Here is a 57,291-nt window from a genome sequence, read left to right as displayed (position 1 = left end):
GAGCCTAGTCATGGGTGTCGAGGTAGCGGTACAAGGACTGACAAAGTCTTTCGGGTCGCAGAGGATTTGGCAGGACGTGTCGTTGACACTTCCCGCGGGTGAGGTCAGCGCACTGCTCGGGCCTTCGGGTACCGGTAAGTCGGTGTTCCTGAAGTCCCTGATCGGACTGCTCCGCCCTGAACAAGGCTCCATCGTCATCGACGGCACGGACATCCTGCAGTGCTCCTCCAAGGAGCTCTACGAGATCCGCAAACTGTTCGGCGTTCTCTTCCAGGACGGCGCACTGTTCGGCTCGATGAACTTGTACGACAACATCGCCTTCCCGCTTCGTGAGCACACCAAGAAGTCGGAATCCGATATCCGCAAGATCGTGATGGAGAAGTTGGACCTCACGGGTCTGGTCGGCGCCGAGGACAAGCTTCCCGGTGAGATCTCCGGCGGCATGCGCAAGCGTGCCGGTCTGGCGCGTGCACTCGTTCTCGATCCCGAGATCATCCTCGTCGACGAGCCCGACTCCGGTCTGGATCCGGTGCGTACGACGTACATCAGCCAAACGCTGATCGACATCAACGCCCAGTCGGACGCGACGATTCTGATCGTCTCGCACAACATCAATCTCGCACGCACGGTGCCGGACAACATCGGCATGCTTTTCCGTCGTCAGTTGGTGATGTTCGGTCCTCGCGAGGTGCTGCTCACCTCGGACGAGCCCGTCGTCAAGCAGTTCCTCAACGGAACGATGATCGGTCCGATCGGTATGTCGGAGGAGAAGGACGAGGCTCAGATGGCGCACGAGCAGGCGCTCGTCGACGCCGGTCACCACGCCGGTGGTGTCGACGACGTCGAGGGCATCGTGCCGCAGATGAAGGCCACCCCCGGAAACCCGGAGCGTCAGGCTGTTCGTCGTCGCCAGGAGCGCGTCCGTCAGATCATGCACACCCTCCCAGCTAACGCACAGGCGGTCATACGCAACAGTTTCGGCAGCGTGGAGATGCTCTACACCTGAGGCGCGAGCCAAGTCTTCGAGGCATAAAGGGAGGCCGCCGCACCGGCGGGCTTCCCTTTGCTGCGTTCAAAGCAGTGCAAACACTTCGTCGGGCGATGCGAACATAGGTAGACAAAACCGGTCAATTTATCTAGTAAATGAGCAAAAATGATATATTGTACAAATAGATGTGATTAGCGACACTGCATACTTCCTGTGTGTGTGCGCGCCCCAGCAAGGAGTCCCGATGAGTACACCCACTCGCTCTCAACCACCCCACCCAGTCGACGAATGGCATGACAAAAAGCGCTACCTCTGGCTGCTCGGACTGATTGCGCCGACGGCCCTGTTCGTGGCCACAGGACTGGCATACGGTTTCGGAAAACTCGGATGGTCAGCGGTAACACCCATCGTGTGGTGGGTCGGTCCGATCCTGCTTTATGTGATGCTGCCGATCCTCGACCGATTCTTCGGCCCGGACGGGCAGAACCCCCCGGACGAGGTGATGGAGCAACTCGAGAACGACAAGTACTACCGGTACTGCACCTACGCCTACATCCCCTTCCAACTCGTCAGCCTGGTCTTAGCCTGCTACCTCTGGTCCGCCGATGACCTCGGATGGTTGGGGATCGACGGAGGCTTGGGACTGATGTCGAAAATCGGCGTGATGTTCACCGTCGGAGTCATGGGTGGAATCGGGATCAACACCGCACACGAAATGGGACACAAGCGCGAAAACCTCGAGCGCTGGCTCTCCAAGATCACCCTCGCCCAAACGATGTACGGGCACTTCTACATCGAGCACAACCGCGGCCATCACGTGCGAGTTTCCACTCCCGAAGACCCAGCCAGCGCCCGATTCGGCGAAAATTTCTGGATGTTCCTTCCGCGCAGCGTTTTCGGTGCCATCACGTCCTCATGGGAGCTCGAGCGCACGCGGATGCATCGTATCGGTAAGCGCACGTGGAGTCTTCAGAACGACGTACTAAACGCGTGGGTGATGTCGATCGTTCTGTTCGGTGCGTTGACCGCAGTGTTCGGTTGGGTCGTGCTGCCATTCCTGGTGATTCAGGCGATCTACGGAGCGTCCTTGCTCGAAACGGTCAACTACCTCGAGCACTACGGACTGATGAGACAGAAGCTGGAATCGGGAAGATATGAGCGATGTGCGCCAGCACACAGCTGGAACTCCGATCACATCGTCACCAATATCTTCCTCTACCACCTACAACGGCACAGTGACCACCACGCGAATCCTCTTCGCCGTTACCAGACGCTCCGCAGCATGGACGGAGCACCCAATTTGCCGACCGGTTACGCAAGCTTGATCGGACTCGCGTATTTTCCGCCCCTGTGGCGCAAAGTCATGGACCACCGAGTGCTCGATCACTACCAGGGAGATATCACCTTGGTAAATGTCGATCCGCGCAAAAGCGCGAAGATTCGTTCCCGCTACGGAGTGAAGTGATCATGAGTGCCTATCAATGCCCCATCTGCGGCTTCGTCTACGACGAGACGAAAGGTGCACCGCGCGAGGGATACCCGGCAGGAACCCCCTGGGACGCGGTCGACGACAGCTGGTGCTGCCCGGACTGCGGTGTCCGCGAGAAGCTCGATTTCGAGAAGAAAGAAGTCTGATAGGACATGTCCGATTTCAAACTTTTCCGTTGTGTCCAGTGCGGATTCGAGTACGACGAAGCCGAAGGCTGGCCGGACGAGGGGATCGTGGCAGGGACCCGCTGGAGTGATATCCCCGAAGACTGGAGTTGCCCCGACTGTGGAGCAGCGAAAAGCGACTTCGACATGGTCGAGGTGAACCGCTGATGAGGGTCATCGTCATAATCGGAACGGGCGTGGCGGGGTCCAGTGCGGCCAATACGCTTCGCGCAGAGGGATTCGACGGCCGCATCGTCATGATTGGTGAGGAAGCGTACGCACCCTACCGGCGTCCAACGCTCTCGAAAGATCTCCTCGCGGGTACCACTGCCATCGAGAAGGCTCTGCTTCACCCGGCTGGTCACTGGGCCGCCAACGACATCGAACTCCGATTGTCCACGCAAGTGACCACACTGAACACCGCCACGCGCATTCTGTCACTCGATACCGGCGAAACCATCAGCTACGACACCCTTCTGCTCGCCACCGGCGGCCGGCCCCGAATCGTTGCACACCGCGCCGGGATACGCATGCACCAATTGCGCGGCGTCGCGGACGTGGAATCACTGCGCACGGCCATCCTCGACGCGGGATCGTTGTTGGTCATAGGCGCTGGATTGATCGGAATGGAAGTTGCTGCGACCGCCCGTGAACTCGGTGCTGCAGTCACGATCCTCGAGGCCGGAGTGCGTCCGTTGAGCCGATTTTGCCCGCGCGAGGCTGCCGACTATCTCGTCGGCTTGCATCGTGCACATGGGGTCGACATTCAGGCCGACGTGCAATTGGCCGCAATCGAGGAGAGCGAGGACTCGGTGATCGCGACCGACGCCAGCGGACGTACGTGGTCGGCTGCGATGGCATTGAGCGCCGTCGGTATGCTACCGAATACAGATATGGCGGCCGCGGCGGGGATCGACGTCGACAACGGCATCACGATCGACGAGCAGCACAGGACGTCGGCCCCGGCCGTATTCGCTGCGGGCGACGTCGCCAACATCTTCGACCCCGTGGCCGGTCGGCGAACACGTCACGAGAACTGGAACAGCGCACTTGCACAAGGTGATCGAGCGGCCCGGTCGATTCTCGGACGCCCGCTGCAGCCGGTCGAGGTGCCGTGGGGGTGGACGAGCCAGTACGGAAAATCGCTCCAGTTCGCCGGCGTTCAGACACAGGACTCCGAACATGTCGTTCTGGGATCAGTTCCGGACGGAGACTTCACGATTCTCATGTGTCGAAACGGATCGCTGGTCGGCGCCACCGCAATGAAACGTCCGAAGGACATCCGCATCGCGCGGACCCTCATACGGGAAGGCAGTTCGCTCAACCGTGACGTACTCGGCGAATCGCCGAGTTTGTCGGACTACATCGCTGACAGGCAAAGACTGGAAACCGCCAGCCCCGGATAAAGTCGGACCATGTCTGAACACACTCGACCTGGAAATCGCAGTCGGTATCAAAGTGCCGCGACCCTCCTGATGCGAAGCGCCGTCCTCGATTCGCTCTCTACATTGCTGCTCGCGCGGCGATGGTCCGCGATCACCATGACCGATGTAGCGGAGGCAGCAGGCGTCAGTCGTGCGACTCTCTACAACGAGTTTCGTTCGCGAAACGGACTGGCTCGCAGTTATGCCATCAGACTGACAGATACGATCGCTACCGGAGTCGAGGACGCGGTCTATTCGCACCCCGATGACAGCTACCGAGCGATCTGGACCGGCTACGCCGGATTCTTTGCAAAAATCAGTACGGACCCCCTCGTCCAATCCTTGCGTACCGAGGATCCACCCACCGATCTGTTGAAAATGATTACCGTCGAAGCTGACTTCATTATGGATCATGCCGTCGAACGATTGGCAGAAGCGTTCCGCCGCAGCTGGGTTCAGGCGCAACCTGCAGATGCGGAACTCATGGGAAAGGCGATTGTCCGTACTGCCTTGAGTTTCATTTCCCTACCTGCACCCAATGGCGAAAAAGCCGCAGAGGACGTTGCGCGGTTCTACGTACCGTTCGTCGAGGCCATTCGATCGAAATAGCCCCTCTGTGCGGAACGAAACCGACTCGGGGTTGTGGGCGTCGGCCGCAGTAATGGCTCGATCTTTCACTTGCCGATGTACGGAATTCATACCGCTGACACAGAAGGACACACAGTGACTGACATATCGCTTGGTATCTCCCGCACGCCACTAGGTCTGGCCATCGACGCGGCGATGATCGAACTCGAACGTGGTGAGAGTGCCTGGGCACTGACGGGTTTGCATGATCGCAGGGGTGTCCTCGCCGATATCCGCGAACTCGTCCGTGTACACGCCGACGAGTGGGTAACCATTGCGGCCACCATCAAAGAACTCGACCCGCAGTCCCCGCTGGTAGGAGAGGAGTGGCTTTCCGGGCCGTACCCGCTGCTCACCAACGCCGACGCCCTCGCTGAAAGCTTGGCCGCACTCGAACGGGGAAGGAGTCCACTTGCCGGGTCGAACATCACCGCGGCACCGGGAAACCGAATCCGTATTCAGATCCTTCCCGACTCCGTGACCGACAACATACTGCTCAACGGTTTTACCGCCGAAGTGTGGCTACAGCCCGGGATCGACAAAGTACGTGCGTTGGCCGCAGCAGGCCTCGGACAACTTCATCCAGAGAAAACCGCAGGGATAGGAGTGGTACTCGGGGCCGGCAACATCACGTCCATCGCACCGTTGGACGTCCTCTACGAAATCTATGCACACAATCGTGTCGTGGCCCTCAAACTTAGCCCGGTGATGGACCCGTTACTGCCGGTCCTGGAGAAGATCTTCGCCCCCTTGATCGAGCGGAATATTGTACGAATCTTCACCGGGGGCGCAGAAGTGGGGGAGTATCTCGTCAACCATGATCTGGTCGCACACGTGCACATGACTGGTAGCGCCGCAACGCACGACGCCATCGTCTTCGGCGCCGAAGACCAAGGAACGCAACGCAAAGTGGAAAACTCCCCACTCCTCGATAAGCCGATCACCAGTGAACTCGGTGGGGTGTCTCCCACCATCGTGTTCCCAGGAAAGTGGTCATCAGCGGACCTTCGGTATCAGGCCGAGCACGTTGCAACCCAACGGCTCCACAACGGCGGATACAATTGCGTTGCCGCACAAATTCTCGTCGTGAGTTCCACATGGACGCAGAAAGATCAGTTTCTGCGCGAAGTGCGAGAGGCACTCGATCGGGCGCCGACTCGAGCGGCCTACTACCCAGGCAGCGACGGACGTTTGCTGAGCGCCCTGAAGCAGTTTCCGGATGCGCAGACGGTCGGCAGAAAGAACGAGCGTGTGATTTGCTCGGGGCTGCGACGGGGCGAGGACCACCCGATCTTCCACGAGGAATACTTCGCTCCTGTGCTCGGAATCATCGAACTACCCTTCAGTGGGGTCGAGTTCGCCAGAGAGGCAGTAGAATTCGCCAATTCCGAATGCGCGGGCACATTGGGGGTGAACATCATCGCGCACCCGGCCACGATCAGGTCCTACGGGCAGGCATTCGACTCTGCAGTCGCCAACTTGCGTTACGGAACGATCGCGGTCAACACCTGGACCGGATTCGGCTATCTGACGGCGAAAGCGCCCTGGGGGTCTTTTCCTGGTCATACCCTTGCTGACGTACAAAGTGGAATTGGTGTGGTACACAACTCCCTTCTCATCGGCCACACCGAACGGACCGTAGTCCGGGGTCCGTTCCGCCCCGCGCCACGGTCAGTTCTGGCCGGCGAGTTTTCTCTCTCGCCTCGGCCACCCTGGTTCGTGACGAATACGGCAGCGGCGACCACGGCGAGAAAGTTGACCGAGTACGTCGGATCCCCGTCACTGCGCAAGATGCTGGGAATATTCCTGTCATCGTTGCGTGGCTGAAAAGATGTTCATCGTAGTGGTACAAGCTTGATCAATGTATGATTTCGGCTTGGCGAGGTCGTAATGCTGGACGACTCAGGTCGTGGCGATAGATGTATGAGCTGCTGCTTGATCGGACGGGACGCTCGGGTTGAATGCGGAGCGAATTATAGTCCGCAGCATAGCCGAGGGTGCGGGTATCCAAAGCGACGCGGTATTGGGCGGAGCGCCATTCCTTCATTCTCTTGTGAGCCGCGGCGATCGGCGGTCTCTCGTGGGGGACTCGGCCCTGCCGTCGCAGACACCGAGAATGACGCGGACCCGAATGTCCATGGAAATCTTAAGTACACACCAAAAATGGATGAAAAACGATGACTGGTAACCGCAAAACTTCTTACTATCCTAGAAGCGATCCCGTGGAGCTTGCGAAGATATTATTCGACGAACTTGTTGGGCGCTATCGGGACGAAAAGTATCGAAGAAACGGAGCTGAGGCTTCAGACGAGGCTCCGCGTTGCAAAGGGGAGACAGAAGCACTGCTGGCTCTCGCGTTGAAATGGGTGCCGTATGGAGGAGTATCCGAGGATGAGGTATTCGAATCATACGGAATAAGTTTGGCCGACTTCATTGACCGGCTATGGACGATTGTTCGCGGTCAGCAGAGTGATCAGAAATTCGTCGCGAAATTAACTGCGGTATACCCTGAAACGAAAATGTTTGCCAGCACGTCGGTGGGCGCGCGCCATGCTCGATAGGTGGGTGGAGGCGCCGGTGACCAGCGCTGATCGACTCATTCGAATTTCCCTTGCAGTGCGTTGAGTCCGGCCAAGATCAGTTCCGACACACAAGATTGTTGTCGCAGGGCCTTCCCCCGAGCAGGCTCAGCGGGATAGATGGGATCGCATGCGCGCTTCATCAATAGGAGGCTTTGTCTCGATGACGGGAGTGGCGCAGTGCCGGCGCCAACGGTCGACTACCGGATTCGGTCGACCGCTGACAGTGATTGGGAGAGTGACTGTTCGGTGTGGCGACAGTCTATATGCCACGCTCAAACGTCATCCAGTACATGACGCCACTTCTGCGCTGTCGCAGGCGGGGCGAAGCCAAGCTGGGTTGAAATTGCAGGTGGAGTAGCCGTTGGTCCCGGTCCGCGTCATGACGACCTTCGGAGCGACCGCTCGAACCGACCTTCGAGTCCTGTGCACCACACCGCGTCGGAGGGTCCCGCTACCATCGCGACAGAGACCGCTGACCAATGGTTCGACGCCTCCGCACACGAGGAACACCATCGCCGCCCACCGTCGGATTTGGATGCCACTCACCGAGTCGGAACGATTAGCACATCGCCGCCTATGCTCGACATAGCTGTTCCGAAGACCGATAACGAGTACTGCCCAAAGGCAGTCGGCGTGGTGAAACGTGGTTCAATCCCCTCGGTTCACTGTTGCGCAAACCGAACGACGCCGATCACCGGAGTACATTGTGGAATCCCGCGCTTGAAGCGTGCTTCAATGTCAACCGGCGTTCGGGAACACCGTTATGGACGATGAGCATGGCCCAGAAGACGTGCCAACGATTGAACTGGCCCCCGCAACCGGGTCAATCACTGCGAGAGCGTCGTCCTCGGTTTCCCGCAGCCTGGACAGACGCAGCGCGGCTAGATCCACCACAGCCCGAAGAGCACCGTCGAGGAATGCCGGGGACTGTGGTGGGACGATTCGATCCAAGTATCGAGGCGTGGATGCGCAACATGCTCGGTGGTCGATCATTTGGTCGCCGAGCCGGCCACACAGCGCGCCCTCGCCTACTGCGCCGGACAACATGGCCAAACGATTCGGTAACATTATGCTGGCGATCGTTGTTCCTTGAACGGTCGGCCGCGCGCCGAGGCCTGGCGAAGATCGCGTACGAGGCGGAGTTCCAGGCAGCTACTTTTAAACGTGGCTCCGGCGCTTCTCGGGGCGTTCTATGATGTACGAGCAGGCTTACCGCGTCACCGAGGGCGAGGCGGGATGGGCCGCAGTGGCGGCAATCGGGTGATTTGGCTGGGATGTCGCTGAGCAATTGGCTCGATGGTGTCGATGATCCCTGCTCGACGTGGCGTGTCGTGAAAACCTCGGTGATCAAGCGACGGAGCCGGGTGGGATCTGGAGAATTGCGAAACAGCATCGTCCGCCGGAATCGGTGCATCGCACGGTGCTTGACATCGTCGGGCACCTCGGGTTAGTCGGAAGCCCAGCGACTCGTCGACCTTGCCCAGATTGCGGTCACGAAGTGCGCTGTCGCAATCCTGGTGCCGGCTGAGCGCAACACACCCGAATTGGTCTTGTAGCACCGGGTGGGAGTCGCGCAGACGCTTGTAGGACTCGTACGGTCAGGCGCTACCGTGGTCGGTAAGAAGGGCCGCCATCAACAATGCGTGCCGGCTTCCTCGCCACTCACGGCTGTTCCAGTGCGCGCACGAAATGGTCGATAGTCACTGTCATGAACAGTGCTGTTGCCGTGGCGATTTCTTTTCCGTCAGAACGGCGCAGGTGTGCACTGACGTACAGCCGACGTCCCTCACGCCGGTCGAGACTCGCGGTCACGGTGTACGGAGTTCCCAATCGCACGGGTGCGACGTAGTCGACGTTCAAGGATCGGGTGACAGCAAGCTCGCCGATCATGAAGAGGAGAAATCCGAAGAGATCGTCGAAGACGGTGGCTACCGCGCCTCCATGGGCGATACCGGGTGCTCCCACGTGACGGTCGTCGAAAGTCTGCGCCGCAACGACCCTCTCCCCGTCGCGATGTACCTCCAGATGATGACCGTGGGGATTGGCGGGCCCGCAACCAAGGCAGCGCTCTGAGTGTGGTGGCAGCTGGGTGCCGTCGGGCAACCGGGCAACCATCCCCGAAGCCCAGCTCGCCAACACCGGATCGATGTGGCCCGATGGGTCGACTGACAGGTCCGCTGTCCCGCTTGAATCGTAGTTCACGCCGCTCCTGCCGGGACTAGGGATAACCAACCGTGCAAGCGGACTACATAGATGGCCTGTTTGTCAACAGTCGGATCAGAAGAGCATAAACTGTCAACGGTGTCAACGTCGTCTTCTCGACGCAGTGTGCGTTGCGTTGTGACCTGAAATGAACAAAATCTGCCGCCCGTCTAGAGTGTCGGCATGGCGGGCGAATCGATGCGTATGACTTTTCGACGGCATATGCGCGAGCAGGTGTTGGCGACAGCTCACGTGCTGACTGTCGAGAAGGGGTGGGAGCGCGTACGCGTGGCCGAAATTGCTGCGCTCGTCGGAGTCTCTCGCCCCATGTTGTACAAAGAGTTCGGCGACAAGCAGGGTCTCGGCGACGCCCTCGTTGTCAGGGAGGGCGAGCGGTTCCTGGTGGGGATTCGTCAAGTTCTAGATCAACGCAGCGACCATGCAAATGAGGCCATCACCTGCGCCGTTCGATTCACTTTGGACGAGGCCGCGGCCAGCCCCTTGCTCAAAGCGGTCTTGACGTCTAATACCGCAGACGGCACCGCAGAGTCCAGCCGCAGTACAGGAATGTTGCCGTTGCTCACGACGTCGACCACGTTGCTGCAGATCGCGTCAAACGAGTTGGTGTGCTGGTTCACCGATCACTTTCCGCAGCTCGATAGTGACGACGTCGCTGACGGTATCGACGCGCTCGTTCGGTTGACGGTGAGTCATCTCGTTCTTCCTGCCGACGAAAGTGACGCCACTGGGCGGCAGATTTCGCGAGTCGCCCTGCGCTATTTGGGACTTGAGGAACCGCTCGCGACCGTGCCGTCTCAAGGCGACGGCAGCTGTTCCCGGCGGGCCTTCCCCTCATAGTATGCCTGCGGCCCGCTTGATCGCAGACATAGGGGATCCGGGGCTGGGTCGGGCAGCCGTGCGTGACGGAACTCGCTTGGAGAACGGCCGGTCCAGCGCTTGAATGCGTGCGAGAAGTTAGTCAGATCGCTGTACCCGAGTTCGAGTGCGATCTGGGTAGCGGACATGGTTCGGGTCAATAGGAGCCGCATGGCGCTGTCGCGAAGACAGGATTGTTGCAATTCGCGGAAAGTCGTCCCTTCTGCGGAGAGTTTCCGCTTCAGTGTGCTCGTCGATACGGACAACTCGTACGCCACCCACTGGCTGCTCCGCTGCGCAGGATCCGTTTCGAGGAGGATTCTCACCTGCTCCGAAATTGACGTGACGCCTCTCCGTTGTTCGAGCGTGTGTTTCAGTTCACCGATCGCGAGCCGGTAGGCAAGGGGGTCGGAAAACTGACACACGTCGTCGAGCGTGTCCGCGGGAACGTGCAGGTATGACATCGGAGCGTCAAAAAATAAGCGTGCGGCAAGCGCTGAGTCGTCCTCAGTATCTGGGAGCGCGACGGGCGCCGGCCAGCTCATGTGGAGGGTCACGGTCGGCGCACTACTGACGAGCATGTCCAGCACTCGCAACAACGCTGCCCCGCTGTAGGTGACTGCCAAACAGTCGAGCGCCCGATCGCCGGTAATTCCCGTGAGCCAGACCGTCAGGCCGCGGTCATCCCAATGGAAGTGTGGACGTAGGGCCGTCGAGATCAACGGCAGGTAGGCGAGCAGTTCGACGACCTCGGTTATTGAGCCTGCACTTACCAATGGCACACTTAAGGCCCCGAACGACGTCAGCCGGGCCTGTTCTGCAAAAGCCAAACCCAACCGGGTTGCCTGGTCGATGTCGAGTTCTGGGTAGGCCTGTCTGAACCACCGCAACGGTGCCGCGGTATCACGCTGGAGAAAGGTCGCCTCGTCGACCCCTTCGGACAGCATGATACCGCGCATTCGCGTGACCGCGACCGAATCGAGGGCGCGACTCTCCAGCATCTGGACGAATACGAACGGGGGTATTCCTTCGTCGTTGAGGTTCACGATGGTTCCTTTGGGCTGAATCCACAAGTATCTGACTCTAGTGAACATAGCCCTTGATCTCGTCCCCCGAGACAATTCATCGAGACCCCACACCGGGGATTCGGGTAACAACTCGATGAGCGGTGGCGTTCTCGCGTTGAAATACCCGGAACCCGTTCTAATCGGTGGCGACCTCGGTTGCCGTAGTAGACAAAGTGAGCACACTTGATGGTCAGCAAAAGCTCGGTATCGAAGATTGCACAAAGTGCGGAAATTTCAGTTTCGGTTGCCCCGTGTGGTCGCGCGACCGTTTCCCGGCCCAGGACACCACCGCCACTGCTTCATTATTCGAAGTAGTGGCGGTGGACGGTTGATCTCGAACGTGCGGGTACGAGACAAGCTCTGCAGTGCAAGGGTGGGCCCAAGTGCCAAGTTCAGGCCACGCCGCCAGCGTGGGCGCCTGGTGAAAAGTGAGCTTTGCTTACGACATTACAAAAAACTGAAAACGTAACGAAACGGGACATTCGATGCGATGATGTACCTCGCAAACGGTGGTCAGCAAGTATGGGAGTTGATGTGAGAAATAGCGCATCCCGCACCCTCAATCGAGTTATCGGGACCGAGACAGGTGCAGCACGTCAAGTCGTCTCATCCACGGTGCGGGGCTGCGTGCTCGCGCGATGCCGCACGTCGTCGGCGCCCTACCTTGGTATCTCGCATTCCGCAATCTTCGGCGTGGTCGGCCGAGGCTGGCGTGTCTACGAGGTGCGCGCACAGTTCAGTCAGCGTTTCCGGAAATGTCTGACATCTATCGGCGAGAGCGATCCGGCCGCGCTGCTGCTCAACCGTTATGAAGCTGTTCCACAACGAGGATTCGAGGAGGTTCGCAATGGCAGTGTTTAAGGACGAGAACGAGGTCTACAAATTTCTCGCGGGCATATTTCAGCATGGTCTTGAGGTAGATGGACTGGGAGACAAGCTAGCGGGTTCGGGTGTGGTATTGCGGGTGCATTACACAGATCCGGACGCAGTGGTGACGGTGGATATGCCGAACAAGGTGGTGGAGACCGGGACTTCGAGTGTGGCTGTGCCCAATGTTGAGCTATTCATGTCGGCTGACACCGGGAACAAGTTCTGGCTTGGGAAGGTGAACCTGACGATGGCGATGGCGAAGGGAACCGTGAGGGCGAAGGGCCCGGTGCCGAAGTTGGTCAAGTTGATCCCGCAGGCGAAGAACTTGTTTCCGGAATACCGGTTGATGTTGCGGAGTCAAGATCGCCAGGATTTGATCGATGCGTGACCATCGCGTGACCGCTGAAAACGGGATGGTGGCTCGGTGAAGAGCACCATGCAGGACGTGCCGTTGACCGTGTCATCAATACTGCGTCATGCCGAATCAATCCATGGCGAACGGGAGGTGTTGACCGCGCGCGGGCCGGGGCAGATCTCGCGGGTGTCGTATCGCGAGTTGGGTGAACGTGCGGCTCGGTTGGCCAATGCGCTTCGCGAGCTCGGGATTCATGGCGATGAGCGCGTCGCAACGCTGCAGTGGAGCAATCAACAACACCTCGAGGGCTACGCGGCGGTGCCGTCGATGGGCGCGGTGTTGCACACGTTGAACCTGAGGCTGCCGACCGATCAGCTGACGTGGATTGTTAACCACGCCGACGACCGGGTGATCATCGTTGATGGCACTGTCCTTCCGCTTTTGGCGCCGGCGTTATCGTCGATGACGTCAGTGCGCACGGTGCTGGTTACCGGTCAGGGTGACCTCGGCGCCGTTGAGGGGTGCGGTAAGGACATTCTTCGATACGACGATGTGCTGGCCGCCCAGTCGAGCTCGTTTGACTGGCCTGACGTCGATGAGCGGTCCGCCGCGGCAATGTGCTATACCAGCGGAACCACTGGGAATCCGAAAGGCGTAGTTTACAGCCATCGTTCGACGTGGTTGCATTCTCAGGCGGCGTGCACCTCGAATGCGCTGGGCATCGGTCATGACGACACGGTGTTGGCGATCGTGCCGATGTTCCATGCCAATGCGTGGGGACTTCCCTACGCGGCGATGATGGCGGGTGCGCAACTGCTCCTGCCCGACCGCTTTTTGCAGGCTGAGCCGTTGGTGGAGATGATCGAGGCAGCGCGACCGACGATGGCGGGCGCTGTTCCAACGATCTGGACCGACGTTCTGCACTATCTACGAGACAATCCCGGCCATGACGTGAGTTCGCTGAAGATGGTGGCATGTGGGGGTTCCGCGGTTCCGCGGTCGTTGATGACCGCCTACGACGATCTGGGTATCCGCATTGTGCAGGCATGGGGGATGACCGAGACATCGCCGCTTGCAGCGGTCGCACTGCCGCGGGACACCGACTCAGCGGAGAAGTCCTTGCAGATTCGTGCAACCCAGGGCAGGGTGGTGGCCGGCGTGCAGGCCCGGATCGTCGATGACGCTGGTGCCGAGCAACCCTGGGACGGAAAGTCGGTTGGCGAGATACAGATCCGCGGCCCGTGGATCACTGGGTCGTACTACGAGCACGACAGGCCGGCGGTGTCGGCGGACGGGTGGTTGTCCACCGGAGACGTCGGCACGATCAGCGCAGACGCGTTCATCGCTCTGACCGACCGTTCGAAGGACGTCATCAAGTCCGGGGGGGAATGGATTTCCTCGGTCGAACTGGAGAACGAGTTGGCGGCTCATCCCGCGGTACGTACCGCCGCGGTGATCGGTGTGCCCGATGACAAGTGGCAGGAACGACCGCTGGCAGTTGTCGTTCTTGACAGTGACCGCACGGCGACTGCCGCGGAATTGTCGGAGTTCCTTCGTCCGCGAGTGGCCAAGTGGTGGTTACCGGAGCGGTGGGCATTCGTTGCGGAAGTTCCACTGACCTCGACCGGCAAGTTCGACAAGAAGAAGCTACGCAGCGAGCACGCCGACGGAAACCTCACCGTCGAGACACTCGCCTGACGGGGCTACCGCGGCAACCAGATTTATCGATCTAAGGAGAGTCATGAAGACACGCGCTGCTGTTCTGTGGGGCTTGGGGGAGAAATGGGAGGTCGAGGAGGTCGAGTTGGATCCACCCGGCCCCAACGAGGTGATGGTGCGGCTGACCGCTAGTGGGTTGTGCCATTCCGACGAACACCTCGTGACCGGTGACCTACCGTTTCCGCTGCCCGTCGTGGGCGGTCATGAGGGTGCTGGCACCGTGGTCGAAGTCGGTGCGGGTATCGAGGACATTGCCGAGGGCGATTCGGTGATCCTCACCTTTCTCCCGTCGTGCGGACACTGTTCGTACTGTGCGCGTGGCATGGGGAATCTGTGCGACATGGGTGCCGCCATCATGATGGGCCCGCAGATCGACGGCACCTACCGCTTTCACGCGCGCGGTGAGGACATTGGCCAGATGTGTCTGCTGGGCACGTTCTCCGAGTACACGGTGGTGCCGAGATCGTCACTGGTCAAGATCGACACAGGGACACCGTTGGACAAGGCAGCGCTGATCGGCTGCGGTGTCACGACCGGCTACGGGTCGGCGGTGCGCACAGGCGAGGTGCGTGCCGGGGACACGGTGGTCGTGATCGGGGCCGGAGGCATCGGTATGAACGCGATTCAAGGCGCGCGAATCGCTGGCGCGTTGAACATCATCGCCGTCGATCCCGTGGAGTTCAAGCGCAAGCAGGCCGGCGGGTTCGGAGCTACTCATGCCGCTACCTCGGCCGACGAAGCGTGGGCACTCATCAGCGACATCACTCGCGGCAAACTCGCCGACGTCTGCATCGTGACCACTGATGTCGCCGAGGGGTCCTATATTGCCGAGGCGCTCTCACTCGTCGGCAGGCGTGGACGCGTGGTGGTGACCGCAATCGGACATCCCGAGGACACCTCAATGTCAGGTTCGCTGCTCGAATTGACACTGTATGAGAAGCAAATTCGCGGTTCGCTCTACGGCTCGTCCAACGCCGCTCACGACGTCCCGCGTCTGGTGGAACTTTACAACGGCGGACAACTGAAGCTCGACGAGCTGATCACCCGGGAGTACACCCTCGACCAGATCAACGAGGGGTACGAAGACATGCGATCAGGCCGCAACATCCGAGGCCTCGTCCGATTTTGACGCTCCACCGCGGGGGCGGGGGGAACTTCTATCGACGGTGGCGACGGTAAGCGGTGGATCTCGTGCGCGGCTGGCCAGGCGCCTCCAAGTCGAGGTTCGGGGACGCTCCCGCGCACACGCGAATCGCCCCAGCAACCAGGAAGGCTAGTTCACATGCCACTACCAACCGAATCGCAAGGCGTCAGGCCTGACTGTCATCAACTACTCGACGAGGTCCGTCGTGTCGCAGAGTCAGGACGTACGCGGGATTTGCAGTGGCGCCTGGATCAACTGGCAGGGATCGAACGGCTCTGTACGGAGCGTGAGGGCGAGATCGCCGCGGCGTTGGCGGATGACCTTGGTCGCTCCCCTGTCGAGGCGTGGCTTGGCGACATCAACGCCACGAAGACCGAAGCCAGCTTCGCGCGAAAACACCTCAAAAAATGGATGCGACATAAACGCGTGTCATTGCCGCTGAGTCAGTTGCCTGGTCGCGGGTGGGTGCAGTACGACCCATTGGGCGTCGTGCTGGTCATCGGACCGTGGAACTACCCCCTCTATTTGGCTCTGGGGCCATTGGTTGCAGCGGTGGCAGCCGGCAACTGCGCAGTGATCAAGCCATCCGAGCTTGCGCCCGCAACCTCCGCGTTACTAGCCCGTAGGGTGCCGGAATACCTTGATGCGGAGGCGGTCCGAGTCGTAGAGGGAGACGGCGAGACAACTCAGGATCTGCTGTGCCAGGGGTTCGATCATGCCCTGTTCACCGGAGGCACAGAGATCGGTAAGAAAATCATGGCCACCGCCGCGATGACTTTGACTCCGGTAACGCTCGAGTTGGGCGGGAAGAGCCCAGTCGTCGTGGCCGCCGACGCCGACATCGACGTCGCTGCGCGTCGGATCGCGTGGGTCAAGTTGCTCAACTCTGGCCAAACCTGCATCGCCCCAGATTACGTTTTGGCGGACAAGTCGATCGTCGACGTATTGGTGAAAAAGATCATCCAGAACATCGCCGAGTTCCGGTCCGCCGAAGCGAAGTTCTCACTGCCGATCGTCAATGCGCGGCAATTCGACCGGCTGGTTGACTTAATCACCGCTACCCAGGGCACCATCGTCACCGGGGGTCGCTCCAACCGGGAAAGCCTACGCATTGAGCCGACTGTCATCGTGAATCCGCCCGAAACTGATGCGGTCATGGCCGGCGAGATCTTCGGTCCCGTCTTGCCGGTCCTCGCGTTCGACTCGATCGACGCAGCTGTATCCCAGATCAACGCCGGACCAAAACCATTGGCGCTCTACCTATTCACATCTTCGTCGCAGCAGGCCCGCCACCTGATCGACCGCATCCCATCTGGTGGCGCGGTCATCAACCACGTCGCATTGCACTGCTTGATTCCACAGCTGCCCTTCGGCGGCGTGGGCGCCAGTGGGATCGGCGCCTATCACGGCAAGTGGGGGTTCGAAGCCCTGAGTCACCGCAGAGCAGTGCTGTCCAAACGTGCCAAACCCGATCTGCGACTGATCTATCCGCCGTACACCGAACGTACGATTAAGTTGCTACGGAGACTTCTATGAACGAGCTGATGGACACCGGTTCAACAACGTCGTCCCTCGGATCACTCGTCGCGAAAGGCCCGGGTGCACGGCGAATGTGGGAACTGTTTAATACACATGCAGGAGACGTAGGTCGCGTTCCGTCGAATCTCACCGACCAGCGAGTCTTGCACTTCACGCTCGTCCGGTTAAACGGTGGACTGACTTGACAGCATGAACAGTAGCGGCGGTAGCACTCGGTATCGTGGCTCACCGGGGTCTAGCCCGTTGAGCCAAAGTCACAACCTTTTGGTCTCGACGGGACATAGCCGCCGCAGGCAACTTTCACCACAATTATTAGAGATCTTACGACACCGCATCAGGAGTTGGTTATGGCAGTTGTCACGTTCGTAACTCATGACGGCGAGCAGCACGAAGCGCCGCTGGTGGAGGGCCAATCGTTGATGAAGGTCGCCACCGACAACGCGGTGCCCGGTATCGATGGCGATTGTGGAGGTGAAGCGGCGTGTGGGACGTGCCATGTGATCGTCGATCCGCGGTGGTCGGAGACGGTTGGGCGTTCGGGCGCCGTTGAGGAGGAGATGCTCGCTATGAACCCCGAGCGTGAACCGACCTCCCGGTTGTCTTGCCAGATGGACGTCTCCGCAGCGTGGGATGGCTTGGTCGTTCAGACGCCCGAATTTCAGATGTGACCACGAGGAAACGGATATAACACAATGAAGGTTTCTGAAGTAATCGCCGAGCGTGTCCAGTCAGCTATTCCGATGGATCTGCAGATCCGTGGCGCACATCTATACGACAAGACGCGGCGTGTAGTGACCGGATCGAACGGTAAGAAGCTGTTCGTCGAATCCCCCATTCCGCCGGTCGAGGATGTCGAACTCGCCGACATCGACCTCAGCAACCCCTTTCTCTACCGTCAGGGGCGGTGGCAGTCGTACTTCGAGCGCGTGCGCAACGAGGCCCCGGTGCATTTCCAACCCAACAGTCCGTTTGGCCCGTTCTGGTCGGTCACCCGCCACGCCGACATCGTGGCCGTAGACAAGAATCACGAGGTGTTCTCCGCTGAGCCGTTGATTGTCATCGGTGTCCCACCGCGCTTTTTGGACATCTCGATGTTCATCGCGATGGATCCGCCGCGGCACGACAGGCAGCGGGCTGCCGTGCAAGGCGTGGTCGCGCCGAAGAATCTCCGCGAGATGGAAGGGCTGATTCGCTCGCGCGTGCAGGAGGTGCTCGACGAGGTGCCGCTCAACGAGCCCTTCGACTGGGTTCAGACTGTGTCGATCGAGTTGACCGCTCGCATGCTGGCGACCTTGTTGGATTACCCGTACGAGCAGCGCCGCAAGCTCGTCGAATGGTCCGATCTGGCAACGTCGATGGAGCAGACCAACGGCGGCCCCTCAGACCTCGACGACACGTTCCGCGGTATGCGTGAAATGGCGCAAGGTCTCAGCGAACTCTGGCGAGACAAGGCTGCCCGGACCGCTGCTGGTGAGGAACCAGGCTTCGACTTGATCACGATGCTGCAGGCCAATGACGACACCGCGGATCTGATTGACCGTCCGATGGAGTTTTTGGGCAATCTCATCCTGCTGATCGTCGGTGGCAACGACACCACTCGCAATTCGATGAGCGGCGGCGTTCTTGCGTTGAACCGGTTCCCCGACCAGTTTGAGAAACTGAAGGCCAACCCCGACCTGATTCCGAACATGAACTCCGAGATCATCCGGTGGCAGACACCATTGGCCTACATGCGCCGTATCGCCAAGGCCGATACGATTTTGAACGGTCAGTTCATCCGCAAGGGCGACAAGGTAGTGATGTGGTACGCCTCGGGAAACCGAGACGAGCGCATATTCGACAGGCCTGATGATTTCATCATCGACCGCGCCAACGCCCGCAACCACATCTCCTTCGGCTTCGGTGTCCACCGCTGCATGGGTAACCGGCTGGCCGAACTGCAGCTGAAGATCCTCTGGGAAGAACTGCTTTCTCGTTTCGAGAACATCGAGGTTGTCGGCGAACCCGAGTACGTGCAGTCCAACTTTGTGCGGGGGATTAGCAAGATGATGGTCCGCCTAACCCCCAAGTCCGACACGTGACAACGCAGCGGGCCGTCATCATCGGCGCCAGCCATGCTGGGGTCCAACTCGCCGCCGGCCTGAGACAGGAGGGGTGGACCGGAGAAATCGTCCTCATCGGCGACGAATCGGCGCTGCCCTACCAACGCCCTCCGTTGTCAAAGGCCTATCTGGCCAACAAGTGCGGCGTCAGCGAACTCGCGCTTCGAGGCGCAGAGTTCTATGCGAAGCAACGGATTCAGCTCCTCGACGCGACAGTCGAATCGATCGAACCATCTGCGAAACACGTCGTGTTGGGCACGGGCGAAACATTGACCTACGACAACCTCGCCCTGTGCACCGGCGCACGACCCAGGCGGCTGTCGATTCCGGGTGCCAACCTGGCCGGAGTCCACTATCTGCGCACGGCCGCGGACGTGACATTGCTCCGTGCGGCCACGATACCCGGCCGGCGAGTCGTGATCGTCGGCGGTGGCTACATCGGACTGGAGACAGCGGCGTCGCTGCGCGCGTTGGGTCTCGAGGTCACTGTACTCGAAGCCGCCGGCCGCGTGCTCGAACGCGTCACGGCTCCGGAGGTGTCGACGTTCTTCGACCGCATTCATCGCGCGGAAGGTGTCACCATTCGCACCGACGCCTCGGTCGAGGCGCTGTCCGGGGACGAACAGGTTCGTGAGGTGATTCTGGCCACCGGTCAAACAATTCCAGCGGACATCGTCATTGTCGGCATCGGCGTGGAGCCGAACATCGACCTCGCGTCGGCCGCTGGCCTGCTCATCGACAACGGCATCGTGATTGACGATCAAGCTCGGACCAGCGCCCCCGACATCCTCGCCGCCGGGGATTGTGCAAGTCATGACATGGCTCGTTACGGCCGCCGCATCCGTTTGGAGTCGGTGCCGAGCGCGGGCGAGCAGGCCAAGGTGGCCGCGGCAACCATTTGCGGGAAACCTAAACAGATCGCAGCGCTTCCGTGGTTCTGGTCAGACCAATACGAGCTCAAGCTCCAGATTGCCGGTCTCAACACCGGGTACGACGAGGTTGTTCTCAGCGGCGACCCGGTACGCGACCGCGACTTCAGCTGCTTTTATCTCAGGGCTGGTGAGCTCATCGCAGCAGACTGCATCAACCGCCCCCGTGACTTCATAACCAGTAAACGGACCATCACCCAGCAACTCCCCATGAACCGAGCAGAGCTAGCACGCGTCGGATCGGCGTGACCTGACCAGCTCTCGAACGCGGGTCTTGACGATCTGCGGTGCGAATGCGTACGAAGGGAGAATCGATGACTGTCACGATGCAGTCTCCTATCGCATGGGGGCGTGAGCGACGCTCATCGGTATTTATGGCGCTGCTTTTAAAGAAGAGTGGTCGATGGCCGGTGCGGGAACTGGCCCCGGCCCCTGAGGGGTCTGGTCTCACGCCGGTGCCGGGATCCGCCGGTATGCCACTTCTCGGACACACTCTGGACTACATCCGTTTTGGTTCCGACTTCACCAGGTCGAGATTCAGTCAGTTCGGAGAAGTTTCGAGGATGGGTGCGATCGGCACGAAGATGGTGGTGGCAAGTGGCCGGACCGGATGCCACTCAGGATGCGCTAACGACCAAGGCAAGGGCGTTCTCCCAGGACGGGTGGACGTATCGCATCGACGCGTTCTTCCATCGTGGACTGATGCTGATGAGTTTCGATGGAACATGCAGGAAGCGTTCACCCGCGACAGACTGGCCGGCTACGTCGCGCAACTAGGGCCCACGCTGGAATGATGACCACATACCTGTCAAAGCGTTGGTGTGCGCTGTAAGGAGTTTTCATGCTCGGCAGTACCTTGATCGAGGGCTACCCCCACCGGATGGGAGGTCATTGCGGGTCGGGCGCGATGCGGGATCTGATCCACTGGAATGGCCTGGGGTGGGACGGTCCGCCGGATGAGGGTTTGGTGTTCGCGCTCGGCGGTGCACTGGGGCTGTCCTATGTCCGATCGAAGGACCTGACTCCGCCGCTGTATCTGGTGGGACGGAACTCTGACTTCGAGATCGATCTCCCTCGCCGGCTCGGTGGCCAGGTCGACGTCCTGACTACAGACGATCCTGCCGAGGGATGGTCCTGGGTGGTTGACGAGATCGATGCCGGTCGACCCAGTCTCGTGTGGGGCGACATCGCTGAACTGCCGTACCTACGAGTCCAGTTGCAGATGAGCCGCCACGACATCGTTGTGATCGGCTACGACGAGGCCCAGGGCGTTGCCTTCGTCGTGGACAACGACCGCGCGGAGGTGCAAGAGGTCTCCCTCGCCGCATTGGCACGTGCTCGAGCATCGACGGCATTCCCTGAGCCGACCCGTCACCGCACCTACCGCATCACCTGGCCGGAGGAGTTGCCAGACCTGCGATTCATCGCGGCGGACGCGTTTCGCCAGTCCTCGGACAGTATGCGCCGGCCGTCTGAGCCTGGAATCGTCGATGTTGCGGAGACGGGAACCGAAGGCCTGGCCGCGGCTTCGCTTCTGGCGGAAGACGTCCAGACCTGGGGCGACCTCCCCGACGATGACCTCGAGGTCGTCCTGTATGGCCTGCGCGCATTCGTAGAGAAGGCAGGCACAGGCGGTGGACTGTTTCGCCGCCTGCTCGCCCAAGGGTGCGGCGATGTCGCACGTCTAACCGGTGATGGCGCGACAGCCGAGCTCGCGATCGCGGCCGGAAATTGTGCGCAAGCGTGGACCGACGCGGCACGGGTGGGAATCCAACGAGACGTCGAAATACGAGCCCGCGTGGAGAACGTGGCTGTGGCGGCCAGCAGCCTCCCCGAACTGGAGCTCAAGCTGGTCGAGTCCCTCGAGACCGCTGCGCTCTCGCTGAGACTTGCGGGTCGTTGACGGCCGACAGCCGGGTCTGTGCGTGGCGACACTGATCTCCGCGCTGACTGTCGAGCGAAGACACGCAGTGCTTACTGACGTGCAGGAAGAGCGGATTGCCGAGTTCGTTCGGGCGACTCGCGCCGATGTTCGAGTGGCATACGATCGGGTGCGCACAAGATCGCCCAGAACGCGGCCTTGAAATCGAAAGTTTCATCTTGGGCCCCTAGTGATTCGCATCGTTTGGCGGGAACACCGAAAACGGTCTGGTCCATAGAACTGGACAGACGTCTTTCGGTATTCGGCTCAAACGCGGGCGGCGAACCTTTAGGGGCTCACTGCTGCACACAACATGAGTTGTGGTGACGCGTAACCGAGTGGATTGTCGGGCTCAGCGCGTACTACAAAGGGCGCTGTAACCCAGATGCTCCTTCTCGCGGGCCCAGCCACTGCACTCGACGTGACACCGAAGTCGGGATGGCCGAGATCCGACTGCCTAGATCGCGACTGCTCAACGCTACCGAGGATGATGAAGCTCCTGTGTCTGGCTCTGATCGCCTGGAACGCCGTCCAAGGCCACCGACTCCTCATCGCCAATAGTCGCGATGAGTTCCAATGGAGGCGAATCGAACCGGTTCACCGGTGGCCCGATAGCCCCATCGTCGCCGGCCGCGACGCGTGTCGCGGCGGAACCTGGTTGAGTGCCACGCCTGTAGCCGACCTCGTCGACGATAATTAGCCCGATCTTGTCGTAGCCGCGCCAACTCAGTCGGCAGCTTTCCCTCAGCGTTAGCGGTTTTGAGTCTGACCAACCCAATCGACCGCGGGTAGCGAACGCCACCCGGTACCCAGACTGGGCCACCATTTCTCGGCTGAGCGAGGGCTGGTAGTCGAAGTTATACGCCTCCAATGATTTTTGTGTCGGGAAATCCTGCTGATCGGACCCTTGTTTGAGTTCCAGATGATTCGCTCGCCGTGACTTCTCTGGACAAGACGGCAGCGAGATAATCCTCGTGGCTCCATCCGTCGCTGCGGGTTTGCTCCGCCAGTCATTGCTGCCGATTCTCGAATACGGGGCGCTTTCAACGCCTGGGCGTTGTGTTCGAAGTCCTTGAGCGGATCCGCGCTTCTCATTTACTGCACCGCGTGACCATTACTTGTTGTTCCACAATGGAATTCAACTCCGAATGCACGGTCGTAGTCGCCCAGGTCCCGCATCAACCGATCCTGATCTTCGACGGCCTGCGTCGGGTTTTGGAACTGTTCTCGCAACTGGGCGGCCGATTCCACGTGCAGTGGATGATCAGTGACAGTCAGCCCCCGAGACCATCGCCGGTTCGTGTTCGGCCAGTGCTCGGCCTTCCCGAGTGACCGCTACCTAGCGTAGATCGGGCGTTTTCGTGGACTCGGACGTAGTAGTCGCGAGGCACGCGGATCTGCGAGCATGCGGCGGTAGACGGTGGAACCGGTGGCAACGGCTGTGAACGACGGTCGAAACCTGGTTCTGGCCCAATTTCCGTGATCGATTCTGAATACGTCAGTTGCTGAGGAGTATTCGTTTGCGGAGGAGGTCGAATCCGGCGCGCCCGTACATTTGCCGTTTGAGCATCTTGATTCGGTTCACGTGCCCTTCGACAGCACCGGAACTGTACGGCAGAGTCAGTCCATTGCGGACCGCAGCGTGGTCGGTGTCGAGCCCTCGGACGAAACGATGCAGCTGCGGCAGATCATCAGCCGAGACGGCCGATATCCACGAGTTCAATTGTTTCCCAAGGTGTTCGGTGAGCATCTCCGCAAACGATGCGACATGTCCTGCAGTTGCTTCGAGATGTGGACAGCCGGCGAGAACCTGCTTGAGTCCGATCTGCTCGTCGTCGGTGAGGTTGTCGGGGTGACGCAACATCCAGGAAGTGATTCGCCGGACCTTCGGAATTTGTTTTCTGGCTGGCGCCGCGCCGATGGTGCGCAGCGGTTTCAAATAGTCGCGGACGGAGCTGTAGCTGCCGCGATACCCCAATGCTCGAAGTTCTTCGTAAAGTGCAGCGGCGGAGGTGCATCCGTCGTTGAAACGCTCGTGCAGGTGGACGGAAAACCTGTCCAGCATAGTTGGCCGGCCGGCTCGCGGCGCTCCCAACAATTCATCGACACTGCTTGCGTAGTAGAAACGGCGGACGGTCTCCCTAGCCAGTCCGAGTTGCCGTGCGATCGTTCTGATTCCTATGCCTTCGTTCTTGAGAGTTGTGACCGTCTCGAAGCGATTCTTCGTGCGAACGGCGAGTATCGAACTCTCCTGACGGGTGGCGTGTACCTGTTCGGCGGCCATCCTCAGTTGCTCCGACGCGGTGCGTTCGATCGAAGGTTCAGGCTCTAACTCGGACTCCTTCTTCAGGCAATGGTGATGGGCTGCAACAGTTTTCTCCACTGCTTCGGCGAGGTTGTGCCATAGGTGCCAGCGGTCGGCGACCTCGATCGCATCCGGCGCTCCAGCACGGGCGGCTTCGGCATACGCGTCGGCGCGATCACGGCAGATCACCTGTGTTCCCGGATGTTCGGTGAGCCATTTGGTAACTGTTTTGGCTTTCCGGTTGGCCAGAACATCGACCGGACGGTGAGTATCCATATCGATCAGAATTGTGCCGTGTGAACGACGGTCGAAACCTAGTCCATTCCTGACGGACGAAAACTAGACCACGCCGATGTATTCATTGTGCCGCGTTGTCCGCTCTCACGGACGGCAACGTATCGATCCCGGTGTTCCTGAGTCGGTAACTCGCCCCTTTCAACGTCAAAACCTCTGCGTGATGGACGATTCGGTCGATCATCGCGGCCGCGACCGCCTGATCGCCGAACACGTCACCCCACCGATCTGGGGTTGGCACTTGTTCGTCTCCGTGGAAACCCGCAGCTCGCTGGGACTTCAGCATGTTTTCGCGTTCTAGCCTTCTCAAGCTGTGAGCGGTCTATATTAGGTGCTACCTTAATCGTTCAGGTGTGAAGAAGGTGTGCTGATGACCGAAGGTCTGCGGCTGATCCCGGGCAACGTCGTTCCGATAGAGTCGATCGAGTCAGATCCTGTTGTGTTCCAACGCAACTGCGTGGACGCCTTCGTCGCGTCCTGGCGAGCTCGGGGCTTCAGCCCAGTCACTATCGACAACGACATCGGGCTACTCGAGCGGACGCTGACGGCACTGGGCCGGCCGGCGTGGGAAGTCACCGCCGAGGACATCGACCGAGTCGTTGGCAGCCTCGCAGTCGCGGGCCGTGCTCCGTCGACTCGGCGGGAGTATGTGCAGATCTTCAAGGGATTCCACTGGTTCCTCCAGGTTCGCAAGGCAGCCGAGATCGAGGCCGTGTTCGGGGTGAAGCTGGTCTGCCCGGTGGATGAGTTCAACGCCTCCCGCCATGTCGGCGACGATTCGCCGGCGCTGGTGCCGCCTCCGACTCCGGAGCGCGTGCGGGAGTTCTTCGAGTTCATGAAGGCGCGCATCATCACCGCCCGAAAATATGGGCCGGCAGCTCGGGACTACGCGCTGTTCCGGACGCTCTATCATGCCGGACTGCGCTCGGAAGAGGCTGCGCTGCTCGACCTTCCGGATGTGCATTTCGATCGTGGTCCGTTCGGCAAACTTCATGTCCGCTTCGGTAAGGGCGCCAGGATGTCCGGTCCTCGGCCGCGATGGGTTCCGATGCTCGACGGTCTGGACCTGGTGCTGCGCTGGTTCCTGACCGACGTGCGGCCCAAGTTCCCGGACTCGCCGGTGTTGTTCGCCGCCGAGTCCGGCGGGCCGCTGCATCGTGGAACGATCCGCAACCGGCTGCGATATCTGATGGAGCTCGAAGGGCGCCCGCGTTCGGAGCGGTTCAGCCCGCATGCGCTGCGACGTGCGTGCGCGACCCACAACTATGAGCGTGGCGTGGATCTGGTTGCGATCCAACAGCTTCTGGGTCACTGGACCGTCGGATCGACGATGCGGTATGTCCGGCCATCGGAGACCTTCATCGAGGACGCGTATCGGCGCGCGGTGACCACCACCCTGGCCGAGCTCAGCGGAGAGGACGAGCGAGCGTGAGGATCAAGTGGCGACTGCGGATGGCCGCGGCCCAACGCGAAGTGTGGACCGGGACCGAGCTGCGCAGGCTACTGGCAGACAAAGCCGGGCTGGAGATGTCGGCGGCGTCGGTGTCGGCGCTGTTCACCAAGGAACCCACCCAGATCAAGATGACGACGCTGATCGCGTTGTGCACTGCCTTGCAATGCACTCCGGACGACTTGTTCGAGATCGACACCACTCCCGTCGAGCGTCCTGCCGAGCCGCCAATCCGACCGGCGCCGACGCAGCGCCAAGCCGTCAACGCCCGCGGCCGCTCGCTGCCGCCGATGTGACGCTTCGACCTGGAAGTCATTGCAGAACATGGGTAAACGCCAGCGTGACTGTGTCGAGTGCGGCGGACCGGTGGGCATCATCGGCCGCGACCTGTGCTGCCGGTGCACCGCCCGCGCCAAGGACGCGGCCGCCAAGCAACCGTGCCCTGACTGCAGCCGCAGTAGGGTGCTCGTCGTCGAGACAGGTCGTTGCGTGCTTTGTTCCCGCCGGTGCGCGCAGTGCGGTCACAAGGTCCGCTTCGCGGAGGCCGTGTTGTGCCGGGGCTGCCAACACAAAGCCGACCTGCAAGCTCGGCAACAGGACTGTCCGCGGTGCGGCAAACCCGGGTATCTGCGCGTGGACACCGGCTGGTGCGGTCACTGTTCGAGGCCGCGACCTTCGAAGAAGCCCCCGCACGTCTGCGTCGCCTGTGGCGTGTTGCGCCGCCATGCCGGCCGCGGCATGTGCTCGCGATGCTGGCAGCGCCATCCGGATCGGCCGCATGTGGCCGGCGAACATCTCCTAACACGTCTTGCCGACCCGCCGGATTGGCTGCCCGGCCTGATCACCTGTCTCGCCGACGGCTATTCGCCAGGCCGTGCGTGTGTGGCGGTCACCGAGCTGGGGCGACTGCTCGACGACGAGCACTCCAATCATCCGCCGTCCCTGCTCGATAGGGCACGCCGCTCAGGTCGTTCCATGGGTCCGCTGGCCAGATCGATGCAGGATTTCTTCACCGAACACGGGCTGGCGATGCCGACCGACCAGAACGAGCGACTCGCCGCCGGCCGTCGGCAACGGCGGATCGAAGCGGCCCCAGAGCCGCTGCGGCCGGCAATCGCAGGATTCGCCGAGTTCATGCTTACCTCCAGGGCCCGTGCTCGCCGGGCCGGAACACTGCCCCGCAGCGATTCGACCATAGAGGCCGCACTGGCGGCCGTTCGAGATTTCGCTTCGTTCTTGAACAGTGAACGCGGGAAACAAGATTGGGCGACCGTCGAGCTCGGCGACGTCGAGGCGTTCCTAGTTTCCCTGCCGAAGTCGCGCCAGCGAAGAATCACCGTGCTGCGCCAGTTTTTCCGATTCGCGCGCAGTCACCGTCTGGTCCTTGTCGATCCGACGAAGAGCCTGGACAGCAAAGAGGCCAAGGGTTTTCGTGGCCGGACGCTCACTCTCGAGCAACAGCGCCGGTTGTTCCAGCGGTGGACCACCGACCTGCTGGTGCATCCGCATGAATCCCTGGTCGGCATCCTCGCCTTGCTGCATGGCGCTTCCAGTCGCGAAGTCCGGCTGATGACCTGCGACGATGTTGATCCGATTCGACAGACCGTCAGGCTTGGCAAGCGACCGCATCCGGTCCCGATGGACCCAGCGAGCTGGACGATCGTGCAGCGCTGTTTGGCCCATCGCGCCTCCTGGCGAACCGCCAATCCGCACGTCATCGTCACCAAAGGGACCAAGGCCGGACGGTCACCCGCATCGGTCGCCTATCTGAGTCATGTGCTCGACGATTGCGGGTTCGGCCCACGGATGATCCGCTGCACTCGCCTTATCGATCTGGTCAACACCATGGATCCGAAGCTCGTCGCCGCGGCATTCGGCATGACCGCCGAGGCCGCCATGATCTACCTGGCAGACTTCGTCGACCCGACCCGACTGCCGAACCCGTGAAACTTCGGCGCCACTACGCACAGATTCGCGCGAACATGTGCGCTTTGGAGAAGGACTCGTTTGACGCGATCGCGACGGAATTCTTCTCCTCCCGTTCGGTCAACACCTGGAAAAGCAGCTCAGCACCTCGCTTGTCGAGTTCCATGTAACCGAGTTCGTCCAGCAAAAGTAGATCCACTCGGCCGTAGCGGGCGATCGTGCGGGCGAGTTGTTTCTCGTCGGCGGCTTCGACGAGCTCGTTCACTAATCGGGTGGCGAGGACGTATTTGACGCGGTAGCCCGCTTCGGCGGCCGCCGCGCCGAGCCCGATGAGTAGATGCGATTTCCCGGTTCCGGAGTCCCCGATCAAGCACAGGGGTTGGCCTTTGCGGATCCAGTCGCCGGTGGCGAGGGTGCCGATGGTGGCGGGATTGATGTTGGGGTTGGCGTCGAAATCGAAGTCGGCCAACCACTTTTCGCGAGGGAACCCTGCTCCCTTGATTCGCCGCACCACACTTCGCCGGTCACGGTCGTCGCATTCGGAAAGCAGCAACTCCGCCAGAAATCCGTAGTACGAAAGCTGGTCCTTGCGGGCGGCAGTGGCGGCGTCCGCGACGACGGCACGGATGGTGGGTAGCCGTAGCCGGCGGCAGGCTTGATCGACTGCGGCGGTGGCGGCTTCCTCGGTTAAACCTCGGCGGCGCAGCGTGGTGGAAACCGTGACGGGTGGACGAACCATGTTCGGGCCTTCTTTCACTCGGCTCGGGCGGCGGATGGGGCGAGATTGCGGCGTTCGGGGAGTCGCAGGAGTTGGTCGTAGTGATCGACCGTCGGTGCGGGCCGAGAATCGGCTGGCAGACCAGCGATGATCGCTGCCGGATCGGCGAGACGGCGTTGGGTCAGGCTGACAACGCGTTGCTCGCGGCCGTCGCGACGAGCAACGAGATGACGGCCTGAATCAGACCCACCCGCATCGACCTCCGATGATGCGTGTCGGCGGGCTTCGACCGCGACGACATCAGCGGTCACTGCACCCACGGTCAGCGCGGCTTCGATGCCCGCGATTACGTCATCGCTATCGATGGTGCGGTGCAGGAGCAGGACATCGATGAGTTGGCGGGTTCCGCCGGCGTCACCGTCGGTTTTGCGGGCCGCCGCCCAGAACGCGTCATGAGCGGCGGTGAACGTCCCGTTTCTGCGGGCTGCGGCCAAAGCGCTGGCCCCTGGCAGGGCACCGGGTTTGGTGCGCAGTACTTCCAGGTAGTGGTCGAGATCGAGGCTCTGACCGCCCCGGGCGATGACCCGTTGATGGCGAGCGATCGCCGCCCGTCCGTCGAAGACCACCACTTCCGATGCCCGCAACGACACCCGCACCTTCCTGCCGATGAAACGTGCTGGGACAGAGTATTTCGCCATCCGCACCGTGATCAACGCTGACCGATCGACCCGCGGTTCCAGCGACAATCCAGGATCGAAGCCCTCGCCTGGAACAGGGCGCAGAAGCGGTGCTTCGACGGCGAAGTCCTGCCCGACAGTGCGTATCCGGTCATTGATGCGCCGACTGTCGTCGGCGGTGTCCCAGCCGCGGATCTTCTCGTTGAGCTCATCGAGGGAGTCGACAACAGGCATCGGGGACAATCGGTTTCGGCGGAACCGGCCCACCTCGCCCTCTACACCGCCTTTTTCGTGCGCCCCGGAGATACCAGGCTGGCAGTAAAACGGGTCGAACCCGAAGTGCGAACGAAACAGCACCCACCGCGGGTTCTCCACACGAGCACGAGATTGCCCGTAAATCACTTTCTGCACTGCACTGGTCAAATTGTCGTAGCGAATGTGACGGGTCGGGACACCGCCGATCTCGTCGAACGCGGCGATATGACCTTCGAGGAACGCTTCCTGCCCTTGGGTCGAGTACACGCGGTGCACGGATTTCCCCGAATGCGAGAGCCGGAAGGCGAACATGTGGCATTTCGTTTTCACCCCGGCCAGGATCACCCATACTTCACCGAAATCGACTTCCGCTTCGGCACCGGGTGCGTGTTCCTGCGGGACGAATACTTCGATGCGGCGTCCGGCTTCGACGTCGATCTGTGCTCGCCGGACCCGCACGTAGTCACGCACCGTGGAATACGAAAGGTGCTGCGCTCCATGTTCGTCGGCCAGCCTGGCGAGGATTCGGCGGGCCGTGTGGCGTTGTTTTCGTGGTGCGTCGATATCGGCGGTGAGCATGGCGTCGATCGCGGCTTTGAACGGATCCAGTTTCGGGGAACAGCGCACCGGGATCTTTCTCGGTGGCGGCTCCGCTTGCGCCAACGCCATCCGCACCGTTGCCCGGCCGACCTGGTGGCGGCGGGCCAACTGCCGGATCGAATACTCCTCGATCCGGGCGTCACGTCGAATTCGGGCGAACAACTCCATTCGAGTCTCCATCACTGCCCTCCAGCAGTTGCTGGCATCCGAACAAGCCAGATGGCACCAACTCTGAGGTGGGCTCAGCTCAAACCGTCATCATCGGTCCGGCGAGTCGCAGATGGGTCTGGGTCTGGCCGTCACGGTGGTCTCGACTCAAGCTGTCATAAACAGATGTGTACCCGTCAAGTGCTATGTGGTGAGCGCGGTAGTACCAGAACCAACGGTCCGGGCCGACGCGCAGCAGCTTCGCGATTGTAAGCGGCTGGTCCGAAGATAGGGTCGCGGTCGACCATTCGTGTTGCATCCAGGAGGTAGCTGCTCCGACGGGATTGTCGAATCGGCGAAAGTCCAGCCTTTCGCCGACAACGGCGATGTTCACGTCGTCATGCAGTTCCGGGACACCGTCCGTCACGCGTAGGTGAAGGCCTGCAATACCGAATTCACGGTGAGCGATGACCGTTGCGGATTCCAGGCGGTCTGCGTCCAGTTCTCCGGTCAACTCGGCATACTGCGCAATGACGTACGGGGTTGTGGGGTCGAGCGTCTGCGCGAAATATAGAGACCGTTGCGCGGCCGTCAGTGACGTCATACTCGGGCCCGGATAACGACGATTTCCTTGATGTCCTGTCCAGGTTCGATGACGCGCATCGACTCGAGATATGTCCTGCGCGACAACTGGGCTGTACCGTCCCAGCTGTGTGCGGGGCCGATTCGCGGCTTCCGGTTGCATAGCGACGGAACGTTAGGTGGGGTCGCTATGACGAGGTCGTATCGACGACCGCGCAACAGGGGCAGGAGGCCCCCACAGCTGACGCGGATTCTGGCGCCATGGAACTGTCCGCTCAACCACGGGCAGACTGCAGCGCGGCGTGAGATGTCGGCAGCGAAAACTGATTCGGTGCCGGGACCGGCTGCACAGGCGTTCACAGCGCCACGACCGGAGCGCGGGTCGAGTACCTGGGACGAAGCATCCATGTGTTCGGCGAGTGCGGCATCCGAAATCAATCGGGTACGGCTTTGTGGTGCATACACTCCGGGGAATCGAATCATCACACTGCGCTCCTGTCGTCGACTCGCTCTAAGGGGATTTTTGCGCCTGTTCCTTCCGCACGGTCCTTGCTCCGCTCTCACCGATTCGATAGACGTAGCAAGGGGAGTTGTGTTCGAGCCGTTCACTTGCGTCGGTGGTGATCGGGACTAGGACCACGGTGACCTCTGTCGTCAGTGCAGGCAATATTTCGAGTCGTATGCGTGCATTCGGCCAGAGAACTGTACAGAGAACCAGAATCGCGGAAAGCGGAACGAGCACGACGACACAGCGGACGAGAAGTGGACGCGCCGACAATCCGCCGATCCTGGTCAGTCCCACGCAGACCAACGTAGGGAGCATTTCTTGGAGAGTTCTGGGGGCACGTGCTCGCGTGGATTCTCTTGCCGGAGTGCATTGCCGTCCCGACCTCGCGCACTTTCAGCCGGCTGCCGGAAGGATGAGTTCGAAGGCGGAGCCGACCCCTGGCGTCGATTCGATAATGACTTCGCCGCGATGTGCATGTGCGATCTCGCGGACCAACGACAATCCGATTCCGTATCGGCGCGAACCTGCAGGCTGCATCTCCCCATGCGAGAACCTGTCGAACAGAATGGGGACGACCTCGGGAGCGATCCCGATTCCGGTGTCGCTCACACGGACTTTGACCTGATCACGATCACGTTCGACACGGAGAAGGACGTGACCGCCCGGTCGCTCATGCGCCAACGCATTATCTACGAGCGCGAGAACAGCGCGGCGCAGAGCAGATTCGATCCCCAGGACCACAGGTTCGCCCGTACCCGACTCACTGGTTTCGACGGAGACCCCCGATTTCTGGGCGTGATCTGCGACGCTGCCGCGCACTTGCTCACAGACCGCCGCCATATCGACCCGATGCCTCGACTGTCGTCTGTCATCCATCGACGCCGCCATCAAAAGATCTTCGATCACTTCGCCCAGAGCGCGAGTGTCGTCGACCAGTCCGTTCAATTGAGCTACCAGCTCGAACGACTCGATCGAATTTCCTCGACGGGCCAGAAGTTGTGCGCGAGTATGCAATACGGTCAATGGTGCGCGGAGTTCATGCGACGCATCGGCGACAAATCGTCGCTGCAACTCGAGAGCCTGGCTCAGCGGCCTGATCGCACGCCGTGACAACAGAAACACGACACCCACGGATGCAGCAATACCGGTGATTTCGGCGAATCCGAGCGCCAGGAGAAGTCGCTGTCTGCCGGTTTCGTATGGCTCGAGTGCTGCGACAACTGCCACACGGCCTTCGGCGCCATCCGAGACGAGGGCGCGATAATTTTGAGCTGCACTGCTGAAATCGGTATAGCCGACCGGCGAGTCGAGGAGACCAGTGGTACCACGAGGTGCGCGTGGGCTGACAGCAACGGCACCATCGGCCGAGCGGAATGCGAGCGACATACCAGGGGGCGGATCATCCGCATCGTCCGCCGTCGCCGCAACCTCGGTCAGTGCAGAGCGGATTTGACGATCCTGTGCCCGCGCGTAGCCGAGGTACGATACGGCTCCCACGATCAACAACACGGCGCCCAGCGCGACGGCAGCCTGTATCGCCGCGGATCGGCCGGCTCGCCGTAGACGCGCCTCGTCGCCGAAGCCAGTGGTAGATCCTCGGTGGCCCTTGACTTTTCTGCGGCAGATCATTCTCCGAACCGATACCCGAGGCCGTGAACCGTTGCGATGACATTCCGGCCGAGCTTACGTCTGAGGTAGTGAACGTAGGTATCGACAGTGCCCGGGGTGTCTGCGCTTCCGAACACGTGCTCGAGCAGTTGGCTGCGAGAGAAGACTTGTCCAGGTGACGCGCACAGAAGTCCGATGAGTTCGCTCTCTCTTTCCGACAGTGAGGTCACCGAACCGGACGCCGTGTCCGTGGCTGTCCGGTTGGCGCGATCGACTTCCCATCTGCCGACGTGGATCGGACTGGCCGAGGCGCGGCGGCGAAGCAGGGCGCGTATTCGAGCCAGCAATTCGGGAATCTCGAAGGGTTTGACCAGATAGTCCTCTGCGCCGGCATCGAGCCCCTCGACACGATCAGTGAGGGCACCACGTGCAGTGAGGATCAACGCGGGGACGCTAGAGTCGCGTGCTCGGAGGGTCCTGAGTAACTCGACGCCGTCGACGACCGGCAAACCTCGATCGAAGACGAACACGTCGTATGCCCGTGTCAGCGCCAAATGAAGGCCAGCTTGCCCGTCGTGCGCGACATCGACATCGTGCCCTTCGTCCTCGAACAAGTCCGCGAGCAAGCCCGCTAGTTGCCGATCGTCCTCGACGAGAAGAATTCGTGGGTTCGGGGCCATGAGTGCGAGCCTGCCACGTCTGTTCTGAGAACTCTCCAAGATTGTGTCTGGATCGTGGACGTCAGAGCCAGCGAGGGGTGTTGCGCCGACTCACAGCGGCTTCACAGCGACCGTCCAGGTGTGTATCAGCACCGAGGCCGATTGTTGAGTTCTTCATCGAGCATTTGAGAGCGGGCATCAGATGAATACACCGGAAGACGGATTCCGAAAGGTACGAGCAGTCACCGGAACCCTCGTGGCATTGGGAGTGGTCGGGGTCATCGGCGGAACGGCCCTTGCTTACTCCGATACCCAAACGGTGGCGACTGTGACGACGGTCAACGACATCCCTTCCGCTAACTCGGGCGCGGGCACTGCCTCCACCCCGACGTCCACAACTGCAACACCGCGCCTGTCGAGCGGGAGTTCCGGCGCTCACGGCTCCCACGCTCGATCGGCCGGATCGTGACCGCGGTGTCGCCTGTCGCGAGGTCGGAGTGGACGTTATGGGGAATCGAGGCGTCGATAGTGGTGACGGACCCTGAATCTCTCCTACCGGCCAGGTTGATCGTGGACGAATACCTAAACCGAATAGAATTGGCATGCAGCCGATTTCGCGATGATTCCGAGATTCGGCTGATTGAGAATGCCCGAGGTATCCCGGTCGAAGTGAGCAGCACTCTCGCACGCCTACTCCGAACAGCGCTTGATGGCGCCCGGATCACAGAAGGCGCGGTGGATCCAACCATCGGGGCGGCGATGATCGCACTCGGTTACGACCGCGACTTTGCACTGATCGAGGGCCGGGAGGTACCGATCCGAACGTCATTCGTCTCGAACCCACTGTGGAGTTCGGTCCGACTTGACGGGCAAACCGTCACTGTCCCGGCCGGTGTTCAACTCGACCTTGGAGCAACAGCGAAGGCGCTGGCGGCGGACGACTGTGCACTAGCAGTCAGCGCGAAGCTGAATTGCGGAGTGTTGGTGTGTCTGGGAGGAGACATCGCCACAGCAGGCCCGTCACCCGACGGTGGTTGGACAGTCCTGGTGCAAGACGGCGACGACGCTCCTGCCAGTAACGTCGTTCTTCCTCCGGGAGTGGCCGTCGCCACCTCGAGCACCAGGAAGCGCCGGTGGTCGCAGAACGGTCGAAACGTGCACCACATCATCGATCCTCATAGTGGTCGCAGTGCAGATGGCACATGGCAGACGGTCACTGTTGCAGCCAACAGTTGCGTGTCGGCCAACCTCGCAAGTACTGCGTGCGTTGTACGAGGGTTTGCCGGTGCGCAGGAGCTCGAGATCGAAGGTTTGCCGGCGCGGCTGGTGGGCTCGTCGGGTGAGATCCGTCTGCTGAACGGGTGGCCGTCAGATCGCGAGATCGTCAGTGCCAGGGAGGGTTTATAGCCATGGACGAGGCATTCTGGGCGTTCGGGCGTGGGACAGGAGTTACCGCCCTTGCCTTCCTCACGGTGTCGATGGTGCTCGGAATCTTCACACGCTCGGGGAGAGCGCTTGCGGGGCTTCCTAGATTCGGGGTACAGAACGTACACCGGGCCGCAGCATTGATCGGGCTCATATTGGTCGTCGTTCACATGCTGTCACTTCTCGCCGACCCGTACGCGCAACTTCAACTCGTGGATTTCATCTTCCCCTTCCTAGGTGACTACCGACCTGTCTGGTTAGGACTGGGCACTCTCGCATTCGACATTCTCCTTGCAGTCTCACTCACCGGAATGCTCCGAAATCGCATCGGGAACAGAACCTTTCGACTAGTTCACTGGGGCGCATACGCACTGTGGCCGATCGCACTCGCGCACGGACTTGGCAACGGTACCGATTCCGGGCACGCATGGTTTCTCGCGATCACCGTTGGTTCGGCGATCGCGGTCGTCGGATCAGTGAGTTGGCGGCTTCGGACCGACTTCATCGAGTACGCGACCTTACGTACTGCAGAACGGACATGACATGACCATCGGACTACTCGCCGCACGTTCACCCGACCTCGCCACGCACACAGCACTCTTCGGCCCTCTCCCGAACTCCCTGCAGCCGGGCACCTTGACGTGTCTACTCGCAGATGCCGAACTCGCAGGCAAGGGGGGAGCGGCGTTTCGTACGGCGAGCAAACTCGATTCCGTCACCGGAAGGCGCGTGGTGGTGATCGCGAACGGCAGCGAAGGGGAACCGCTCAGTCAGAAGGATGCGGTACTTCTCGAACATGCACCCCACCTCGTGATCGACGGATTGCTGCTGGTCGCGCACGAGACGAGTAGTCGAGAGATTTACCTTTATGCGGGAGAACGTCAGCTCCGGTTCGTGCGGCAAGCATTGGAGGAGCGGCGGAGCGCTGGATTCGGTGAGCTTCCCGTCAACCTCGTCGAGTCTCCGACAACTTTCGTCAGCGGCGAGAAGTCAGCTGTGATCGGGATGATCGAAGGGGGAGGAGCCCTACCTCGAGATCGATTCGCTCACAACACTTCATCTGGACTTCGCGGGCGGCCGACAGTAGTTCAGAACGTCGAGACCCTGGCGCACATCGCACTGATCGCCCGATACGGACCTGAGTGGTTTCGCTCGCGCGGAGTCAACGGTGGAGTGGGGACGATGCTGGTAACGATTTCAGGCGATGTGGCAGTCGGCGGTGTCGTGGAGGTGCCGATGGGGATCTCGGTGGCGAAGTTGGTGTCCGGGTATTCCCGCACTGATTCGGCAGGTGTGCGTGCTGTCCTGATCGGTGGGTATCACGGTGGTTGGATCGATGCGGTGGAGCTGTCGGCAACCATCATGTCAACCGCGTCGCTGGGCTTTGTCGGCGCCTCCCCGGGCGCCGGTGTCATTCACGTGCTCGACCACTCACGTTGCGGCTTGCAGATTTCGGCCGATATCGTGCAGTATCTCGCCGGTCAGAGTGCACGCCAGTGCGGGCCCTGCGTCAATGGATTGCCTCGACTGGCCCAGGCACTCTCTGAGGTTGCTTATCGGGAAGGCCGTACTCACAGTGAAGATTCAATCCACTACCTGGCAGATCTGGTCGACGGTCGTGGTGCGTGCAAACACCCCGACGGTACAGCGCGATTTGTGAGGAGTTCACTGCGTGTATTCGGGCGGGATCTCCGGTTGCACGCGGACGGTCGCTGCGAGGTCGGCGCGCATATGGAGGCCACGCCATGAGTAGGAGGGTGGGCAAAGTCCTGCATATCGATTGGACTGCATGCGACGGTCGCGGACTGTGTACAGAATTGTTGCCGACTTTGTTTGGGCGTGACGAGTGGGGATATCCGTTGGCGCATGACCGCCAGCGAGAGTCGCACGTTCCCACAGAACTCGAATCGGATGCTGAGCGCGCTGTTAAGCTCTGCCCTACTGCAGCTCTGCGACTCCTGCCGTAGGTGGGTTGATCTGTCATGAGGATTTCGGACAATGGAGATGACTAATTTCAGGCCGCGATCGCGAGCTGCTGATGACTATCAGTGAACCTCGTTCGGAGGCCGGCAGTCGAGCGTCGAGTGACGACGTCGCGGGTTGCAGAAACCTTCGATGTATCCCACAATATCTTGTCGCGCTTGATCTTTCGTTGCGTCGACGGTCCGGAAGACGAACTCGTTCTTCAGCGCGGGGAAGAATCTTTCGGCCGTATTCCTGTCCCAGCACACCCCGTGCATCCCATAGATGATCGCAGCTCCAGGCCGGACATCAGGTGACGAAATGCCCTGGAGTTGTATTGATTACCGCGATCCGGGTGGAAAACAGCTCCGGGTTCGATAAGCGTGGCAGCAGCAGCAGCAGCACCAGCAGTCGCTTTCGTCAACGCCTACGCGGTCAGGTCGATGCGCATATGGTCTGCGATCGACCACCCCACAACCTTTCGGGAGTTCAGCGGGTAAGCCCCAAAGTTCGAAGCTTCGTAACTAGTGTTTGCAGAATGCCGCGACTGATTCATCTGAATGGGGCCTCCGGTATCGGGAAGTCGACGATTGCCCGGATGTACGCCGACCGTCACCCCGGAGTGCTTAACCTCGACACCGATCATGTGGTCAGTCTCGTCGGTGGATGGCAAGACAACTTCTGGACCGCCTTGGTTGCGGCAAGAGAGCTCGCCGTCAGCATGGCGGCAACCCATTTGCAGAGTGGGCACGATGTGGTGATGCCGCAGCTAGTTACCCGAATTACCGAAATCGAGGACTTTGAGGTGGCGGCGAAAACTAGCGATGCCGAGTATCTCGAGGTCGTACTGATTGGAAGCAAAGAACAGGCGCTCGCTCGATTCGCCGAACGAAGTACGCACTTGGAGATCACCCATCAGCAGCAACTCGACCAGGTGATCGTGCAGAACGGAGGAGATGGACTTCTTGAACGAATTCACGACCATCTCACCCAGTACCTGCGAATTCGCTCGAACTACCTCGTAATCGACGCCGACCGTTCCACCGCAGAGGGAACCTACGAGTCATTGATCGCAGCACTCGCAGCACTCGCAGCACTCGCAGCTAGTTGAGCCGAGATAGAGGCAAGTGCATCGAGGGAAGCTCGATCGCGGCCGCCTCACTGCACGCGACTGCATTTGGACCTACCGGGCGTCCCGATTGGCGTTGGTCAGTGCACGCGGGGCAGTGCGATCCCGTATCTGCTGTCAGACTCCTGCAACTCCGAGTAGTTGCCCTACGGCGTAGGTGATGATCATCGCGAGGGCGCCGCCCAGCACCACACGAACTACCGCGCGACGGGGATTCGCTCCGCCCAGACGCGCGCTCACCGCGCCGGTCAGCGCCAACGCAAGCAGGACCGCGACGAAGGTGACAGGAATCCGAGCCCCAGTCGGTGGGGCGAGGATCGCGATCAAGGGAAGCAACGCTCCCACCGTGAACGATATTGCCGACGACAGTGCCGCGGAGATCGGGTTGGTCAACTCGTCGGGGTCGATACCGAGTTCGATGTCGACGTGTGCGGCGAACGCGTCGTGAGCGGTCAACTCCTCCGCGACTTTGTGGGCGGTTTCCTCGCTCAAGCCCCTGGCCTGGTACATGGAGGTCAACTCGTCGAGTTCTGCACCGGGCGTCTGCTCGAGTTCGCGGCGTTCTTTCTCCAACAGGGCGCGTTCGGTGTCACGTTGAGTGCTCACGGACACGTATTCGCCGAGCGCCATCGACACAGCGCCGGCGACAAGACCTGCAACACCGGCGGTCAGGATCGGGCCGCGGTCGGGTGAGAGGGCCGCGACACCGACGACGAGGCCTGCGACGGAGACGATGCCGTCGTTGGCTCCGAGTACCCCGGCGCGCAGCCAGTTCAGCCGCGAGGACACACCAGCGGTGTGTGGTTCGTCGTGAGCCGGTCGACGGTTTTCGCTGTCGTTGTCGGCTCCTCCTGATGAGCTCGGCGATCGAGGCGAATCTGTCATGACGGGCCGGGTTTCGTGAATTGTGCTGTGGCACGGGTATCGCCGTTGCACACGAACCACGCGGTGCTCGTTTCTGCGTGGTGGGTGGTTCGGATTTCGACGGTCTCGTCGATGGTGATGGGTTTCGTGTATTCCAGAACAGCTCGGTACGGAGCCTTTGGCAGGGACGGATGCCTTCTCTGCGACGCTTCGGCCGGTTGCCAGTACACGGCGTTGTTGACGTGATCGAATGGATCGATATCACTGGGCCGCAAACAGAATTCGGTACCCGCAGTGTTTGGCGCTACGTCGGTGATCCATCGTCGCCAGGTGAGGCGATGCTCGTCGGTTGTCGTGGCGAGCGGCGCCATGAAGTCATCGCTGATTCGAGACGGCATCCCGTTCTGTGGATTGATGTTGATCCAGAATCCTTCGGTTTCGATCAAACCGCCGCCGTCTGATTCGATACGCACTCGCATGGTGCACCAGCGGCTCGAGAGGGCGGAACACCATCGATGTAATCGTACGGTGTCGGGCCAGCTGATCGGTCTGATGACGTCGATGACCGTTCGACGTACCACCCACAGTGGGTGGGTCTGGGCTGCGCCGTTTGCTTCGAGGTTGTCGAAACCCAAATCTTGCAGGTAACGGGCTATGGCGTCGAGTCGTAGGCTTCGGTCCGGGTGGATGTCTCCGGTACGGACGGGCCACGAGTTACTGAAGACTGCCCCTTCGGAAGGGCGCGGTGCGAGCGGATCGGACTGTGACCCTCCGCGGTTCGCGGACGTGTGTGGTGCCGAGGTTGTCACGGGCAGAGCTCTTTTCGTTGTTTGTTCTCGGCTGGTCTATCCGAGTTGGTCGTTCCACACGGCTTTCGCTCCGCTCTCGCCGATCCGGTACACCTGCACAATCGAGCCGGCAGCGACGAGGACGGACAGGGCAGCGATTGTGATGACGACAATCCGCCAGAGTTTCGGCGACGCCGATGTGTCGGGACGATCCGCTCGCCACGTTGCGAAGCGTGTCGAGTGAAGGACCCACCATGCGGCGGCGAGGACGAACACCCCGATGGACCAGAACAGCATCTGATCACCCAATTCGGCATGTGCCTGGACTAAAGGATCTTCGGGGATTTGGTGTTCGAGCCATTCACCGGCGTCGGTGGTGATCGGCACGGCTATGAGTGTGATCAACGCGATCGCTGCTGGTGCCAGTCCCAGTCGGATTCTTGCAGCGGGCCAACATACCGCGAGAACGAGCAGTAGTGCTGATATCGGTACGAGGACAACGACGAGGTGGACTAGAAGTGGGTGTGCGGGTAGGCCGCCGATCGTGGTCAATCCCATATTTGATCTCCCGATCTCGTGCAACGACGCGAAAGTCAACCGCGTGTCACGCGGCTCCGTGTCAACGTATCGACTGATTCTTGGAGAGTTCTCGGTGGAAGCCTATGTCCTTCAGAGGGGCAGTGCAGAGTTAATCCGTGCTCGCACGGGGCGTTTGCGTCATCGAACCCCGCCGGTCACATAGGGGGTCGAATTGCAGCTACCGGGGTATCCGCAGAGTGAGGCCTGCGGGAAGCGCTGATGGAGGGCAGCGCCGACGATGCGGCCCGCCGGGAAAGACGATCCTGGAAGTACCAAGGGCAATTCGAGGAGCCTTGACATGGTCAAATCCGAAGACCCAGACATGCGGTAGCCGGTGAAGAAGCCGCCGAAGTGGTCGCCGCCCCACGGCCGAGCGTGAAGTATGCCGTCGAGGCGATCGGGACATTCTTTCTGGTGTTCACCGTTGGGGGTGCCGCAGGCAGCGGCAGCCCGTTCGCACCGCTGGTGATCGGCGCGAGCCTGATGGTGATGATCTACGCCGGCGGCCACGTCTCCGGTGGACACTTCAACCCGGCGGTGACCCTCGCGGTGCTGGTGCGCTGCCGGATCGGGTGGCGTGACGCGGCCGGATACGCGATCGCGCAGCTCGTTGCCGGGCTGCTTGCTGCGGTGGTGGTGCGCGTGGTCGTGGATCCGGCGCGGGCCGCGGCCGTCGCGACCCTCACGCTGGCGGGTCGCACCCTGGTGCAGCGTTCGTCGTCGAGTTGTTGTTCACGTTCGCCCTGTGCTTCGTGATGCTCAACGTCGCCACCAGTAGGAGTCACCCGGACAATTCGTTCTACGGCTTGGCGATCGGATTCACAGTGATGGCAGGGGCATTCGCGGTCGGTGACATCTCCGGGGTGCGTTCAACCCGGCGGTTGCCTTCGGTGCGGTGGTGATGGGGATGTTCGCCTGGTCGACGTTGTGGGTGTACTTCGTGGCCCAGTTTGTTGCCGGTGCCGTCGCCGGTGCCGCGTTCCTTGTGCTCAATCCCGACGACAGATGAATGGCGCCGCCGACGGGACCGATCCAGGTTCCCTGGGCCGGCTTCGCCGCCGGACATCGAGAAAGCACCGCCCCACCCCCGAAAGGCACGACAATGACCGACATTGAGCCCACACCGAGGACGACGACGGATTCCGGCATCCCGGTCGAGAGCGACGAGCACTCACTTACCGTCGGACCGGACGGACCGATCCTGCTGCACGATCACTACCTGATCGAGCAAATGGCGCAGTTCAACCGCGAACGCGTCCCCGAACGGCAACCGCACGCCAAGAGCGGCGGCGCCTTCGGCCAATTCGAGGTGACCAACGATGTCAGCGGCTACACCAAGGCCGCGGTATTCCAGCCGGGTACGACGACCCCGCTGGTGATCAGGTTCTCCACTGTGGCCGGCGAACGCGGTAGCCCCGACACCTGGCGTGACCCGCGCGGCTTCGCGGTGAAGTTCTACACCATTTGATCCATCCGATCCGCTCGACATTGCCAGGTCAATTCCGGCTTTACCGAACTGTCGAGCTTTCGCCGGGGACTGACGGTTCCGGTGAAAGAACTTGAAGAAACCGGGTTTTCGTCCGAGGTTGAGTAATCCGCGTACGTACGCTGTCGACAGAAATCCGCATGCGGCATCACCTGCGACAAATGCTGGTGAGTGTCAGTGTCAGCATCTCTCGAGGTCTTTGGCGCCTTCGAGTGGCGTCTTCAGGACACAGCGTTGGTCAGCCCAGAGAGTAGGGCCGTATGACTGTGCGGCCGGTGGCCAACGACTCTCGAGCAACCGGTACGCGACTTCTACCTTTAAGGGCAGCAGTCGTCTGAGGTTCGCGTGCACCGCAGTTAGCTGCGCGCATCGACCGATGTCACTCGATGAACGGTCCCAGAGAGGACAAAATGCGCAGCGCTACATCATCCAATCCCTCAGCCGGGTCGGCGTCGGAGGCCGCGGCGGTCGAATGCGACTGTCCGGTGGCCCGCGTCCGACACCGACACCGATGCAGGCAGGCAGAGGGGGAACGGCCGTGAGCGTCGACAGGCGAATAACTTCAGGTCAAGTGTGTAGTGATCGACGCTGCAAAGGATTTTGCGGTGATCGTGACGTAGACAGTCGGAGTACACGGTGACCGACATACCGCCGACCGCCCAGACGTCGTTGCAGCGACTTCGGTCGCTGCTCGAACCGGCTCTGGTGGTGGTCACGGTGACAGCGCTGATTCTCGGCGGGATCGCGTGGGTCGTTGGTTGGCGTGCGATCGACGAGGGGTGCTGGGTGGCAGGAACGCTGGTCGCCGTGGTGCCCGCGCTGGTCTGGGTGATTGTGGCATTACGCAACGGCCGGGCGGGAGTGGATCTGCTCGCAGTGTTGTCGCTGGTGGGCACTCTGTGGGTCGGCGAGTACGTGGCCGGTGCGCTGATCGCGGTCATGCTGTCCACTGGGCGTGCCTTGGATGCGGCCGCACAACGGCGCGCGTCGCACGACTTGCGGGCCCTGCTCGAGCGTGCGCCGCGGTCCGCGCGCCGGCGTATCGGCGACGTGATCACGGTGGTGCCATTGGACGAGGTCGTGGCCGGTGACCTGCTCGTGGTCGGCCCCGGAGAAGTGGTCCCGGTGGATGGCCGGGTCGAAGACGCGGTGGCGGTCCTCGACGAGTCGGCGCTCACCGGTGAACCACTTCAGGTTGAACGCGCGGTCGGTGAACCGGTGCGCAGCGGTGTGGTCAATGCCGCGACCGCTTTCGAGATCCGAGCCACCGCAACCGCCGACGCGAGCACTTACGCCGGGATCGTGCGGTTGGCGCAGCAGGCGGGCGCCGACAGTGCACCGATCATTCGGCTGGCTGATCGCTATGCAGCATGGTTCCTGCCATTGGCGCTCGCTGTCGCCGGCGCCGCGTGGCTGGCCAGTGGGTCAGCGGTACGAGCGGTGGCAGTGCTGGTCGTGGCGACGCCGTGTCCGCTGCTGCTCGCAGCGCCGGTGGCGATCGTCTCCGGCTTGTCGCGGGCTTCGCGACAGGGTGTGGTAATTCGTAGCGGCGGGGCGCTGGAGAATCTCGGCCATGCGACGACGCTGGTGATGGACAAGACCGGCACGCTGACCGCCGGTCGACCCGTCGTCGTCGACGTCGTGGCGGCGCCCGGCAGCGACACCCCCGAGATCCTGCGACTGGCCGCCTCGGTGGACCAGATGTCACCCCACGTGCTTGCCGAGGCCATCGTCACCGAAGCCCTCGCACGGCACCTGTCGCTGTCGTTGCCCGTCGAGGTGATCGAACACCCCGGACGCGGAGTCACCGCCACGGTGAACGGCGCCAGGGTTGCCGTCGGCAAGCTCGCCGGCGAGGCATCCGAGGCGGATTGGGCCGTGGCGGTCGTCAACCGGGCCAGCCTCGATAGCGCCGCAATCGCGTGGGTCAGTACCGACGACGAGCTCGTCGGCGCGGTTCTTTTACGAGACCCGCTGCGCCGCAACGCACCCAGGACGGTTCGGAGGCTGCGCGCTGCCGGAATCAACCGATTGGTCATGCTCACCGGTGACCGTGCGGCACCCGCGCGGGAGGTGGCCACCGTGCTGGGCTTGGACGAGGTGTACGCCAATCAGAGCCCCGCCGACAAGGTCGCTGCCGTGCGGGCCGAACGGGAACGAGCCGTGACCGTGATGGTCGGCGACGGCGTCAATGATGCCCCTGCTCTGGCTGCGGCCACGGTCGGCGTCGCGATGGGCGCCCGCGGTGCAACGGCCTCCTCCGAGGCCGCCGACATCGTGTTGACGACCGACCGTTTGGACAGGCTGGCCGACGCGATGGACATCGCACGTTGGTCACGGCGCATCGCGGTCCAAAGCGCGGTGGCGGGGATGGTGCTGTCCCTGCTGGCGATGGGTGCTGCCGCAGTCGGACTGCTGCCGCCCGCGGCGGGGGCTTTGCTGCAGGAAGGCATCGACGTCGCGGTGATCCTCAACGCCCTGCGTGCGCTGCGAGGCAACCCTGCCGCCGGGATCGAGCTGCCGGATGGCACCGACGCGATGCTGCGCCGCTTCTCCGGCGAGCACGACAAGTTACGCGATGGACTGACGCTGCTGCGTGATGCCGCCGACAATGTTGCCGCCGGGTCCGGCAAACCTGCGATCGATGCCTTGACCCGAGCCCAGAGCTTCCTCACCGAACGACTATTGCCGCACGAGGACGCCGAACAGACCGAGCTGTACCCGGCGTTGGCGACGCCGCTGGGCAGCGCCGAGGCAACGGCCACGATGAGTCGAACCCACGCCGAGATCCACCGGCTGACCGACCGCATCGGCAACCACCTGCAACTGGCTCACGAGGCCGGTGGCATCCAACCCAGCCAGGTCGACGATCTGCGGGCCTGCCTCTACGGGCTGCATGCGTTGCTGCACCTGCACTTCCTGCAAGAAGAAGAGAACTACTTCACTCTCGCCGACACCGAACTCCCCGAGGGACGAAAGACAGCACTGACCGTGCGCGCCCGTCGATACCGGGAGAAGGGAGCACGTGACATCGAAGAACGGATTCCCTCAGTCCGCGGCTGACTGGAGTGTTCCCGATTTGATGGACACGCTCAATTCCGGGAGCGCTGTTTGCGGTGCCCGGACCTCTGAGGCGGGAATTCCGTCCAGAGCTCCGGTGTTTGGCGGTGTTTCATGAACTATGTGCTCGCTTGGGTAGCGCCGTCGCAGACCAACCATCCGGTGACCCAAACGAGGTGTGGGATTGCATCGAAACTTGATGCTCTCGTCCGACCCGTTTCCGCTTTCCAGGCAGTTGTTCCGATCTCTCCTTCTCGGTGTCCCGGCCTGCACCCGGGTATACCCCCGGGGGTACTTGACATACCCTAGGGGGTATATGGCAACCTGTAGTCATCGCACTCCACAGAACAGGGAAGGTTGTCCGATGATCCTCGAGCAGTACTACATCGAGTGCCTCTCGCACGCGTCGTACCTCATCGGCGACGAGAGCACCGGCCGCGCCATCGTGATCGACCCGCGCCGCGACATCACCGAATACCTCGAGGACGCAACCCGATACGGCCTGACCATCGAGGGTGTCGTCAACACGCACTTTCATGCGGACTTCGTCTCCGGTCACCTCGAGTTGGTCGAGGCTACCGGCGCGTGGATCGGTTTCGGCGACGCCGCGGACACCGATTACCCGATTCGCCGACTGCGCCACGGCGAGCACCTGACGCTGGGGGAGGTGGACATCGAAATCCTCTCCACCCCCGGCCACACGTGGGAGTCGATCAGCCTGCTCGTTCGCGAGAATCGAGACGCTGAGCCGTCCGCTGTGCTGACCGGGGACTCGCTGTTCATCGGCGACGTCGGTCGCCCCGACCTGGCCAATCTCGGCGACGGCACCAATACCGACCTGGCTCGGGCGATGTACCGCACCGTCCACGAGAGGCTGCTGACCTTGCCCGACGCAGTGGCCGTGATGCCGGCTCACGGCGCGGGGTCGTCCTGCGGCAAGAACCTCTCTTCCGAGTTGACCTCCACCATCGGCGAGCAACGCCGCACGAATCCGTCGGTGCAGCCGATGAGCGAAGACGCGTTCGTCGCTCTCGTCGCCGACGGCCAGCCTGCGGTGCCGGGGTATTTTTCGGCCGCCGTAGCTTTGAACAAGTCGAATCGTGCACTCCTCGAACAAGATCGGTTTGTCTCCGAACTCTCACCGGGAGAGCTCCGGGTCGAAATGGCCAGCGGAACACGCGTTCTCGATGCCCGCACCCCCGACGATTTCGCCGCCGGGCATCTGCGTGGCTCGATCAATGTCGGTTTCGACGGTAGGTTCGCCGAAACCGGCGGCATGGTCGCCGATATCGGCGAGCGCATCGTGCTCATCACTTACCCGGGTGAGGAACAGGTTGCGGCAATGCGTTTGGCGCGCATCGGATCCGACAACGCGCTCGGATACCTCACTGTCGACGTTGATGGAATTTTTCCGGACGCGCTCGCCGACCTTGTCCGTACCGCGCCGCGCACCACGGTGTCCGAGCTCGAGGGTCTCCTGGCCTCGGGCGCGGTCACGTTGATCGACATCCGCAACCCCGGCGAGCGTGACTTCGGTGCCATCGACGGCGCCCGGTCAATTCCCCTCGCACAGTTGCGTTCCCAACTCGCGGACCTGCCACGAAGCAAACCGATCGTCGTTCACTGCGCCGGCGGCTGGCGCTCCTCCGTCGCCGCATCACTGTTGCGTGCCGACGGCATCGAGAACGTCAGCGACCTGGTCGGCGGATACACGGCCTGGGTCGAGCGATCTTCCGAATAGCGCCTATTCAGAAAAACTCTCGTGCCCCATACGCGGCACGACGTCTGACAAGGAGATACCAGGTGTGTTACACCACGACATGTTCTTCCTGCTCCAAGACCACTTGGGCAGGATGCGGCCAGCACGCCGACCAGGTGATGGCCGGCGTCCAGACAGCGCGGCGCTGTACCTGCACCCCTGCTCCTGACCCGGGGTCCGGGTTCTTCCGGTCCTTCTTCGGCCGCTGACCCGCCGCACCGGATGACCCGGTGCCATGACCCGGTACCCGCCCATACTCGCACCCATCACCCCCTTTTTTCAGGAGTCAACCAATGTCCAGTAACACCAAGGTCAGGGACGGCGTTCCGCCGATCTCACACGCGTCCGGCGGCGTACTCGGCCGCATGGGCGCATCGATGGCGGGCAACGCAAAATGGGTGCTCGGTGTCTGGCTGATCGTGCTCATCGCACTCGGCGCGGCCGCACCGTCGGTGTTCAGCTCCCTCGCCGGCGCCGGATGGCAGGCCAACGGATCCGAATCCGTCCAGGTCCGCGAACTCGCACAGGAACACTTCGGCGGCAACTCTTCCGCCGCCGTCCAGGTTGTCGTGCATTCCGATGACCGGACCATCGACAGCCCCGACATGCAGCGCACCCTCACCGAGGTCACCGATGTCTTCGCCGGGGACCCTCGCTTCGGTGCGATCATCGCGCCGCAGCCGGGAATGTCCATCAGCCCCGACGGGCACACCGGAATTCTCATCGCGGGCGCGAACGCAAGCACCGACGAGATGGTCAAGGCCGTTGACGATCTCAAGGGGGAGTTGACCGCCCTGTCCGGGAACGGCATCGAGGTCTATCCCACCGGCGCATCGGCACTGTGGAGTGATTTCAACAAGGCCAACCACGACGCGATGATTCAGGCCGAACTGTTTTCCTGGCCGGTCACCCTCGCGATCATGGTGCTCGCCTTCGGGTCCCTCGTCGCCGCCGGGCTCCCACTGCTGCTGACCCTGGCCGGGCTCGTCGCCTCTGCGGGCGGCCTGGTTCTGCTCAACCAGATCACCCCGATTTCCGTGTGGGCGATGAACTTCGCGATGATGTTCGCCCTCGCCCTCGGTATCGACTACGCCCTGTTCATCGTCTCCCGGTTCCGCGACGCGATACGTCATGCATCGTCGCCGCGGGCGGCGGTCGCGGAAACCATGGATACCGCGGGCAAGGCCGTCGTCCTGTCCGGAATCACGGTGCTCGTGAGCCTCTCTGCGGTCCTGCTGGTTCCGGCACCGGCCGTGCGGACGATGGCTATCGGCATCATGCTCGCCGTGTTCTTCGTCCTCCTGGCCTCGATGACTCTGTTGCCTGCCGTTCTCGGGATGCTCGGCACCAAGGTCAACGGTGGATCCTTGCCCTACGCCAAGCGTCAGGAACACCGCTCACCGAAGTTCGCCGCCTGGGGCGAGCTGCTGCACAAGCACCCGTGGCCGTTCGCCATCGGTTCTCTCCTGGTGCTGATCGCGCTGTCGATCCCGGTGCTCGGGCTCAAGGTGGCGATGCCCTCCATCGCGGTTGTCCCCTCCGACGCCCCGGTCCGCCAGGGCTACGAACTCGTCCAAGCTCAGATGGGGGAGGGGGCGCCGGGCATGTTGCAGATCATCGCCCCCGCCGCGGAGGGCGCGCAGACAGCGAAGGCTGCTGCCGCGACCGAAGGTATCGCCATGGTGACGCCGCCGCAGTCCGCACTCGATGGCAGCGATTTTGTGATGTTGCAGGCCATGCCTACCGTCGATCCGTCCGACGCACAGATGGGAGCCATCCTCGACACCTTGCGTGCGGACCTTCCCTCGGGCGCTCTGGTGGGCGGCGCACCGGCGGAGAACCTCGACCTGCAGCAAGCGCTGAACGACTACCTCCCGCTGATCGTCGGCATCATCCTGGTTCTCGGGTTCCTGCTGCTCCTGGTGGCGCTGCAGGCGCCGTTGATCGCGATCCTCGGTACCGTGGTCAGCTTGCTCTCCACCGCCGCCGCATTCGGGGTCGCGAAGTTGATCTTCCAGGACGGGCACGGCGCGTCGTTGCTCGGTTTCACCCCGCAGGGGTTCCTCGACGGGTGGGGGCCGGTGTTCTTCTTCGCGATGATCTTCGCGATCGCCATGGACTACACCGTGTTCTTGTTGGCCACGGCGAAGGAGCATTACGAGCGCTCAGGTGATCCCAAGGTTGCGCACGTCGACGGTCTGGCTCATTCGGGGCGGGTGATCCTCGCCGCTGCCGCGGTGATGGTGGCCGTGTTCTTCACCTTCGCGCTCGCTGATCCGTTGCCGCCGAAGGAGATGGGCATCATTCTCGGTGTCGCTGTACTGCTCGATGCGGTACTGATTCGGCTGATCCTGCTGCCGGTGCTCCTGCGGTTGACCGGGCATGCCGCGTGGTGGTCCCCGGCGTGGCTGCGAAAGGTATTGCCCAACATCAGTTTCTCGCACTGACAGGTCCGGATGGCGTGGTTCGGCCACTGTGACGCACAGATCTGACGAACCACCCACCCGGATATACCCATAGGGGTATATTTGAGGTTACTGATTGATCTTCGGAAGGAACTCCCATGGTCGGCGACGACGACAGCATCGCATTGGTACTCAACCGACTCCGCCGCGCGCACGGCCAACTCGCCGGAGTGATCTCGATGATCGAACAGGGCCGAGACTGCAAGGACGTCGTCACCCAGCTCGCCGCGGTCTCACGCGCACTCGACCGGGCCGGTTTCAAGATCGTCGCCACCGGCCTTCGCGAATGCATGACCGGCAACCGCGAGAATGGCAAGGAACCGATGACCGAGGCGGAACTCGAAAAGCTCTTCCTCGCACTCGCCTGAGACCGCGGCGGCGATCGCGGAACAACGAACAGAAAGGACGGTACGGACAGTCATGACAGCTCTCCCACGGCACCACGGCTGGACCATCGAACGGATCGTTCCACTATTGGGCGGGGTAGTCGTCCTGCTCAGCGTGGCCTTGACACTCGCCTTCTCCATTTGGTGGCTGCTTCTCACCACGTTCGTCGCTGCGAATCTCCTGCTCTACAGCGCAGTGGGATGGTGCCCGATGAGCCTGATACTCCAACGCCTCGGCATCCCGCGGCTCGGCACCCGCTGACCGATCCCAGACCCCGGATCCCCCGAAAAAAGGACGTAGATCATGCAACTCGCACTCACGACCACCCTGAACACCACGTTCGACGACGCTGTCGAACGCACCCGTAAGGCATTGTCGGAGCAAGGTTTCGGGATACTCACCGAGATCGACATGAAATCGACCCTCAAAGCCAAGCTCGACGAAGACCTGGAGGACTACCTCATCCTCGGCGCCTGCAACCCGACGTTGGCACATCGAGCAGTCGGAGTGATGCGGGGGATCGGATTACTGTTGCCCTGCAACGTCGTCGTGCGCGCCGATCCCTCCGCGGAGAACACCGTCATCGTCGATGCGATGAACCCCGCCCTCATGGTCGAGGTGACCGGCGAACCCCGACTGCAGTCCGTCGCCGACGAGGCCACCGCCAGGCTGCAGGCAGCTCTCGATTCGCTCACCGCACAACAGAACTGAACTAGAACAACAACCGCATGCCGCCGAACGTCGGTAGACGAAAAGGACGCCGATGACTCTCGCAATCGCACTCGCTGCCGGGGCAGTCATCGGTGTCCTTCTAGGACTCCTCGGCGGCGGCGGATCCATCCTTGCCGTACCGGTCCTGGTGTTCGCCCTCGGCCTCGACATCGACCAAGCAATCCCGATCTCACTGATCGTGGTCGGTGTCGCCTCGGCTGTCGGCGCGATCCCGAAAGTCCGTGCCCATCTTGTGCAGTGGCGACTGGCCGCCGTGTTCGCCGCTGCCGGTATCCCCGCAACCTTCCTCGGTAGTGCCCTCGGGCGAGTGCTCCCGCAGTCCGTCGTGATGATCGGGTTCGCCGCGGTCATGATCGTTGCCGGTGCTCGTATGCTCGCCGACCGCGGCGATACCGGAACCGCCTGCAGCGTAGGTGATTCCGGTATCAATTGGCGTCGCTGCGCACCTCGTGCGATCCCAGCAGGATTCGCCGTCGGTGTGCTGACCGGGCTCTTCGGCGTCGGCGGCGGATTCCTCATCATCCCCGCCCTTGTCCTGATGTTGGGAATAGACATGCAGATCGCGATCGGAACCTCGCTTCTGATCATCGTCGCGAACTCCGCCGCCGGCTTGATCTCACATCTCGGTAGCGGCGTCACCATCGATCCGGCCATCACGATCAGTTTCACCGGAGCTGCGATCGTTGCCTCCTTGGTCGCCGGACGGTTCGGCAACCGCGTCGACACCGGAAAACTTCAACACTGGTTCGCGTACCTGGTGTTCGCCGTCGCCGCGTACATTCTGTTCGATACTCTCGTGTTGAGTCGCTGACGCCGTGACACACGAGGGAGCCGTACTCGTGTGGAACTCCGCTTTTCCATATCGGCGACCGGCCTCGTTCGCCATTCGTCGTATCTGTTTTCGGCGTAGACATCGGCAACCGATATCTACGTGGTGACCAGGCTGTCGGCGCCCGAGAAGTGCCCGCCGGCAACGGACCACTCCTCCTTTCCGAGTAAGCGCTCCGTTGTCGTGGCCGCTCCACCACGACCAATGTCACCGACTTTCGTGCAAGATGAGTGGGGGTAGATGTATCGCCACCAAGGTCGACATGGGGCGGAGGGCCTGATTCACAAAAGTCACCGGCCGCTGTTGATGATCCCGACAGAGGCCCGGTTCTCCGGATGCACGGCCGTGCCGTGACCGCTGCTCCCTGCAACGTGGGCAAGAAGAGAAGAAAGGTGGACAAAAAGAAACGGAACGACGCACACATGACGTTCGGTCGGGCCGATGGTTGCTCTGCCACCCATCGCATAGGCACACTCCGAACGTCGTCGACGTGCAAAACCGATGAGAGAGGACTAGTCATGACCTCGCAGCTTTACCTCGTCCGCCAGGGACAACGGCCCTCAACGCCAACTACCGCAACTGCGTGACCCTACTGAATCAGTTCGATCTCGTCGGTGTCGTATCCGAGTAGACCGGCGACGGTTGAGTGGGCGTCGTCGCCGTACAGCTCTTCTTGGGTCTCGTCGCCGAACATCTGGGAATGCAGCTCCTTCATATCCCTGGGTTGGGATGAGCGGGGGGCAAACCGAACTTGTACATCGGTGGGGCTACCGATGGGCTGTGTGTATGCGACGAGGGGTGGAACGCTTGCGCTTCCTGGGTGAACCGCAACTCGCAATGCGTGTTGCGGTCTGTGCCCTCGTGCGCCGCCGATGGTCAGTTGTTCCGACAGCGTTCGAGCCAGCGTCGTGTCCCGTATGTGAGTGTCGCGCACAAGTTGTGTCAGTGATCCCTTCTGCATTTTGATGCGGCGGCGGGGTTGATGTTCGTTGAACTCCCGGGCGGTCTCCCAGAAGTCGTTCAACAGCGTGACTGCTGGATCGTCGATCAGACCGCTGGGCTGTATGCGCTCGGTGATGTGGTGGGTTCGCTCGCCGGGACGGAGCGTTAGGTGATGTTCGAGTCGGGCGAATCTGAAGGGGAGGTCATCCTGGAGTAGTGCGATGTGCTCGGGAGTCATTTCCACGACACGGGTGCTTCCACGTAGTTCCACGAAAAAGTAGGTATCGTCCGGAGCTTGTCCGACGGCGGCACCTCTCAGTTCCCTCAACGCATAGACCTCTTGTTCGAGATCGTCGACACGGGTCCGCAGTATGTCGGCGAGGGTGATCTGGCGCTGGACGTACTCACTGATCGGGAGCGGAGGTCCGTCGTTGACCATCTGCCAGTTTCTTGTTCCCTCACGGTTACCTTCCACCGGTCGTCCGGTGGCTAGGTACACGGCTTTGAACAGCCGCATCGACGGAATCGTCGACATCTGATCCTCGAAAGTGCGAACAGTTTTTACTCGGCGGCCGTAGGACACTTCGTCTACGGAGATCGCGGCCTTCTTCGCTTTCTGCCGTTCGGTGTCTCGATTGAAGATCGCTGCCATGCTGATGGGATGCCCGCCATAGTCCACCCACACGGCCATCATCGGGTAGACGGTTCTGCGTAGAGGATTGAATCGGTAGAAGGGTTGGTTGTTTGCGTTACGAATGAGCTCGATGGCATCTGATCTGCCGGGATCGGTGAGCACGAGCGATGATTCCAGTCTGAGCGCCTCGAAGTGTTCGTGCACGATGCGACCGGTGATTTGCGGGATGGCGGTTTTTCCCAGGATGTCTTGGATCCGGCCGTGCAGCACGATGTGGCATTCGTCGGTCGGGTCGGCGCTGATGGTGACGGTGACGTTTGGATCAGCGTTGATCTGTTCCGTTTGGTCCGCGGTTTCGATGAATTCTTGTTCGATCAGGACCGGAAGTGCGGCGAGTGCGTCCCCGCGATCTGCGCCGAAGATGTTGTGCGCGTAGATGAGTGCGCTCTCCGGCGGCGTCCATCGAAGATCGTGATCACCGAGGGGAATGATCTCGATTTCGATCATCGACGCCAGGACAGCCAGCTGCGCCGACGTCAGATCGAGGATCTTCGCGAGTTGCGGATTGGCCGCCTGACTGTCGCGAGCGAACCGAGCAGTATGTGCGATCGGCACCATCAAACCGATCGAGGAGCTCATGTCGTCGCGATATTGCGCGAGAAGGGCCGAGTACGCAGGCTGGCCGATCTCGAACCGCTCGCCCTCGCTCAACATGCGGTCCCACAGATGTGATCTGCGGCTTTCGTGAAACCAGAGTTGTCCATTGCGTTCTACGCTGAGGATGTTCTCCCGCTCGAGAGACTGCCGCAACACACCCCACTGAGTTGAAGTGAGATCAAGATAGGCAGTGATCGTCGATTCAGGCGGTGGCAATTCGAAGACCGACAGCCAGCGTGCAGCGATCTGCGCATCGCCTGGGAGTCGAGCCAGCGCATCTTCCAGCGAGCGGACGAATGCAGTAGGGGGCGTGTATTCATCCAATGTACCGCCGCTGCGGAGCTGACCGATCAAACCTTCGACGATGATCGGGAATCCGCTGCTCAGGAAGTAGACACGATCCGTGTTAGCACTTGTGACGCCTGCCCGGTTGAGCATGGTTTCGACATCTGCTCTGCTGAGTCCGCCGACGATTATCTCCCCGCATCCGGTGTCTCGAAGTCTGGTGAGTCCGGTACGAGCCTCGTGCGCCGCCGACGACCAGGCGATCACGAATCGTGCGCGTTTAGGGGGCGCGATGCAAAGACTGGCCAACGCCCGTTGGTCATCCTCTGTCAGCCGTTGGCACTCGTCGATAGCCAGAATCACGTCGCGTTTGAGCACAGTGGCAACCTCGTCGCACAGCCGTACCAGGAGCTTGACGACGTTGGTATCGCTTCGCGACTGGAGATCTCGCCGTAGATCAGCGGTCGTATCCTGGCGTAGGCCTTTGAAGAACGCTGCGAGACCTTCGCCCGCATGTTCGCCGATTCGCGCCTTCACCAACGCCATGACTTCCTGGGTCACGGCCTTGGCCAGGCTCTTACCGACTTCGGCCACCATTTCCTTGCCTGCGGTGTCGAGTCGGTTCTGGATGGTGCGCCACGCGGTCCGATCCGCCATCGAGGTGACCAAGGCTGTGACGAGGCCATTCAGGATGGCGACCTGCAACGCGCCGCTGTCGAACGCACAGGTGACCGGCGGCGGCGCGATGGCTGCACCACGTGAGAGTTCGATCTGATGGTCGGCGAGGATCGATGACTTACCGGTTCCGGAGTCACCCGTGACTACTACAACAGGATGTGACATCGACAGAAGATCGGTGAGTTCAGGCCGCATGAGCACAGTATGCGGCTGACCTCCGACACCTTCTATTGCAGGTCACCGCCGCGAGCCGAATAGCGTTGCGTCGAAGCGAATCCGTTCTACAGACAATTTGAGCAAATTGAGAGACTTATGCCTGGCGCCACACTCGATCATTCCACTTGCGCAAACCGTGGACGTCGAACTATCCTATGGCCAGTAGCTGGAGATGAAATAGTTCTCTGAGCGCTAATTCCGGAACCCACGCCTAGGCGTGGGTTTCCGCGTATCTGGAGGGCAATAATCGTTCCATGCTGCTGGCGTACATTGACGAGATCGGCGAGACAGGGGCATTCGTTGCGCGCGATCACGCTCGCTTCAACACCAGTCCCGCGTTCGGCTACGCCGGCCTGATCCTTCCCGCTGACAATGCTCGAAAGTTCGGTCAAATCTTCACGCTGAAAAAGCGGGAGATCTTCAAAACCGAGATCGAGAAGGCAGAGCACCCTGGACGGTGGGAACGTAAGGGCGCGAGTATCTTTCGTCCCGACACTTTCGACAAGTATCGGCAACAGATCCGAGTATTCAACACTTTGGTGCGCAGCGTACGCAGCCTCGACGGCGCCCTCTTCTACTACGCCGCGGAAAAACCTCTCGGAACCCCGAAACAGACGGACCTCGATACGGACGCCCGAGAAACAGCTGCGATGCGCGAAGCGCTCAACCGCATCGCCCGGTACGCCGACTACAAAGGCTCGAACGTGATGGTCATGATCGATCAGATCAACGAGAAGACGCGCGCAGCTCGGCTGCCGGCCATGTACGAGCACATCTTGGGTCGTGCGAGCGGATATCCGGAAATGAAGCGGATCATCGAGCCGCCAATGCACATAGACAGTGTCCTGAGTTCGAACATTCAGTTCTCCGACTGGATTGCCGCATGTGTAACGAGAGCGATCGAGTACCAGATCATCAAGGAATCCCCCTACCAGTGGGTGACGGGGGACAACGCACTCCCGTCGGTCAGGGGCGCATTCACTCATGAGTCGAAGATCCACTTGTGGCAGCGTGACCTTTCCGATCTCAATCACTCCGACATCTTCCGCAGTGATCGACTGCTGCATCCGGCGGCGGCGGGACAGTTGGTCGGCGACCAACTTCCGGCCGATCGATTCCGTCGGATGAAGGCCGCGGCCGAGCGAGCACAGATCCGACAGTAATGCACTCTCTCGGGTAGTTGCATGAGTTTCGCTTGGATAAAACTGCTGATGACAACTGAAACCAGCTTCTGGTCGACTTTCCGCGATCATGTCGAGCGAGTGCTCGGGCCCAAGTGATTCATCCAGCCGGGTGAATACCAGCCGAGCGGGGGACTGTTTCTGGACGATTCGTTCGAGCCTGTTCGCGGACAACGATATTCGAGAAGTCCGATAGAAAACGATCCACTCGAAAGCCGCCTCGCGAAGCGGTTCCGCACTGCCCCATCGCTGCATCCTCACGCGACCACTTCGCGTTCCGAGGACAAGGGCGCGTACCGCGTTGTCTCGGTCCGTATTAACGCACCCGGTTTCCGTAGTACCTACGCCGTGGAGGTTCAGGCCGCTGTCGGATTCGAGTTCGCGGATGAGGCGTTCACCGTGACGGTTGACGCTCCGCAGGGCTTCGATCAGGCTGCGCGCCGCGCAGTCCGGAAGTCGGTTGCTCGTGCGGGTGAGTGGAACGCCGACAACCCTGATGCGATTGCTCCGCGTCTGGAGGACGCGGACGCGTATCGCGTTGTTGCGGTTCGCGTGAGCGTGGATCGGTAGGCGATAGAGGACCGGCCCGAAGCTACCGGGCCGGTCCTCTTCGTTGCGTGCTCCGAAAATGGCCTCTCACCGTGCGGTGGGGGGCTTTTTCGTGTGTTGGGGGTGTGGGTGTGGCTATTGCTGATTGGTGAGGGTGAGGAGGAGCTGTGAGACCTGTTCGGTGGTGGCGTCGGCGAGGCAGTCGACGATGCAGGCGGTGAGAAAGATCTTGATCGTGTTCGGTACCCGTTGCGCGAGGGCGCGGAGCTGCTCGCCCCTGGTGGGGCGGTGGTTGTCGGGGGTCTGGTCGTCGTGCTCGTGCATTTCTGCTCCTCGTAGTGGATTGGAGTTCCGCGTGGGTGCGTCCTCATCTCTTGTTGTTCGAGCTACGGGCGAGATCACATGTTCGTGTAGGGGAATTGAGTTGTTGCTGGCTTGTGACCTGCGGTGATGGCATGTCCCGGGGTGGTGTGTTCGTGGAGTTGGGGCGCCGGCGAATTTGGGGCCGGCTGATGGGGCCGGCGGGGTGCTCGGGTTCGGTGGTGGGGGAGTGTCGGGGGGTGCTCGGCGGGCGTGTGTGGGCCGATTTTTGGGTGTTTTTGAATGTTGTTGTGTTTCAGTAACTTTGGGTTATCGGTTGGTGGGTAATCTGTTTCGGTGGTTACGCATGGAGGTGTTTTGGGGAGACTCGAATTATGTTGTGGTGGTTACGATTTCGACGTTTCGTGGTTCTGTGTTGTTTTGCGGTTTGGGGTGGGGTCCTGTAGGATGGGAAGCATGATGACGATGAGTTGGCAGACGCGAGACGGGGTAGCTTTGAGCGACCTCCGCTCCTCCCCAGCCTCGTTTGGTACTTGGGTACCGAATTCTCAGTTCCGATCAAATCCTTTGGTGACAAAGACAATTCAGGAATTTAGAGGCGCGCAGCGACTCGATCGACGGCAGTCTGGCTGGACC

General features: G+C 61.3%; 55 protein-coding genes and 4 pseudogenes. 43 read left to right on the top strand and 16 right to left on the bottom strand.

The features are described 5' to 3' along the window. The first annotated feature begins 10 nt into the window (after positions 1-10). The 8 genes from ASU23_RS04205 to ASU23_RS04170 all read left to right on the top strand — a co-directional run bounded on the left by ASU23_RS04205 (position 11) and on the right by ASU23_RS04170 (position 7,253). A complete protein-coding gene (locus tag ASU23_RS04205) occupies positions 11-1,006 on the top strand; it encodes an ABC transporter ATP-binding protein (RefSeq protein ID WP_058037363.1) in 996 nt (331 codons plus the stop codon). Between the two features lie 226 nt (positions 1,007-1,232). After that, on the top strand, positions 1,233-2,453 hold the full coding sequence (locus ASU23_RS04200) for an alkane 1-monooxygenase (protein WP_058037362.1): 1,221 nt from the start codon (positions 1,233-1,235) through the stop codon (positions 2,451-2,453). A 2-nt stretch (positions 2,454-2,455) separates the two neighbouring features. Next, positions 2,456-2,623 (top strand): rubredoxin, encoded by a 168-nt coding sequence (locus tag ASU23_RS04195; protein ID WP_058037391.1) that lies wholly within the window; start codon positions 2,456-2,458, stop codon positions 2,621-2,623. A 6-nt stretch (positions 2,624-2,629) separates the two neighbouring features. Then, entirely contained in the window at positions 2,630-2,809 is a 180-nt protein-coding gene (locus ASU23_RS04190; protein ID WP_058037361.1) for a rubredoxin, read from the top strand. Then, positions 2,809-4,047 (top strand): NAD(P)/FAD-dependent oxidoreductase, encoded by a 1,239-nt coding sequence (locus ASU23_RS04185; protein WP_058037360.1) that lies wholly within the window; start codon positions 2,809-2,811, stop codon positions 4,045-4,047. The genes ASU23_RS04190 and ASU23_RS04185 overlap by 1 nt, the downstream gene beginning before the upstream one ends. A 9-nt stretch (positions 4,048-4,056) precedes the next feature. Continuing rightward, positions 4,057-4,674: a TetR family transcriptional regulator gene (locus ASU23_RS04180; RefSeq protein ID WP_058037359.1), complete on the top strand. Its 618-nt coding sequence runs from the start codon at positions 4,057-4,059 to the stop codon at positions 4,672-4,674. A gap of 174 nt (positions 4,675-4,848) precedes the next feature. Continuing rightward, positions 4,849-6,519, top strand: a complete 1,671-nt coding sequence (locus tag ASU23_RS04175; protein ID WP_058037390.1) for an aldehyde dehydrogenase family protein — start codon at positions 4,849-4,851, stop codon at positions 6,517-6,519. A gap of 350 nt (positions 6,520-6,869) precedes the next feature. Next, complete coding sequence (locus ASU23_RS04170; protein ID WP_156423095.1) at positions 6,870-7,253, top strand: hypothetical protein; 384 nt, start codon at positions 6,870-6,872, stop codon at positions 7,251-7,253. Positions 7,254-8,936: 1,683 nt separating this feature from the next. On the opposite strand, the gene ASU23_RS04165 is transcribed toward ASU23_RS04170, so the two are convergent. Further along, positions 8,937-9,476 (bottom strand): PaaI family thioesterase, encoded by a 540-nt coding sequence (locus ASU23_RS04165; protein ID WP_253741190.1) that lies wholly within the window; start codon positions 9,474-9,476, stop codon positions 8,937-8,939. 222 nt (positions 9,477-9,698) lie between these two features. Between ASU23_RS04165 and ASU23_RS04160 the strand changes: the two genes are divergently transcribed. Beyond that, positions 9,699-10,334 carry a TetR/AcrR family transcriptional regulator gene (locus ASU23_RS04160; RefSeq protein WP_082661331.1) on the top strand — a complete coding sequence of 212 codons (636 nt, stop codon included), beginning with the start codon at positions 9,699-9,701 and terminating at the stop codon, positions 10,332-10,334. Here ASU23_RS04160 and ASU23_RS04155 read toward each other — a convergent pair. Then, positions 10,292-11,398 carry an AraC family transcriptional regulator gene (locus ASU23_RS04155; RefSeq protein WP_082661337.1) on the bottom strand — a complete coding sequence of 369 codons (1,107 nt, stop codon included), beginning with the start codon at positions 11,396-11,398 and terminating at the stop codon, positions 10,292-10,294. The genes ASU23_RS04160 and ASU23_RS04155 overlap by 43 nt on opposite strands. Positions 11,399-12,266: 868 nt before the next feature. On the opposite strand from ASU23_RS04155, the gene ASU23_RS04150 reads away from it, so the two are divergent. The 11 genes and pseudogenes from ASU23_RS04150 (at position 12,267) to ASU23_RS04095 (ending at position 23,330) form a co-directional block, all read left to right on the top strand. Further along, a complete protein-coding gene (locus ASU23_RS04150; RefSeq protein ID WP_058037389.1) occupies positions 12,267-12,677 on the top strand; it encodes an SCP2 sterol-binding domain-containing protein in 411 nt (136 codons plus the stop codon). Between the two features lie 48 nt (positions 12,678-12,725). Next, on the top strand, positions 12,726-14,342 hold the full coding sequence (locus tag ASU23_RS04145; protein WP_082661336.1) for a long-chain fatty acid--CoA ligase: 1,617 nt from the start codon (positions 12,726-12,728) through the stop codon (positions 14,340-14,342). Between the two features lie 43 nt (positions 14,343-14,385). Further along, a complete protein-coding gene (locus ASU23_RS04140) occupies positions 14,386-15,492 on the top strand; it encodes an NDMA-dependent alcohol dehydrogenase (RefSeq protein ID WP_058037355.1) in 1,107 nt (368 codons plus the stop codon). 153 nt (positions 15,493-15,645) lie between these two features. Beyond that, on the top strand, positions 15,646-17,043 hold the full coding sequence (locus ASU23_RS04135) for an aldehyde dehydrogenase family protein (RefSeq protein WP_058037354.1): 1,398 nt from the start codon (positions 15,646-15,648) through the stop codon (positions 17,041-17,043). A gap of 350 nt (positions 17,044-17,393) precedes the next feature. Next, on the top strand, positions 17,394-17,714 hold the full coding sequence (locus ASU23_RS04125) for a 2Fe-2S iron-sulfur cluster-binding protein (RefSeq protein ID WP_058037352.1): 321 nt from the start codon (positions 17,394-17,396) through the stop codon (positions 17,712-17,714). Between the two features lie 24 nt (positions 17,715-17,738). Continuing rightward, a complete protein-coding gene (locus tag ASU23_RS04120) occupies positions 17,739-19,127 on the top strand; it encodes a cytochrome P450 (protein WP_058037351.1) in 1,389 nt (462 codons plus the stop codon). Next, positions 19,124-20,326 carry an NAD(P)/FAD-dependent oxidoreductase gene (locus ASU23_RS04115; RefSeq protein ID WP_058037350.1) on the top strand — a complete coding sequence of 401 codons (1,203 nt, stop codon included), beginning with the start codon at positions 19,124-19,126 and terminating at the stop codon, positions 20,324-20,326. The genes ASU23_RS04120 and ASU23_RS04115 overlap by 4 nt, the downstream gene beginning before the upstream one ends. Positions 20,327-20,391: 65 nt before the next feature. Then, positions 20,392-20,865, top strand: a pseudogene (locus ASU23_RS34715) (cytochrome P450); the annotation flags it as partial. A 53-nt stretch (positions 20,866-20,918) separates the two neighbouring features. Continuing rightward, positions 20,919-21,980, top strand: a complete 1,062-nt coding sequence (locus ASU23_RS04110; RefSeq protein WP_058037349.1) for a BtrH N-terminal domain-containing protein — start codon at positions 20,919-20,921, stop codon at positions 21,978-21,980. A 403-nt stretch (positions 21,981-22,383) separates the two neighbouring features. Next, positions 22,384-22,698, top strand: coding sequence for an NRDE family protein (locus tag ASU23_RS35260; RefSeq protein ID WP_082661330.1), 315 nt, complete (start codon positions 22,384-22,386; stop codon positions 22,696-22,698). Positions 22,699-23,129: 431 nt separating this feature from the next. Next, on the top strand, positions 23,130-23,330 hold the full coding sequence (locus ASU23_RS04095; RefSeq protein ID WP_058037346.1) for a hypothetical protein: 201 nt from the start codon (positions 23,130-23,132) through the stop codon (positions 23,328-23,330). Between the two features lie 166 nt (positions 23,331-23,496). On the opposite strand, the pseudogene ASU23_RS04090 reads toward ASU23_RS04095, so the two are convergent. Further along, positions 23,497-24,594, bottom strand: a pseudogene (locus ASU23_RS04090) (ISL3 family transposase); the annotation flags it as partial. A gap of 67 nt (positions 24,595-24,661) precedes the next feature. Continuing rightward, a pseudogene (locus ASU23_RS33190) lies at positions 24,662-24,823 on the bottom strand (ATP-binding protein); the annotation flags it as partial. Between ASU23_RS33190 and ASU23_RS34190 the strand changes: the two are divergent. The 3 genes from ASU23_RS34190 to ASU23_RS04080 all read left to right on the top strand — a co-directional run bounded on the left by ASU23_RS34190 (position 24,761) and on the right by ASU23_RS04080 (position 26,343). After that, a complete protein-coding gene (locus tag ASU23_RS34190) occupies positions 24,761-24,898 on the top strand; it encodes a hypothetical protein (RefSeq protein WP_172827015.1) in 138 nt (45 codons plus the stop codon). The pseudogene ASU23_RS33190 and the gene ASU23_RS34190 overlap by 63 nt on opposite strands. 69 nt (positions 24,899-24,967) lie before the next feature. Beyond that, positions 24,968-26,029, top strand: coding sequence for a site-specific integrase (locus ASU23_RS04085; protein WP_050655551.1), 1,062 nt, complete (start codon positions 24,968-24,970; stop codon positions 26,027-26,029). Then, the gene (locus ASU23_RS04080) at positions 26,026-26,343 is read left to right on the top strand and encodes a helix-turn-helix transcriptional regulator (RefSeq protein WP_050655421.1); all 318 of its coding nucleotides are present in this window, start codon (positions 26,026-26,028) and stop codon (positions 26,341-26,343) included. The genes ASU23_RS04085 and ASU23_RS04080 overlap by 4 nt, the downstream gene beginning before the upstream one ends. 16 nt (positions 26,344-26,359) lie before the next feature. On the opposite strand, the gene ASU23_RS34710 is transcribed toward ASU23_RS04080, so the two are convergent. Continuing rightward, complete coding sequence (locus tag ASU23_RS34710; RefSeq protein WP_231915142.1) at positions 26,360-26,704, bottom strand: hypothetical protein; 345 nt, start codon at positions 26,702-26,704, stop codon at positions 26,360-26,362. Between the two features lie 123 nt (positions 26,705-26,827). On the opposite strand from ASU23_RS34710, the gene ASU23_RS04075 reads away from it, so the two are divergent. After that, positions 26,828-27,994, top strand: a complete 1,167-nt coding sequence (locus ASU23_RS04075) for an integrase (RefSeq protein ID WP_238587954.1) — start codon at positions 26,828-26,830, stop codon at positions 27,992-27,994. A 13-nt stretch (positions 27,995-28,007) separates the two neighbouring features. Here the strand turns inward: ASU23_RS04075 and istB are convergent, their stop codons facing one another. From istB to ASU23_RS04040, 5 genes are all read right to left on the bottom strand, one after another. Further along, complete coding sequence (gene istB, locus ASU23_RS04070) at positions 28,008-28,712, bottom strand: IS21-like element helper ATPase IstB (RefSeq protein ID WP_058037388.1); 705 nt, start codon at positions 28,710-28,712, stop codon at positions 28,008-28,010. A gap of 14 nt (positions 28,713-28,726) precedes the next feature. Next, on the bottom strand, positions 28,727-30,403 hold the full coding sequence (istA, locus tag ASU23_RS04065) for an IS21 family transposase (RefSeq protein WP_058037344.1): 1,677 nt from the start codon (positions 30,401-30,403) through the stop codon (positions 28,727-28,729). 67 nt (positions 30,404-30,470) lie between these two features. Beyond that, a complete protein-coding gene (locus tag ASU23_RS04060; RefSeq protein ID WP_058037343.1) occupies positions 30,471-30,974 on the bottom strand; it encodes a condensation domain-containing protein in 504 nt (167 codons plus the stop codon). A gap of 879 nt (positions 30,975-31,853) precedes the next feature. Beyond that, a complete protein-coding gene (locus ASU23_RS04045; protein WP_058037341.1) occupies positions 31,854-33,089 on the bottom strand; it encodes a cell wall metabolism sensor histidine kinase WalK in 1,236 nt (411 codons plus the stop codon). After that, positions 33,086-33,748: a response regulator transcription factor gene (locus ASU23_RS04040; protein WP_058037340.1), complete on the bottom strand. Its 663-nt coding sequence runs from the start codon at positions 33,746-33,748 to the stop codon at positions 33,086-33,088. Before ASU23_RS04040 ends, ASU23_RS04045 begins: the two co-directional genes overlap by 4 nt. 181 nt (positions 33,749-33,929) lie before the next feature. Between ASU23_RS04040 and ASU23_RS04035 the strand changes: the two genes are divergently transcribed. From ASU23_RS04035 to ASU23_RS33185, 5 genes are read left to right on the top strand one after another with little or no spacing between them, the layout of a single operon-like run. Continuing rightward, positions 33,930-34,196, top strand: coding sequence for a hypothetical protein (locus ASU23_RS04035; protein ID WP_058037339.1), 267 nt, complete (start codon positions 33,930-33,932; stop codon positions 34,194-34,196). Beyond that, a complete protein-coding gene (locus ASU23_RS04030; protein WP_058037338.1) occupies positions 34,193-35,134 on the top strand; it encodes an FAD:protein FMN transferase in 942 nt (313 codons plus the stop codon). Before ASU23_RS04035 ends, ASU23_RS04030 begins: the two co-directional genes overlap by 4 nt. Before the next feature lie 2 nt (positions 35,135-35,136). Beyond that, complete coding sequence (locus ASU23_RS04025; RefSeq protein WP_058037337.1) at positions 35,137-35,694, top strand: ferric reductase-like transmembrane domain-containing protein; 558 nt, start codon at positions 35,137-35,139, stop codon at positions 35,692-35,694. A 1-nt stretch (position 35,695) separates the two neighbouring features. Next, entirely contained in the window at positions 35,696-36,901 is a 1,206-nt protein-coding gene (locus tag ASU23_RS04020; protein ID WP_058037336.1) for an NADH-ubiquinone oxidoreductase-F iron-sulfur binding region domain-containing protein, read from the top strand. After that, complete coding sequence (locus ASU23_RS33185; protein ID WP_082661328.1) at positions 36,898-37,119, top strand: ferredoxin; 222 nt, start codon at positions 36,898-36,900, stop codon at positions 37,117-37,119. Before ASU23_RS04020 ends, ASU23_RS33185 begins: the two co-directional genes overlap by 4 nt. 78 nt (positions 37,120-37,197) lie before the next feature. Here the strand turns inward: ASU23_RS33185 and ASU23_RS35255 are convergent, their stop codons facing one another. Beyond that, positions 37,198-37,401 (bottom strand): integrase core domain-containing protein, encoded by a 204-nt coding sequence (locus ASU23_RS35255; RefSeq protein WP_353505277.1) that lies wholly within the window; start codon positions 37,399-37,401, stop codon positions 37,198-37,200. Positions 37,402-37,451: 50 nt separating this feature from the next. On the opposite strand from ASU23_RS35255, the gene ASU23_RS04015 reads away from it, so the two are divergent. Then, positions 37,452-38,225 carry an AAA family ATPase gene (locus ASU23_RS04015; RefSeq protein WP_156423094.1) on the top strand — a complete coding sequence of 258 codons (774 nt, stop codon included), beginning with the start codon at positions 37,452-37,454 and terminating at the stop codon, positions 38,223-38,225. 135 nt (positions 38,226-38,360) lie between these two features. On the opposite strand, the gene ASU23_RS04010 is transcribed toward ASU23_RS04015, so the two are convergent. The 3 genes from ASU23_RS04010 to ASU23_RS04000 are packed head-to-tail and all read right to left on the bottom strand — an operon-like array spanning position 38,361 to position 40,453. Continuing rightward, the gene (locus ASU23_RS04010) at positions 38,361-39,128 is read right to left on the bottom strand and encodes a VIT family protein (protein ID WP_058037334.1); all 768 of its coding nucleotides are present in this window, start codon (positions 39,126-39,128) and stop codon (positions 38,361-38,363) included. Beyond that, positions 39,125-39,916, bottom strand: a complete 792-nt coding sequence (locus ASU23_RS04005) for an acyl-[acyl-carrier-protein] thioesterase (protein ID WP_058037333.1) — start codon at positions 39,914-39,916, stop codon at positions 39,125-39,127. The genes ASU23_RS04010 and ASU23_RS04005 overlap by 4 nt, the downstream gene beginning before the upstream one ends. A 36-nt stretch (positions 39,917-39,952) precedes the next feature. Further along, entirely contained in the window at positions 39,953-40,453 is a 501-nt protein-coding gene (locus ASU23_RS04000) for a DUF2231 domain-containing protein (protein ID WP_058037332.1), read from the bottom strand. 396 nt (positions 40,454-40,849) lie between these two features. On the opposite strand from ASU23_RS04000, the gene ASU23_RS34705 reads away from it, so the two are divergent. From ASU23_RS34705 to ASU23_RS03955, 11 genes and pseudogenes are all read left to right on the top strand, one after another. Continuing rightward, entirely contained in the window at positions 40,850-41,230 is a 381-nt protein-coding gene (locus tag ASU23_RS34705; RefSeq protein WP_253741186.1) for an aquaporin, read from the top strand. Continuing rightward, positions 41,227-41,376: a hypothetical protein gene (locus ASU23_RS34700; protein WP_331712738.1), complete on the top strand. Its 150-nt coding sequence runs from the start codon at positions 41,227-41,229 to the stop codon at positions 41,374-41,376. Before ASU23_RS34705 ends, ASU23_RS34700 begins: the two co-directional genes overlap by 4 nt. A 5-nt stretch (positions 41,377-41,381) precedes the next feature. Further along, positions 41,382-41,483 (top strand): hypothetical protein, encoded by a 102-nt coding sequence (locus ASU23_RS34695; RefSeq protein WP_253741184.1) that lies wholly within the window; start codon positions 41,382-41,384, stop codon positions 41,481-41,483. A gap of 93 nt (positions 41,484-41,576) precedes the next feature. Continuing rightward, positions 41,577-41,936, top strand: a pseudogene (locus ASU23_RS03990) (catalase); the annotation flags it as partial. Between the two features lie 660 nt (positions 41,937-42,596). After that, the gene (locus tag ASU23_RS03985; protein ID WP_253741182.1) at positions 42,597-45,023 is read left to right on the top strand and encodes a heavy metal translocating P-type ATPase; all 2,427 of its coding nucleotides are present in this window, start codon (positions 42,597-42,599) and stop codon (positions 45,021-45,023) included. Positions 45,024-45,384: 361 nt separating this feature from the next. Further along, positions 45,385-46,761: a rhodanese-like domain-containing protein gene (locus ASU23_RS03980; RefSeq protein ID WP_058037330.1), complete on the top strand. Its 1,377-nt coding sequence runs from the start codon at positions 45,385-45,387 to the stop codon at positions 46,759-46,761. A gap of 311 nt (positions 46,762-47,072) precedes the next feature. Further along, complete coding sequence (locus ASU23_RS03975) at positions 47,073-49,226, top strand: MMPL family transporter (protein WP_058037329.1); 2,154 nt, start codon at positions 47,073-47,075, stop codon at positions 49,224-49,226. A 116-nt stretch (positions 49,227-49,342) separates the two neighbouring features. Beyond that, positions 49,343-49,612 carry a metal-sensitive transcriptional regulator gene (locus ASU23_RS03970; RefSeq protein WP_054802216.1) on the top strand — a complete coding sequence of 90 codons (270 nt, stop codon included), beginning with the start codon at positions 49,343-49,345 and terminating at the stop codon, positions 49,610-49,612. Between the two features lie 52 nt (positions 49,613-49,664). After that, positions 49,665-49,892: a DUF2892 domain-containing protein gene (locus ASU23_RS03965; protein WP_058037328.1), complete on the top strand. Its 228-nt coding sequence runs from the start codon at positions 49,665-49,667 to the stop codon at positions 49,890-49,892. A gap of 42 nt (positions 49,893-49,934) precedes the next feature. Continuing rightward, positions 49,935-50,342, top strand: coding sequence for a DUF302 domain-containing protein (locus tag ASU23_RS03960; protein WP_054802217.1), 408 nt, complete (start codon positions 49,935-49,937; stop codon positions 50,340-50,342). Between the two features lie 52 nt (positions 50,343-50,394). After that, a complete protein-coding gene (locus ASU23_RS03955; protein WP_058037327.1) occupies positions 50,395-51,174 on the top strand; it encodes a sulfite exporter TauE/SafE family protein in 780 nt (259 codons plus the stop codon). A gap of 607 nt (positions 51,175-51,781) precedes the next feature. On the opposite strand, the gene ASU23_RS03950 is transcribed toward ASU23_RS03955, so the two are convergent. Beyond that, positions 51,782-54,583 carry an ATP-binding protein gene (locus tag ASU23_RS03950; RefSeq protein ID WP_058037326.1) on the bottom strand — a complete coding sequence of 934 codons (2,802 nt, stop codon included), beginning with the start codon at positions 54,581-54,583 and terminating at the stop codon, positions 51,782-51,784. A 275-nt stretch (positions 54,584-54,858) separates the two neighbouring features. Here ASU23_RS03950 and ASU23_RS03945 point away from each other — a divergent pair, with 275 nt between their 5' ends. After that, positions 54,859-55,767, top strand: coding sequence for a DUF3800 domain-containing protein (locus ASU23_RS03945; protein WP_024487937.1), 909 nt, complete (start codon positions 54,859-54,861; stop codon positions 55,765-55,767). 366 nt (positions 55,768-56,133) lie between these two features. Then, positions 56,134-56,355 (top strand): hypothetical protein, encoded by a 222-nt coding sequence (locus tag ASU23_RS03940; protein WP_058037325.1) that lies wholly within the window; start codon positions 56,134-56,136, stop codon positions 56,353-56,355. Positions 56,356-56,469: 114 nt separating this feature from the next. Here ASU23_RS03940 and ASU23_RS03935 read toward each other — a convergent pair whose 3' ends face one another. Continuing rightward, entirely contained in the window at positions 56,470-56,658 is a 189-nt protein-coding gene (locus ASU23_RS03935; RefSeq protein WP_042447579.1) for a hypothetical protein, read from the bottom strand. Positions 56,659-57,291 lie beyond the last annotated feature (633 nt).

Source organism: Rhodococcus sp. KB6, from assembly GCF_001445685.1.
GTDB classification, from domain to species: domain Bacteria; phylum Actinomycetota; class Actinomycetes; order Mycobacteriales; family Mycobacteriaceae; genus Rhodococcus_F; species Rhodococcus_F qingshengii.
Note: the sequence above shows the minus strand (reverse complement) of the source record. Positions and strands in the feature narration are given on the sequence as shown.

Excerpts from the sequence above, each read along its gene's own strand:
- ASU23_RS04185 (WP_058037360.1), top strand. The coding sequence starts at position 2,809 with ATGAGGGTCATCGTCATAATCGGAACGGGCGTGGCGGGGTCCAGTGCG.
- ASU23_RS03970 (WP_054802216.1), top strand. The coding sequence starts at position 49,343 with ATGGTCGGCGACGACGACAGCATCGCATTGGTACTCAACCGACTCCGC.
- istB (WP_058037388.1), bottom strand. The coding sequence starts at position 28,712 with ATGGTTCGTCCACCCGTCACGGTTTCCACCACGCTGCGCCGCCGAGGT.
- ASU23_RS04205 (WP_058037363.1), top strand. The coding sequence starts at position 11 with ATGGGTGTCGAGGTAGCGGTACAAGGACTGACAAAGTCTTTCGGGTCG.
- ASU23_RS04135 (WP_058037354.1), top strand. The coding sequence starts at position 15,646 with ATGCCACTACCAACCGAATCGCAAGGCGTCAGGCCTGACTGTCATCAA.
- ASU23_RS35260 (WP_082661330.1), top strand. The coding sequence starts at position 22,384 with ATGCTCCTTCTCGCGGGCCCAGCCACTGCACTCGACGTGACACCGAAG.
- ASU23_RS04000 (WP_058037332.1), bottom strand. The coding sequence starts at position 40,453 with ATGGGATTGACCACGATCGGCGGCCTACCCGCACACCCACTTCTAGTC.
- ASU23_RS04170 (WP_156423095.1), top strand. The coding sequence starts at position 6,870 with ATGACTGGTAACCGCAAAACTTCTTACTATCCTAGAAGCGATCCCGTG.
- ASU23_RS04175 (WP_058037390.1), top strand. The coding sequence starts at position 4,849 with ATGATCGAACTCGAACGTGGTGAGAGTGCCTGGGCACTGACGGGTTTG.
- ASU23_RS04150 (WP_058037389.1), top strand. The coding sequence starts at position 12,267 with ATGGCAGTGTTTAAGGACGAGAACGAGGTCTACAAATTTCTCGCGGGC.
- ASU23_RS34190 (WP_172827015.1), top strand. The coding sequence starts at position 24,761 with ATGGACGATTCGGTCGATCATCGCGGCCGCGACCGCCTGATCGCCGAA.
- ASU23_RS03945 (WP_024487937.1), top strand. The coding sequence starts at position 54,859 with ATGCTGCTGGCGTACATTGACGAGATCGGCGAGACAGGGGCATTCGTT.
- ASU23_RS04180 (WP_058037359.1), top strand. The coding sequence starts at position 4,057 with ATGTCTGAACACACTCGACCTGGAAATCGCAGTCGGTATCAAAGTGCC.
- ASU23_RS04010 (WP_058037334.1), bottom strand. The coding sequence starts at position 39,128 with ATGACAGATTCGCCTCGATCGCCGAGCTCATCAGGAGGAGCCGACAAC.
- ASU23_RS04190 (WP_058037361.1), top strand. The coding sequence starts at position 2,630 with ATGTCCGATTTCAAACTTTTCCGTTGTGTCCAGTGCGGATTCGAGTAC.
- ASU23_RS04060 (WP_058037343.1), bottom strand. The coding sequence starts at position 30,974 with ATGACGTCACTGACGGCCGCGCAACGGTCTCTATATTTCGCGCAGACG.
- ASU23_RS04095 (WP_058037346.1), top strand. The coding sequence starts at position 23,130 with ATGGAATTCAACTCCGAATGCACGGTCGTAGTCGCCCAGGTCCCGCAT.
- ASU23_RS03935 (WP_042447579.1), bottom strand. The coding sequence starts at position 56,658 with ATGCACGAGCACGACGACCAGACCCCCGACAACCACCGCCCCACCAGG.
- ASU23_RS33185 (WP_082661328.1), top strand. The coding sequence starts at position 36,898 with ATGAGTAGGAGGGTGGGCAAAGTCCTGCATATCGATTGGACTGCATGC.
- istA (WP_058037344.1), bottom strand. The coding sequence starts at position 30,403 with ATGGAGACTCGAATGGAGTTGTTCGCCCGAATTCGACGTGACGCCCGG.
- ASU23_RS03965 (WP_058037328.1), top strand. The coding sequence starts at position 49,665 with ATGACAGCTCTCCCACGGCACCACGGCTGGACCATCGAACGGATCGTT.
- ASU23_RS04085 (WP_050655551.1), top strand. The coding sequence starts at position 24,968 with ATGACCGAAGGTCTGCGGCTGATCCCGGGCAACGTCGTTCCGATAGAG.
- ASU23_RS03975 (WP_058037329.1), top strand. The coding sequence starts at position 47,073 with ATGTCCAGTAACACCAAGGTCAGGGACGGCGTTCCGCCGATCTCACAC.
- ASU23_RS04145 (WP_082661336.1), top strand. The coding sequence starts at position 12,726 with ATGCAGGACGTGCCGTTGACCGTGTCATCAATACTGCGTCATGCCGAA.
- ASU23_RS04140 (WP_058037355.1), top strand. The coding sequence starts at position 14,386 with ATGAAGACACGCGCTGCTGTTCTGTGGGGCTTGGGGGAGAAATGGGAG.
- ASU23_RS04045 (WP_058037341.1), bottom strand. The coding sequence starts at position 33,089 with ATGATCTGCCGCAGAAAAGTCAAGGGCCACCGAGGATCTACCACTGGC.
- ASU23_RS04120 (WP_058037351.1), top strand. The coding sequence starts at position 17,739 with ATGAAGGTTTCTGAAGTAATCGCCGAGCGTGTCCAGTCAGCTATTCCG.
- ASU23_RS04200 (WP_058037362.1), top strand. The coding sequence starts at position 1,233 with ATGAGTACACCCACTCGCTCTCAACCACCCCACCCAGTCGACGAATGG.
- ASU23_RS04125 (WP_058037352.1), top strand. The coding sequence starts at position 17,394 with ATGGCAGTTGTCACGTTCGTAACTCATGACGGCGAGCAGCACGAAGCG.
- ASU23_RS04020 (WP_058037336.1), top strand. The coding sequence starts at position 35,696 with ATGACCATCGGACTACTCGCCGCACGTTCACCCGACCTCGCCACGCAC.
- ASU23_RS04160 (WP_082661331.1), top strand. The coding sequence starts at position 9,699 with ATGCGCGAGCAGGTGTTGGCGACAGCTCACGTGCTGACTGTCGAGAAG.
- ASU23_RS04195 (WP_058037391.1), top strand. The coding sequence starts at position 2,456 with ATGAGTGCCTATCAATGCCCCATCTGCGGCTTCGTCTACGACGAGACG.
- ASU23_RS34695 (WP_253741184.1), top strand. The coding sequence starts at position 41,382 with ATGTTCGCCTGGTCGACGTTGTGGGTGTACTTCGTGGCCCAGTTTGTT.
- ASU23_RS04035 (WP_058037339.1), top strand. The coding sequence starts at position 33,930 with ATGAATACACCGGAAGACGGATTCCGAAAGGTACGAGCAGTCACCGGA.
- ASU23_RS04040 (WP_058037340.1), bottom strand. The coding sequence starts at position 33,748 with ATGGCCCCGAACCCACGAATTCTTCTCGTCGAGGACGATCGGCAACTA.
- ASU23_RS04110 (WP_058037349.1), top strand. The coding sequence starts at position 20,919 with ATGCTCGGCAGTACCTTGATCGAGGGCTACCCCCACCGGATGGGAGGT.
- ASU23_RS03980 (WP_058037330.1), top strand. The coding sequence starts at position 45,385 with ATGATCCTCGAGCAGTACTACATCGAGTGCCTCTCGCACGCGTCGTAC.
- ASU23_RS03960 (WP_054802217.1), top strand. The coding sequence starts at position 49,935 with ATGCAACTCGCACTCACGACCACCCTGAACACCACGTTCGACGACGCT.
- ASU23_RS03950 (WP_058037326.1), bottom strand. The coding sequence starts at position 54,583 with ATGCGGCCTGAACTCACCGATCTTCTGTCGATGTCACATCCTGTTGTA.
- ASU23_RS04025 (WP_058037337.1), top strand. The coding sequence starts at position 35,137 with ATGGACGAGGCATTCTGGGCGTTCGGGCGTGGGACAGGAGTTACCGCC.
- ASU23_RS03955 (WP_058037327.1), top strand. The coding sequence starts at position 50,395 with ATGACTCTCGCAATCGCACTCGCTGCCGGGGCAGTCATCGGTGTCCTT.